A 57671-nucleotide genomic window follows, 5' to 3' on the forward strand; every position below is an offset into this window, starting at 1 on the left:
TTCTTGATTGTTCGTTGATTTGCGTAAATGAAGCTCGATTTCATCGGTCCGCTTGCGGATATGACGAATGCTTTTTAAAAAGACGGTATCAGCATGGTATAAAATTTGAAAAAAGAATTGGGTTCTCTTTGCTGTATCGAGAGAAAACCTGTTGTTGACGTTGCTATCTGGGAGTATTTCTATTAACTTATCACTGACGGTTATCGTTAGCTCTGGTGTTAGGATGATACTAAGTGGGCTAGTTTCATAGCGATCAGTTCCATAGAAAATAGGTACATGAATGATAGCAAGAATACAGTTTTTAGCTAATATAATTCTGGGGCAATCATCTTCATCAAATGCAAAACGAAAGAAATAGTCTGGTATATTGGCTGAAGCTGACATTTGCTCAATTTCTTCAGTTGTTGGATTGGTTAACTTCACCCAGATGCCCCTTTCTAGGGAATCTAGGGTATCTAATGAAACTTCTTGTAGTTTTTCTTGCTGTGTTTTATATACTGTCAGCATGACTTCTCCTTATTTTCTCATCCTAACCTTTTTGCACCCAATATTGTGCTTTCGAAATGCCTTCTAAATCAATATTGTCTACAATCCCAACAATCGCTGCATCAACAGGGCTGTTATCATTATTCATTATCCGGCGTGCAGAGCTTCCTGTTGATACTAAGACGGTCTCGCCATTTCCTGCACCAACAGTATCGACTGCAACCTGCAAGCTAATGGTATTCATACCGTCTAAATTTAAAGGTTGGACCACCAAAAGTTTACTTCCAATTAAGTTCTCATTCTTAGTTGGTGCCACAACTGTTCCGACAACCTTACCAAGCCACATGGAAATTCCTCCTACATACGAAATACAATGTAAATCCTTACTCGTTATTTGTTTCTGATGTAACTCTTTTGACAAAAGGGGATGGTTTCCTTTGTATTATATTGTGACACCATAGAATATTATTGTTTTCGTCTGAAAAAATGAGAAGGCCCTTATTGGTTAAGGGGCCTTCTCATTTTATAAATCCTGGTGAATTTATATTGCTGCTTTAAAAATACCTTCTATTTCTTGCTGTGTGCCTTGACGTGGGTTTGTCAGACAACATACATCCATAAGAGCATTCGCTGCAAGGATAGGAAGATCTTTTTCATTAAAGCCACGGACTTCAGAAAGATTTTTAGGGATGTTAAGGTCTTTAATAAGATCTTTAATTGCATCAACTGCAAGTAATGCGGCAGATTCCTCGGAAAAATTTGTGATGTCCTGACCTAAAGCTTGGGCAATTTCTGCAAATTTTTTAGGGGCAGCATGAAGATTATAGTTAACAACAGCAGGTAACATAATTGCATTTGCTAATCCATGGGGTAGATTATAAAAACCACCTAACTGGTGAGCCAGGGCATGTACATAACCTAAACTCGCATTATTAAAGGCAATACCTGCTAAATACTCTGCATAGACCATCATTTCTCTTGCTTTGAGGTCATTACCGTTTTTGACGGCAGTTCTAAGATAGGCTGTAATGAGCTCAATTGCTTTTAATGCCTTGCAATCTGTAACGGGAGTTGCATTTGTCGATACATAGGCTTCGATAGCATGGGTTAAGGCATCGATGCCAGTGGCTGCAGTAAGGCTTGGCGGCATCGCTAGCATAAGCTCCGCATCATTTACGGCGATGATAGGCGTAACATGCCAATCGGTAATGGTCATTTTTACATGATTTTCTTCATCAGTTATTACGCAAAAACGAGTTAATTCACTTCCTGTACCAGCAGTGGTATTGACCGCAATCAGCGGTGCTGACCGTTTTTTTGATTTATTCAACCCAACATAGTTTTTTATTTCTCCACCGTTTGTTGCTAATAAGGCAATGGCTTTAGCGCAGTCGTGCGGGGAGCCTCCGCCAAAAGATATGAGGAAATCACAGCCGTTATCTTTAAATAATTTTAGTCCATAATCAACTTGGGGGATGGTTGGATTTGGTGAAACGTCATCGTAGATAATAAAAAATATGCCAGCATTTGTTAGGAGCTTTGTTAATTTATCAATTAATTTGATTTCAACTAAAACTTTATCGCTGACAATTAGAGCTTTTCTAAATGCCATAGGTTTAATATAAGTTATAATTTGTTCCAAGCAGCCAACGCCTAAAATACTAATCGGTGTCATAAAGTATTCATAAATCTTTTTATTCATAAGGGTATATCCTCCTCATTCCTATTTTATTAAAACCATAACACTGCTGTTTTAATTCAGCAAGGTTTGTGATGGCAGCTTTTCACATTTGAGCAATAAATCAATACAACATAACAAAGGAGGCCCATAATAAGGTTGTATAATAGTATTAGCATTTTGTTATGTAGTACGGTAATCAAAAAATGCAGACTTTGCCTAGTTTTTATTAAGGGGAGGTGGAGGATTGTTGGAGAATGTGGTTGAGGACTTTCTCACTGGTTTACAGTTTTTGACGCGGATTTCTATCAAGACAAAAAAGCAGTGGTCACTTGATAGTTTTAGCCGTAGTGTTAAGTTTTTTCCCATTATAGGTGGTATTATAGGTTTATTATTAACAGGAATTGTTTATGGGGCACAAAATTTTTGGGGTGTAAAGTTACCGTTACATCTTATGGCCGTGAGTATAATTCTAATTGAAATTATCATTACTGGCGGATTGCACTGTGACGGATTAATGGATACAGTAGATGGTGTTTTTTCGGGGAAGTCTAGGGAAAGAATGTTAGAAATTATGAAGGATAGCAGAGTCGGCGCTTTTGGTGCCATGTCCTTCTGTCTGTTGATTGTAATGAAATATTCATTAATTTTAGACATTGAACCGATGATGCTGCCGATAGCGATATTTGTAATGCCGATCATAGGTAGAACTGCTGTTGTCGTGGCGATTACTCTATACCCCTATGCTAGGGCTGATGGACTAGGTAAAGGACTTAGTCAATGCGAACATAAAAATACTCTTTATATAGCAGGTCTAATAGCAATGTTATTATTAGTTCCTTTCGGTAAACTTGTCTTACTTAGTAGTGGGGTAGCAATTGCCTTTGCCATCCTTGTTGCTGAATACGTCAATAAACGTTTAGGTGGCTTAACAGGTGATGTATATGGGGCAGTTGTTGAACTGACAGAACTTGTGGCTCTAGTAGTATTTCTTTTTTAGTTTTTATAATAGTTATAACTTTCGTTGTGTTATTGAACAATCTAATACCCATAGAATATACTTTCTGTAAAGGGAAGAATTTTAAAGTAAGGAAGGGGTGAGGCGTTGACTAAAGTAATATACGTTAGACATGGTCAAACTTCTTGGAATAAGGCAAAAAAGTACCAAGGGCATAGTGACATTCCCTTAAATGAAAAAGGATTAGAACAAGCCCAACTGGTGGGAAAACGGCTTGCTAAGGAAAATATAAGTGCAGTTTATAGTAGTGATTTATCCCGTGCATCTCAGACGGCGAATATCATCGCTCGGTATCATAATTTGCAAGGGATAAAGATAAAAGGATTTCGCGAAATAAACTTTGGCTTGTGGGAAGGGTGTACCTATGCTGAAATTATGGCACTTTGGCCTGATTCTTTAACAAGTATGTATTCTTCCCGAGGAGCAATTAATGCGCCAGAAGGAGAAAGCTTTATAGATCTGAAACGGAGGGCGAAGGGTGCTTTAAACCAATGTATTAAGGCACATGAAGAGGAAACGATTGTGATTGTATCTCATGGGGGCACAATGAGAGTATTGCTTTGTGATGCATTGCAGCTAAGTCTAGATAAGATGTGGTCTATCCGTCAAGATAGCACAGGAATTAATATCATTGAATACTTTAGTAACCAGCCAATTCTTTCCTTGGTCAACGATACTTGCCATTTAAAATAGAGTGCATGGGACATTTTTTACCATCTACCCTACTATCTTGCTAACATACTTCTTACACATAGGAGAACAAGTTTCATTGTAGAACTACTGTGACAACTGAATAAAATGCCACCAAACAGGTGCCTCTTACGTAAAGAGGAGAATAGGGAAGTTCGAAAGGATTGTAAAAGATCCTTAAACGACGCGGTCGCGCCACTGTAATCGGGGAGATACTCTTACATATGCCACCAGGAAACTGGGAAGGCGTAAGGTTTTATGATCCGTAAGCCAGGAGACCTGCCTGTTATGGCTGTCATTTACCTCCGCGTAAGGGGTAATGCCAGAAGGATGGGATTTTTTATAAAATACCTAGCCTTTTGGGCTAGGTATTTTTATATTTAAGAATGATATGAAATAAAGGAGGAGTAAAAATGGATTTGGAAAAAAAGGTCGATGAGTTGCTGAACGGAGCAGCAAAACCTCGAGAAAGCTTGGGCCTACTAGAAAAATATTTAAAAAAAATCATCTTGTCTTGGGGAAAGATCAATCCGGAAATGAAGCCTCATCATATAATCTTTGCAGCAGATAACGGTGTGGTCGAAGAGGGGACTGCTAATGACCCGATCGAGATTACTTATTTGCAAACGAAAAATATGGCAGCAGGTCATGCTACGATCAGTTGTTTTTGTCGGCACAATCAAATACCATATAGCGTAGTTGATATTGGAATTAATAATAAATTAGAAGCTGGTATTAATCGTAAAGTTGCCTTAGGTACTAAAAACTTTATGAAAGAAGAAGCTATGAGTCAGGCTGAATTTGAACAAGCTTGGAATGTGGGCAAAGACATGGTTAGCCATTTGGTTGAGGAAGGTTATAACCTAATCTCTTTTGGTGAAATGGGAATTGGTAATACAACAACCTCATCAGCAGTGCTTCATGCTTTAACGGGAATGTTACCCGAATTTGTGGTCGGTTATGGGGCTGCCTTAAATGATAATGAATTATTAAAAAGAAAACGGAATGTGGTTGCAAAAGGGGTAGAGCGTCATAAAGCCCAGATGAATACTGTAAAAGATATTTTACGTTGTGTAGGGGGATTTGATATTGTTGCCATCTGTTCTGGTATGTTAGAGTGCGCAGGACTAAGGACACCCTTTGTAATAGATGGATTTATAACAGCAGTTGCCTATGCTTGTGCAGCGCGCATCGATGGTACGATTGAAAAACATGCGATTCCATCCCATATGTCAAAGGAGCCTGGGATGGCCTATTCGCTAATGTTGGGAAATATTCTAGCAGAGGATGTATTAATCCGGGCAAATATGGCATTAGGAGAAGGAACAGGTGCTGTTCTTATGGTTTCTATGTTAAAGACAATGTCTTACACAATTCATAATATGGCAAGAATGTCTGATTTTGTGTTAAGTGAGCCTGTGCCTGCTCCCAATCAGGTTGTTGCCATATAAGGATTGCCTTTACTTGCTGGAATATAGTATTTTATTGCTGTTAGCAGGAACTAGTTTGCTCTTTAGCTAATACTCCTCATATAAAATAGCAAAAAATTGATATGATGCTGAAGTCTTATGAGGGGGTCTTCTAGTGCAAACAATGAATGGATTTACCTTAGGCGAAATTGTAAATACTCAGATTTTACAGGAAATTCAGGATAAATTTTCAGAAGCTACTGGATTAGCGTCCGTAATTGTAGACCCTGAAGGAAATCCTATTACCAATCCTAGTAATTTTACGAACTTTTGCACTTATATCCGATCTTGTTCTGAAGGATTTGCCCGTTGCACCCAGTGTGATGATAGAGGAGGGCGGGGTAACCAAAAGCCCTCTGTTTATCGCTGTCACAATGGTTTAACCGATTTGGCGGCACCAATCATTGTAAACAATGAGTATATAGGGGCTTTTCTTGCAGGACAAGTTATTCTTGCACAAGCGGACTATGATACGAAAGCTGAAATGTTTGAGCGAACAGCTGACCTAGGATTGGATTCAGAATTATTGTCAGAGTTTTTTGATATTATAGAGGTTGTACCGGAAAAAAGAATTAAAGCTGCAGCAGACCTAATTTATATCATGTCAAATTATATTGTAGAAATTGGTGTAGCCAATATTGCTAGTAAGCAGCTTGTAAAAGAAGTAAAGGTGAAAGCGGAACTTGAGGCTATGCTGCGTGCTACAGAATTAAAGGCACTGCAATCTCAGGTCAATCCTCATTTCTTGTTTAATACATTAAATACAATCGCGAGATTGGCTATGCTAGAGGGAGCAAGTCAAACACAAGAAGTGGTTTATGCGTTATCAGATTTGCTTCGTAACAATTTAAGAGACATTGAAATTTTACGTAGCTTAGAACAAGAAGTAAAATCAATCAGAGATTATCTGTTGATACAGAAAGTACGTTTTGGAGAACGTATTGAGACTTATATTGAGGTAGATCCTTTGATAATGGAAACGAAGATTCCTCCTCTTACGCTTCAACCTTTAGTTGAAAATGCGATTATTCATGGTTTGGAAAACAAAGTAGAGGGCGGAGTCGTTCGTGTAAGTGGAAAAATTGAAGGAAATGACGTAGTTCTCCTCGTGAGTGATACTGGGGATGGTGTTTCAGCAGAGGATATTCGTACTATTTTCCATGAGGAAAAGCGCAAGCAAATTCACGGACAAACGACGGGCCTTGGAATTATTAATGTTCACAAGCGAATTCAGCATTATTTTGGTAACGAATATGGCCTTACCATGGAGAGTAAAGTAGGGGAAGGAACTAACCTTTACATTCGAATTCCCTATTGTTCCTTATAAGAAAGCGTGCCAGAGGAGAAAAGAATGTATACATTATTGATTGCAGATGATGAACAATTAGAGCGGCAAGCGTTACGATTTATTGTGGAGCAAAAATGTCCGAACATTCGGATCATAGGCGAAACAGGAGACGGAAAGAGTGCCGTTCAGATTGCTACAATAGAAAAACCAGACATTGTTTTAATGGATATCCGTATGCCTGAAATGAATGGGTTAGAGGCAGCTAAGCGTATTCGATCCGCTCTACCGAATACAATCATTATCATGCTTACTGCTTTTGATGAATTTAGCTATGCAAAACAGGCGTTAACGATTGGGGTTGTTGAGTATTTATTAAAACCTGTTCGTCCAGAAGATATAATTCGAACATTGTATCTTACCATAAATAAAGTAAATGAAATCAAAAGAAAACAAGAGGAAGAAGTTAATCTGCGAAAAAGCGTAGAAGAAGCTATGCCTTTTATCCAAATGTCATTTGTGCATGATTTAGTTTCTGGTAATATTAAAGACGTTGAACATTTTCAGGAACGATCTCGGTTTTTAGGTATGAAGGTAGATCCTGGTGTTGTATTGGCTGTTGATGTTGATAATTTTAAGCAGCTAACCTCTAGTGACAGTGAGCTAGAAAAACAAATGATAAAGCAGCGAATTTACAAACTTATTTGCAGCGTCGCAGGTGACTATGCTTTAGTCACCCCTTTTGGTAGTGATAATCTGATCATTTTATTAGGATTTCTTCAGATAGATGATATTGAATCCATCCAGGGAAAGGCAAAGCAAACTGCAGGTGAGATACAAGAATGTATTGCTCGGGAAATGAATATCAGTATTACCATTGGAATTGGTCGCTATTACTCTGACCCGAGGGATATCCACAAATCCTATCTTGAGGCATTGCATGCTCAGCGGCAACGATTTTATTTAGGTGATAGCCAGATTATCCATGTTGATGATGTACCATATTTACCAACAGGGCCCTTTAATTATCCCTTTCATAATGAAAGAGCCGTGCTGGATAAGGTACGCTGTGGTGATCGGAAACAGGCTAAAGAAGCCTTGCATGAATTACTAAACGGAATATTTACCAGCAAAGTTTCAATCGATACAGTAAAAGCATGCGTACTTGAATTATTAATTGTTTTATCACGCTCAGCAGTAGAAGGCGGTGCCAATTTGGAGCAGCTTACCTTACTGAATTTCAATTGTATTAATCGATTGAATGAATGCAGTAATAAAACACAAGTAGAGGCATGGATGTTTGATTCCTTGGATCGTTTTATGGATAATATGTTAGAAAATAGAAGCAGTATGAACCTTAGAGTTATTAATAAAGCTTGTGATTATATAGTAAAGAATTATCATAGAAATATATCTTTGGAAGAGGTTGCGCAAACAGTGCATTTAAGCCCTTTCTACTTTAGTAGGCTCTTCAAACAGGAAAAGGGTTATAACTTTGTAGATTTTTTAACAAAAATTAGAATTGAAAAAGCGAAAAAATTATTGCAAAATCCAGATTTTACTGCAGTGCGTATCGCGGCAGAGGTAGGGTACCAGGATGCAAGTTATTTTAGTCGGGTATTTCGTCAGGCAATGGGTATGACACCAAACCAATATCGTAATGAAATACGAAACGGTAAATCGGAATGAGTTTTGACTTCAATGCAAAAATGTGATGGAGAAAAGCAGAATAGTACAAAGGATATATAAATAGGGATAAAACATAAAGTGAAATGAGAAAGGACTGTTTAAAAACAGTCCTTTTTTGCTTTTGTGGTAAAAAGATGTAGAGTGAGAAACAAAAAAGTCCTATAGCAATAACAACGAGAATAACAACCAATTTTTCACAATATACAGACAGCAATTATGTCCATTGGATAGGCAATATATATGCAAGGTAAAAAAGAAAAAAAGACAAATAGTTATAATTGTCAAACGAATGTGAAGATTGTGAGGGAATTGTATGGTGGTAGAAAAGCCGAGAATGGTCCAAGAATATGTACCAGGTAAGCAGGTAACTTTAGCACACCTCATAGCAAATCCTAAAAAAGAGCTGTGTGAAAAGCTAGGATTGATGTCTAGCAGTTCAGCAATTGGTATTTTAACGATTACCCCTTGTGAAGCAGCGATTATTGCAGCAGATGTAGCTACAAAAGCAGCAGCAGTACAGATTGGTTTTATGGATCGTTTTACGGGTTCCTTAGTACTAGTCGGCACAGTATCTAATGTAGAATCGGCTTTGAAACAGGTAGTAAATGTTTTGGTGGAAGGCTTGGGATTTTCTGGTCCTAAGCTGACAAAGTCTTAAGATGCAAAAGGTAATGCTAGTTGGTCCTGTAGGAGCAGGAAAAACATCTTTAATTCATATGCTGCAAAAGGATTCGCAAAAGGCTGAAAAAACACAAAGTATTATATTTACAGATGGAGCCATTGATACACCGGGCGAATATGCACAAATCCCGCGTTTTTATTCAGCTTTAATGGTAACAGCGATGCAAGCATCAACAGTAGCCGTTGTCCAGGATGCGACAGATTTAAAAATAGCTCTTCCGCCTGGGTTTGCTAGTATGTTTTCCCGTCCTGTTGTCGGGGTTGTTACTAAAATTGATGTTCCCGGAATTGATAGAGAAAAGGCAAGGGAGCGTTTACTACAAATTGGGGTTAAAGAACCGATATTCTTTGTCTCTTCTCATACCGGAGAAGGGCTGGATGAATTAATTGAGTATTTTGGGAAGGGAGGTGTACATAATGAGTGAAGCGTTAGGTATGATTGAAACTAAAGGACTAGTAGGAGCTATTGAAGCTGCTGATGCTATGGTAAAGGCAGCCAATGTTCAATTAGTAGGTTATGAAAAAATTGGTTCTGGGTTAGTAACAGTAATGGTACGTGGCGATGTTGGCGCGATAAAAGCGGCAACAGATGCTGGTGCAGCAGCTGCGCAAAAAGTTGGCGAAGTTGTATCCATTCACGTTATTCCTCGTCCTCATACAGACGTGGAAAAAATTCTTCCCAAAATGAAATAGGTTAATAATTTGGAGGTGGAATCATTATGCAAGAGCAGTTAATTGATAAGGTTATGGATGAAATTAAAAAACGGATGGAGACTCAAGCTCCTACCGCAGCTACTAAAGAAGAGTGTAAGGGCCCAATGAATCCTGGAATTACTGAATTTGTTGGTACTGCAATCGGTGATACTATTGGTTTAGTTATCGCAAATGTAGATCCTATGTTGCATGAAAAAATGAAAATCGACCCTAAATATCGTTCCATTGGTATCTTAGGCGCTCGTACAGGGGCTGGCCCACACATCATGGCAGCTGATGAAGCTGTAAAAGCAACAAATACAGAGATCATATCCATTGAATTACCTCGTGATACCAAAGGGGGAGCAGGACATGGTTCTTTGATTCTCTTTGGTGCAGAAGAAGTGTCTGATGCTCGCCGTGCAATTGAAGTAGCACTAAAAGAATTGAATCGCACTTTTGGTGATGTGTATGGTAACGATGCCGGACATATTGAATTACAATATACTGCTCGGGCAAGTTATGCTATCAATAAAGCCTTTGGTGCACCTGTAGGTAAAGCCTTTGGACTGATTGTTGGTGCTCCTGCTGCAATTGGCGTGCTCATGTCAGATGTTGCAGTGAAAACGGCTAATGTTGAAGTGGTCGGTTATGGCAGTCCCGCTGGTGGCACAAGTTATTCTAATGAAGTTATTTTAATGGTTACTGGTGATTCCGGTGCAGTACGTCAAGCCGTACTTGCCGCTAAAGACGTAGGCAAAAAATTGTTGGAAGCTATGGCTGGTTCAGCTCCATCGTCAACTACGCCATATATCTAATACAGGGAGGGGAAAAACAATGAAGAGATCAAAACGTTTTGAAGTTTTAGCTGCCCGCCCTGTAAATCAGGACGGTTTCGTTGAAGAATGGCCAGAAGTTGGTCTGATGGCTATGGGTAGCCCTAATGATCCAATACCTAGTATTAAAATCGAAAACGGCAAGATCGTTGAAATGGACGGTGTTGCTCGTAGTAATTTCGATTTTATTGAACAGTTTATTGCTGATTATGCCATTGATGTCAAGGTAGCTGAAAAAGCAATGGCTATGGATGCTACTGAAATTGCCAAGATGCTTGTTGACGTCAATGTATCAAGAAAAGAAGTTGTTGATCTTGTTCGTGGTTTAACTGCTGCGAAATTAGTAGCCGTTTTCAATACTATGAATGTAGTAGAAATGATGATGGCAATGCAAAAAATGCGGGCACGGAAAATTCCTTCGAATCAATGCCATATTACAAACGTAAATGACAATCCAGTGTTGATCGCGGCAGATGGCGCAGAAGCTGCATTGCGTGGTTTTGATGAAATGGAAACAACAGTTGCCGTTGTTCGTTATGCTCCATTTAATGCCTTGGCCCTCTTAATTGGTGGTCAAACCGGCAGAGGCGGCACATTGATCCAATGTGCACTCGAAGAAGCAACTGAGTTAGAACTTGGGATGCGTGGTATCACTGCCTATGCAGAAACTATTTCTGTATATGGTACAGAAAACGTGTTTGTTGATGGTGATGATACACCTTGGTCAAAAGCGTTTCTTGCTTCAGCCTATGCTTCACGAGGCTTGAAAATGAGATTTACCTCAGGTACTGGTTCTGAGGTGCAAATGGGATATGCAGAAGGCAAGTCTATGTTATATCTAGAAATTCGTTGCATCATGGTTACTAGAGGAGCAGGCGTACAAGGATTGCAAAATGGTTCTGTAAGTTGCATTGGCGTTCCAGCAGCTGTTCCATCCGGTATTCGTGCTGTTTTGGCAGAAAATCTTTGCACGACTATGCTAGATATGGAAGTAGCATCTAGTAATGACCAAACCTTTACTCATTCTGATATTCGCCGTACAGCTCGTACATTAATGCAGATGCTTCCTGGCACTGACTTTATTTGTTCTGGTTATGGTGGAGTACCAAACTATGATAATATGTTTGCCGGCTCTAACTGGGATGTTGACGATTACGATGATTGGAATATCATCCAGCGTGATTTGAAAGTTGACGGTGGTTTGCGTCCAGCTTCTGAAGAAGAGGTAATTGCTGTTCGTAATAAAGCTGCTCGGGCTTTACAAGCGGTATTTAAAGAATTAGGCTTCCCAGCAATTACGGATGAAGAAGTAGAAGCTGCAACCTATGCTCATGGCAGCAAAGATGTTCCAGCACGTAATGTGGTTGAAGATTTAAAAGGTGCACAAGAATTGATGAGCCGTGGCATTACGGGCATTGATGTTGTTAAAGCCTTATCGAAGAGCGGTTTTACTGATTTAGCTGAAAATGTTCTAAATCTTTTGAAACAACGTATCTCCGGTGATTATCTCCATACATCAGCTATTCTTGACACCAAGTTTAATGTTATCAGCGCCGTGAATAGCCGTAATGATTATGCCGGTCCAGGGACTGGTTATCGTATGAGCGATGAACGTTGGGAAGAAATTAAAAACATTCGTCAAGCAATTAAACCATCTGACTTTGACGTTTGATTTCAGAAAGAGAGGTGTAATGTAATGGAAATTAACGAACAAATGATTCGTGAAATCGTAATGCAAGTGGTACAAGGAATGGAGCAAACCAAACCTGCTACTGCAGTAGTTACAGGACGTCCCATGACTTTGGTCGAAAAAGGGGAAGCACGCCCTGGGACAAGAGCAGATGAAGTGATTATTGCTGTGACTCCAGCTTTCGGTAAATTTCAAAATAAAACCATTGTAAACGTTCCTCATAGTGATGTATTGCGTGAAATGATCGCAGGCATTGAGGAAGAAGGTTTGAGTGCTAGAGTGGTTAGAATACTGCGCACTTCCGATGTAGGATTTGCTGCTCATGATGCGACTAAATTGAGTGGATCTGGTATAGCGATTGGTATACAGTCTAGAGGCACTACTGTAATTCACCAAAAAGATTTACCACCACTAAGTAACTTAGAACTTTTCCCTCAATCTCCTTTGTTAGATTTACCTGCTTTCCGCGCCATTGGCCGTAATGCTGCGAAATATGCGAAAGGTGAATCACCAACACCAGTACCAACAAGAAATGACCAAATGGCACGACCTAAATTCCAGGCAAAAGCCGCTGTGCTTCATATCAAAGAAACAGAACATGTAGTTCCTGGAGCAAAGCCAGTTGAACTTACTGTACAATTTTAAATAAGCGGAGGTGATCGAAATGTCTCAAGAAAAAATGATAGAAGATATGGTTCGTGAAGTGTTAAAGTCAATGAGTCAAGGGCAAGCGCCTCAAAAATCTCATTCTGCCCCAAGTGCTCAATCACAAGGACTAAATGCAGATAAGGATTACCCATTGGCAACAAAACGACCAGAATTATTAAAAAGTCCTACAGGGAAAAAACTTTCAGACATTACTTTGGCTAACGTGTTAAATGGTAATGTTACACCGAGTGATGTACGTATTGCTCCTGAAACACTTAGAATGCAGGCTGAAATTGCTGATGGTGTTGGTAGAACCCAGTTCGCAAATAATTTGCGTCGGGCAGCTGAGCTAACTACAATTCCTGATAAACGGATTCTTGAAATATATAATGCCCTTCGTCCTTATCGTTCAACTAGAGAAGAATTATTAGCCATTGCCGAAGAGATGGAAACAAAATACAATGCAAAAATAAATGCCGCTTTCGTGAGAGAGGCTGCAGGAGTATACGAACGCAGAAATCGTCTCAGAGCGGAGTAGGGTGGAATTTTCATGGCTATAGTTGCAGGTGTGGATATTGGCAATTCTACGACAGAGGTTTGTCTGGCTGCTATAGATTCAACAAAGGTCACTCAATTTTTAGCAAGCAGTATTGTCAAAACAACAGGAATAAAAGGTACATTGGCCAATGTACCCGGAATTATCATTGCGCTAGAAGAGGCTTTGAGCAAATCAAAGATGCAGTTAACTGAACTATCTGAAATCCGATTAAATGAAGCAACTCCAGTTATTGGTGATTTGGCAATGGAGACAATTACAGAAACCATTATTACTGAATCGACTATGATTGGACATAATCCTTCTACACCAGGCGGCGTAGGTTTAGGAGTAGGGCAAACGGTTTTATTTAGTCAATTAAACAGTCTTGTAGCTGGAGACAAAGTGATTTGTATTATTCCACAAGGCATTGATTTTGAAGATGCAGCCAGTGGTCTTAATCTTGCATTATCAAGAGGCATAGACATTCAGGGAGCTGTTGTCCGTCAAGATGATGCAGTTTTGATTGCCAATCGATTGCAAAAAGCAATGCCGGTAGTAGATGAAGTCACGATGATTGAGAAGGTTCCTATTGGAATGCTAGCAGCAGTAGAAGTGGCTGAGGCAGGGCAAACCATTAGAACGTTGTCAAACCCTTATGGAATTGCAACTGTATTTAATTTATCAGCCGATGATACGAAAATGGTGGTGCCAATTGCTCGTGCCTTGATTGGTAACCGTTCCGCAGTTGTTGTACGTACACCGCAAGGCGACGTAAAGGCAAGAACTATTCCAGCTGGATTTATTACTGTTTTTGGACAAAAAGGCAAAGCGGATATTGATGTGGAATCAGGAGCCAATAAAATCATGGAAACGGTGGAAAGGGTGCAACCCGTCCTTGATGTACAGGGAGAAGCCGGAACTCATGTAAATGGGATGTTAGAGAGAGTTCGTCAGGTAATGAGTGAACTTACTGAGCAACCTTTGGCAGATATGAAGATACAGGATATCTTAGCCGTTGATACTTTTGTCCCACAAAAAGTACAAGGTGGATTAGCTGGAGAGTTTGCACTAGAGAATGCTGTAGCTTTGGCGGCCATGGTAAAAACAAGTCGTCTTCCTATGCAGCAAATAGCGAATAAGCTTACCCAGGAATTGGGGGTTAAGGTTGTCATTGCGGGCGTAGAGGCAAACATGGCTATCAGGGGGGCATTAACCACTCCTGGTACGGATAAGCCATTAGCTATCCTAGATATGGGTGGCGGCTCTACGGATGCAGCTATTATTACTAGAGATGAACGGGTTATGTCTATTCATTTAGCTGGAGCTGGTGACATGGTTACCATGCTCATCAATTCAGAGCTAGGGCTAAATGACTTTGATTTATCGGAAGATATTAAAAAGTATCCCTTAGCAAAAGTCGAGAGCTTATATCATATACGGTTAGAAGATGGAACAGTACGCTTTTATGAACAGCATCTTAAACCGGAGGTTTTTTCTCGTGTGGTAATTCTAAAAGATGGTGACATGGTTCCTATTCCTAGTTCTCATCCATTAGATAAGATTCGCCATGTAAGAAGAGAGGCAAAAAAGAGGGTATTTGTAACCAATGCACTTAGGTCTCTTGCTCGCGTGGCACCTACAGGCAATATTCGTCATATTGAATTTGTTGTCTTGGTAGGCGGATCGGCTATGGATTTTGAAGTAGGGGATATGGTAACCGATGCATTGGCTGAATATAGCATTGTTTGTGGCAGAGGAAATATTCGAGGTTCTGAAGGTCCACGTAATGCTGTAGCCACTGGGCTGGTATTGTCCTATCTTGATAGAGAGGCGTGAGCGGGATGCTGCCAGATAGAATTAAACCTTGTGTGCTAATCTATATATTTCCTCACTCCGATGGTGATAAAAAGATTCGGGAGGTACAGGCTGGTATGGAGGAAGAAGGAATACCTTGCTCCATTATGTCTAGTAACGAATCAGATGAAATCACTCTAGCGTATCAGGCCGCTTCTGCTTCAAAACTTGGAGTTGGAATTGGAATTGGATCAAAAAATTTGTGCATTCACTATGCTAAATTGCCTGCAAAGCAGCCTTTATTTGCTTTAAATGCTGCAGGAACTCCTGCGCAATGGAGGCATTTCGGTTACAATGCGGCACGTTTGGTGAAGGGAATTCCTTTTAAAAATCAGCCTTCCGAAGATGTAGGTTCTCAAATTATAGATTCGAAGGCCCTGTATCAGATCGTTTATAAAATCGTCCATAAAGTTCTTTTAGAAGGTGCCGAAGACCATGGGGAGGTGAAAGCATGGTCAAAGACGCGGTAGGTCTCATAGAAATTGTCGGATTGGCTGCTGCTTTAGAAGCGGCTGATGCAGCTGTTAAAGCAGCTAATGTTGAATTAATTGGCTATGAACTGACAAAAGGCGGGGGACTCGTAGTCGTTAAATTAAGTGGTAATGTTGGGGCAGTTAAGGCTGCAATTGAAGCTGGTAAGATGGCTGGTAGTAAGGTAAATAAGGTATGGGCTACTCACATTATACCTAGACCCCATGGAGAGTTATCTTGCATGCTGCTTACAAAAGAAACGGTAGGTTTAGCTAAGAAACAGCCTGTGGCTGAAGTAATAGAACCTGCAAAAGCTAAACAAAGCGAAACTTTACTTGTAAGCAATGAAGTTGAGGTAGAAGTGGAAGCTAGCATTGAAACTGAAAGTCAGTTAGTAAAAGGAGAGCTAGAAGAACATGAGTCGGAGACCAACAAATTGCCACCTGTTCTAGAAAAACAGAAAAAAGTTTCCGATTATTGTAATCTTTGCGGTGATCCTGCTTGCCCTAGAATAAAGGGAGACCCTAAGATCACTTGTATCCATTACGAGAGAAATAATAAGGAGGCGGAATAGTATGCGTGGAGAAGCTTTAGGAATGGTCGAAACAAAGGGTTTAGTAGGTGCTATTGAAGCTGCTGATGCAATGGTTAAAGCGGCTAATGTAATATTAGTAGGTTATGAAAAAATTGGATCTGGTTTAGTAACCGTTTTAGTTCGTGGTGATGTAGGGGCAGTAAAGGCTGCTACTGATACAGGTGCAGCAGCAGCACAAAGAGTTGGCGAATTGGTGTCTGTTCATGTAATTCCACGTCCTCATACAGATATCGAAAAGATTCTTCCTAAGGTTGATGAATCTTTATAATTTGAAATAAAAATTTAGGGCAAATGAGGTGAGATGATGGAAAAGACAGTAATGGATGAAGTTGTGAAACAGGTAATGCAGGTCTTGTCAAAAACGACCTTGTTAGAGGAAAAGAAAGGCATTCCTGTAGGCGTATCCAATCGCCACATCCACCTCTCTGCCGAGCATATTGAGATATTGTTTGGTTCTGGCCATACGTTGACGCGGCAAAAAGATTTGAAACAAGTTGGAGAATTTGCTGCTGCGGAAACGGTTACTATGGTTGGGCCTAAAGGTGTAATTCGTGGTGTTCGGGTATTAGGACCAGTGCGCAAGAATACGCAGGTTGAAATTTCCCGTACAGATGGATTTAGTCTTGGGGTCGTGCCACCTCTGCGTGATTCAGGCGATATAGCAGAATCAGCTGGTATTACGATCGTTGGTTCTCATGGCGCAGTGACCTTAACGGAAGGGTTGATATGCGCAACCAGACATATTCACATGCATACAGATGATGCTCGGCGTTTTGGTGTTTCAGATGGAGAACGGGTCAAGGTTGAAATTGGCGGTTCGCGGGGAGCTTCCTTCAAAAACGTGTTAGTACGTGTACATCCAGATTTTCGTCTGGAGTTTCATATTGATACGGATGAAGCGAATGCTGTCAATCTGAAAAGTGGTGATGAAGTGACTCTATCGCGATGCGAGGAGGTATAGCGTGGATAATGAAAAGCTGGTGCAACTTGTTACGTTAGAAGTTATGCGCCAATTAAAACAAAAACCTGCGGCTATACAAGAAGATGTTGCTCTGGCTGAGCATAAAGCTTTGGCCATTTTTACTGGTGGAACAATTGGCTTTGAGCAGGGTTTGGCAGAGATAAAAAAAATACAAAATCTTAATTTTTCGGTAACAGTAGTCTTATCTGCAGCGGCTGAACAAATTATGGGAATTGATCGTATTAAGGCAGAATTGGGCAGTCACACAACTATTGTTACTGCCCATTCCACTTACCCTGGCGATGTATTACGGGAAGCCGAACTTGTGCTTGTTCCAGTGCTTACCCAGAATACGGCAGCGAAGCTGGCTCATACTTTGTCGGATACGATGATTTCAACTCTGATTTTACAAGGTTTAATGATGGGAAAACCAGTAGTAGCAGCCTTGAATGCGGCCGACCCAATGGATAGTTGGCGATTACAGGCTAATATGGGAAAAGCATCACCTGGACTGCTAAAAGCTTTACGTACAAATTTGCAAAAGCTAGCAGGCTATGGCATACAGCTTGTTCAAGTGACTGCTTTAGCAGAGGAAGGTCAAAAATTATTGGGCCGCAAAAATAAAACGAGTGCAGCTGGTTTGGCAAACAAAAAAAGTGTACTGGATGCGGTTGCAATAAAAAATGCTGCAGCGAATGGTGCTAAAAGTATTACAGTTTCTTGGGGAACCATTATTACTCCATTAGCGAAAGATGTTGCCAGGGAATATGGTGTTGAGATTATATTGGAACAGTGAACAAGTAGCAGTAGGAATGGAGAATGCCTATGTGGGTAGGAAGAGTGGTAGGTACATTGGTGGCTACGCCTAAAGATGAAAGTCTCACTGGCAGCAAATTGCTGTTTGTGCAACCTATGAAATTTTATGAAGATCAAAGACGAAATCCAGTTGTAGCTGTAGATACCATTGGTGCTGGTACAGGTGAGACTGTACTCGTTGTTGAAGGCAGTTCAGCCAGGCATTTACTTGGTAGACCCAACGCAGCAGTAGATTCTGCTATCATTGGAATTATTGATAGTATCGAGTTAAATAAAGAGTTACTCGAGGAGTAATGTATGATGAAAGTATATACAAAAACAGGGGATGAGGGACAAACCAGCCTGCTGAGCAAACAGCGGGTTTTCAAAGATCACGCACGAGTTGATGCCTATGGTACGGTGGATGAGGCAAATGCCGCCATGGGATTGGGGAAGTCCCTGATTACTAATTTACCTTGGGCTGTTGAAACAATTCAGCATATACAAGTGGAATTGATATCCTTAAATGCAGATTTGGCAACAGAAAATTTGGCGGTTGCCGATTATCGTATTACCCAAGATCATGTTACGAGATTGGAGTCAATCATTGACTCCCTAGAACAAAAACGGATTCCACAACATTATTTTGTAACACCGGGAACTTGCTCGGCAAGTGCAGCACTAGACCTTGCTCGTACAATGGTACGGCGTGCAGAGCGTTGTGTTGTTCGGCTCAAAAGAACAGAGAAGGTTACACCGCCAGTATCCTTATACTTGAATCGTCTTTCTGATGTGTTGTTTGTGTTAGCTCGCTGTGTTGAACAAGAGGAACTAATCGCAGAAGTTAAGAATAAGGTGTTACTTGCCTTAAAAGGTGAACAGACCAATTGTACTGGTGAAGAGCAAGGAAACGTATTAAATAAAGCAAAAAAAATGATAGCTCTAGCAGAACAAAAAGCAATGGACATAGGAGTTCCTATGGTAATTGCTGTAGTTGATGTGGGAGGAAATCTAGTAGCGCAGCATCGTATGGATGGTGCATTGTTAGCTAGTGTTTCCTTGGCCCTAGATAAGGCTTATACTGCAGTTGCGTTAAAAATGCCCACTCACGAAGTTGCTCCCTTAGTAACCCCAGGAAATCCATTGTTTGGGCTTCATACGGCTAATGGTGGCAGATTTATTGCCTTTGGCGGTGGTTTCCCCATTATAGTCAATGGAAATATAGTTGGTGGTTTGGGAGTAAGTGGTGGCGCGGTTGATGAAGATATGATAGTTGCTAAAGCTGGTCTAGCTATAGGTTAACCGTGGCTAGAACTAGGAGGAGGGGAAGATATGAGTTTAGATCAAGCATTAATTGAAAAAATAACATCAGAAATATTGGCAAAAATGCAAGTGGAAAAAGTTCAATCTTGTCAAGAGGATGGAATTTTTGAGACTGTTGATGAAGCCGTAGCAGCAGCTCGAATTGCATATGAACAGTTAAGGAAGTTATCACTAGAAAAAAGAGAAAAACTAATCCAAGCAATTCGGGATGCATCTTATGAGAATGCAGAAATACTGGCTAAAATGGCAGTAGAAGAATCTGGAATGGGAAGAGTTGCAGATAAAATCATTAAGAACCAAATGGCGGCTCTGAAAACCCCAGGAACTGAAGATTTGACTACGACTGCTTGGAGTGGTGACCAAGGTTTAACCTTAGTTGAAATGGGACCTTATGGAGTGATTGGTGCCATTACGCCAACTACAAACCCTACAGAAACAGTAATTTGTAATGGAATCGGCATGATTGCTGCTGGCAATTCTGTATTTTTTAGCCCGCATCCTACGGCAAAAAATACTTCTATTTGGATTATAAAATTATTAAATAAGGCCATTGTAAAAGCTGGCGGTCCTAACAATCTATTGACATCAGTAGCTGAACCTTCTATTACGGCAGCCAATGCTATGATGAAGCACCCAGGAATTAATATGCTAGTCGCAACAGGTGGTCCTGGCGTTGTTAAGGCCGTTTTGTCATCTGGTAAGAAAGCCATTGGTGCAGGAGCTGGAAATCCTCCTGTTATTGTTGATGAAACTGCTGATATTGAAAAAGCCGCCAGAGATATTATTGCAGGTTGCTCCTTCGATAATAATTTACCTTGTATTGCAGAAAAAGAAGTCATTGCTATAGGATCTATCGCTGATGAACTCATCAACTATATGCAAAAATATGGTGCCTATTTAATCTCTGGTTCTGCAATAGAAAGACTTTTAGAAGTTGTCATGACAGTAAAAGAAGAGAAAATGGCAGAAGGTTGTACAGAAAAACCCAAAAAATCATATGGCATCAACAAAGACTATGTTGGTAAAGATGCCAAATATATATTAAGTAAAATTGGAATTGATGTGCCAGACAGCATTCGTGTTGTTTTATGTGAAACCCCAGCAGACCATCCATTTGTTATTGAAGAATTAATGATGCCTATACTACCTGTTGTGCAAGTCAAAGATATTGACGCTGCAATTGAATTGGCTGTTAAAGTAGAGCATGGCAATCGCCATACGGCAGCGATGCATTCTAAAAACGTGGATAATCTTACTCGGTTTGCCAAAGCGGTAGAAACAACTATCTTTATTAAAAATGCTCCTTCTTATGCCGGAATTGGTGTAGGCGGAGAAGGGTTTATTACATTTACCATTGCCGGTCCTACTGGTGAAGGTTTAACTTCCCCTCGTAGTTTTACCCGTCAAAGACGCTGCGTTCTTGTTGATGCGTTTTCCATCATCTAGGTTCACTAATCGAATAGCAAGGAGTTGGTAGAAAATGCGTGACGAGATTGTTGCTGCGGTAAAAGCATCAGGAGTGGTGGGAGCCGGGGGAGCCGGTTTCCCCACTCATATCAAGATAAATGCAAGTGTTGATACCGTAATTGCCAATGGCGCAGAATGTGAGCCCTTACTTAGAGCACATCAGCATATTATGGCAGCAGAAAGTATGAAAATGGTATTAGGCTTGAAAACGGTAATGCTAGCTACAGGTGCTAGAAAAGGCTATATTGGCTTAAAGCGTAAGTATGAAGAAGCCACAAATAATCTTCGAGCTGCTATAAAACAAATGGGCGAAGAAGAAATTGAACTGTTTTTTTTACCAGATATTTATCCAGCAGGGGATGAGCAAGTACTGGTACATGAAGTAACAGGGAAAATTGTCCCAGAAGGTGGTATTCCATTACATGTAGGAGTCGTAGTTGCTAATGTGGAGACATTAGTTAATGTTGCAAATGCGCTAGAAGGCAAAGGTGTAACAGATAAGTATGTAACGGTTGGTGGCGCTGTATGTCATCCTGTAACGGTAAAAGTACCGATTGGTATGAAAGTGCAGGAGTTGATTGATTTAGCAGGCGGATCCCTTGTACATCCCTATGCTATCATTGATGGCGGGCCTATGATGGGGAAATTAATTGAACTCGATGCGCCTGTTACGAAAACTACAGGAGGCATCCTTGTTTTGCCGATAGATCACTCTTTAATATTGCAAAAAAATACACCATGGCAGATGATCGCGAATCGGGCAAAATCAGTATGTTGTAATTGTCTGGCGTGTACAGAAGCCTGTCCTCGTCATTTATTAGGGCATAGTTTGGAGCCTCATCGCATTATGCAGGCCATTGGTAGAGGGCAAATTGGCGAATCAGAAATCTTTTCGAGAGCATTTTTATGCTCCGAATGTGGGGCATGTGACACTTATGGTTGTACCATGGGACTATCACCTCGTAGAGTGAATGGAGAATTAAAAAAAGAGCTGGCTAAAGCTGGAATAAAGAATCTTCATCACAATAAACCGCAAGAGGTTCACGGGAGTCGTGAATACCGCTTAATTCCTACCAAAAGATTGACTGCTCGTCTGGGGATTTCTCAGTATGATGTGAAAGCACCACTCAGTGAAAAAGAGATTAGTGTACAGGAAGTTAGGTTACCGCTTTCACAGCATATTGGAGCACCGGCAGAGGCAATTGTAAAAGTAGGAGATAAGGTTGTAAAAGGGGAACTAATCGCAAAGATTCCTGAAGGTGCAGCTGTAGGAGCCAATCTACATGCTAGTCTTTCAGGAGAAGTATTTATTGTAGACAAAAGCATCGGCATCCGAAAGGCTTAGGACAACAGGGGGTAAAAGAATGAAACGTGCTATAGGCTTATTAGAGTTAAAAAACATTACAAAGGGTATTTTAGCGGCGGATGCTATGTTAAAAGCTGCTAATGTTGAGATACTCATGGCCCAAGCCATGTGTCCAGGTAAGTATGTTGTAATGGTTGCCGGAGATGTAGGGGCGGTACAAAGTGCTGTTCGGAGTGGGACAGCGGTCAGTGGCTGCGAGAATGTAGTAGATGAATTTATTTTGCCAAACTTACATGATAGTGTTTTTCCAGCATTAACAGGATGTACAGATGTGAAAGAAATACAAGCCTTGGGAATCATTGAAAGTTATTCTGTTGCTTCGGCAATTGTAGCTGCTGATATAGCAGCAAAATCTGCAGATATAAAACTAATCGAAGTTCGACTGGCTAGGGGTATGGGTGGTAAAGCAATGGTCACATTAACTGGTGATGTAGGGGCAGTAACTGCTGCCATACGTGCAGGAGGTAATGCCATTAAAGATACTGGGTTCCTAGTGGATCAACTTGTTTTGCCAGCGCCTCACAATGCATTACACAAAGTTTTATTTTGACATTAATTTTGGCTTATATTTCTTAGTTTGCACGATTAGCAAAGTTTTGAGAGTGTTTCAAAGCATTTTGAAACGCAAAGGTCACAAAGAAACACAAATAACGCAAAGATAAGTTTATGTAGTTCCTTTGTGTTTTTTGTGTTTCTTTTTTATTGTAATAAGGTTTAGTTTGGTAAAAAATATGCAATTATTTATTTGTAATAGTGGAGGAGAGAAATGACAGCGCAGGATTTTCTAGTAGCATTTGGTGTAATCATTAATGCCTTGCCTGGTGGGTTATATGCATTAACTTTTGGCTTTGCCTCTGTACCAACAGCGGCTGGTTTTATTATTGGCGCAGTTGGCTGTGGTGTTCTGGGAATTGTTTCTCCCATATCCTTTCAAGCAGAGACGCTTACCTTAGCTGGAACAATGGGGCGAACGATCCAGGAAAGATGTTCAATGATTTTTCTGGAAGGGGCAATTCTTCTTGTTGTAGGACTGCTTGGCATATTTCAAGTACTTGTTAATTTTATCGGTCCTGTCATTACAAATGGAATGATGGCAGGCGTAGGTGTAATATTGGCGAAGGTTGCAGTAGAAATGACAACTAGAAATCCTATCGTTGGCGGAACTTCTATTTTCACTGCATTATTGACGTATTACATTACACCAAACCCTGCCGATAAGTTAGTCTATACAATTGTTAGCTGCGTCATCTTATCCTCTATAGCAGCGTTTTTCTTTAATAAACAAGGGGATATCCAAATCGATGAGTCTCGTGAGAAGTTTATTTTACAAAAGTTTGTATTTAATAAGACAGTGATTCGCGGTGCTCTCGGTATTAGCGCTCTAAATGTAGGTGCAAATATTGCCTTTGGCAATATAACGGCCCAAACATTAGCGAAATCTGAGGTCAATTTAGATCACTTAACGATTGTTAGCAGCCTTGCAGATATGATATCTTCCTTATTTGGTGGGGCACCTGTTCAGGCCATTATATCAGCAACAGGGACAGCACCACATCCAATTGCCTCAGGTGTGCTTATGATGAGCATCATGGCGATTATTCTAATCACAAAAATGTTGCCTAAGGTAGCCAAGTTTGTACCTAGCGAGTCAATCTCTGGCTTTTTATTAGTATTAGGTGCTATTGTCACCGTACCAATTAATGCAGGTTTAGCCTTGCAAAGTGGCTTAGGGAGTAATGATTTGATTATTGGTGGTGTTACCATGACGGTTACCGCCATCACAGATCCCTTTATAGGTATGGTATCAGGATTGGTTGTTAAACTTTTAATGGGAGTTTTTGCAGGGTAGGGAATACGACAACTCTTCTTTTTTTACCACAGAGGCGCAGAGAACACAGACACAATGGATAGGATTTTAAACAGTTCTCTCAGTGCACTCTGCGCCTATGCGGTTACATTTCTATCTTTGCCTTATGCTAAAAAAACGGTAATTTCTAATATAATAAAAAGGGGGCAGCTAATTGCTAGCAGCTCCCTTTTTATGTATCGAATTAGTAGTCTTGTACTAGAGAATACCAACACCTTTTGATAAAGCAAATGCGACGAATCCACCAATCATAGGGCCAACTACAGGTACCCAGGAATAGGACCAATCGGAATCTCCTTTACCAGCAATGGGGCATATGGCATGTGCAATACGAGGTCCAAGATCACGGGCAGGATTTAAGGCATACCCAGTTGTACCTCCGAGACAAGCGCCGATACCAAAGATTAAAACAGCAACCATATAAGGGCCATAGCCAGGACTCATTGCCCCCACGTTTTTAGAAAACATAGCGAAAACAGGAAATATGAGCATGACAGTAGCAATGATTTCACAAAGCAGGTTCTGAGAATAATTGCGAATTGCAGGTCCAGTGCAAAAAACCGCTAACTTAATGCCCTTATCTTCTGTAATCTCCCAGTGTCCACGAAAGAATAACCAAGTAATACAACCACCAAGAGTACCACCAGCTATTTGCAGAATCATAAGAGTAACTGCCTCTGATACCGCATAACCACCGTTTAACATTTTTGCAAATGTTACTGCTGGATTAAGATCGCCTTGCCCACCTAATGAAACAGAGACAAAAACACCCATTAGCACTGCTACTGCCCAGCCAGCAATAATATTTAGCCAACCAGCACCTTCTGCCTTGGAACCTTTTAATAATGAGTTCGCGACGACACCATTACCAAAAATAATAAGTGTCGTAGTACCTAGAAATTCCCCTAAAAACGGAGTTGCCATTGAATAAAACCTCCTTATGCATTCTTATTGGTTTGATTTTACTACCTCCTGCTATATTTGCGAATCTTTAAGAATTACCTTGAGTATAAATTGTCTGGCTACATGACATTATTGCCCTCATAAAAATTGAACTTTTTGCGCTAATAGTGCTGATTACTAAAACTGTTATTTACATAGGATTTTATTGCCTCTAAAGTGGGAATTAAAGAACTTGTAATTGAATCGATGTTTAGATTATTTTTATTGACACAGGAAAAAACGGATGATATACTGAGAAAAATTAAATACATAGCTGATTGGAAAACCAAAGGCTAAGGATGTCCCCTATTTAGGGCGGACGTTCTTAGTCTTTTTTATTTGCTATAAAATAAAAAAATGAGGAGGATGAATATGAAATTTGTAAAGATTGCCTTGGTGGTAACAGCACTTATCGCATTAGCAGGAGGGATTAGTGGTTGTTCATCAAGTACGGCGGAAAACAAAAATACAAAAGTTAGAATTGCTCATTTTCCTAATATTACTCATTCCCAGGCTCTCGTCGGCAGAGCCAATGGTCAATTTCAAAAAGCCCTAGGAGAAGCAAATCAAATTGAATGGAAAACCTTCAATGCGGGACCTGCAGAAATTGAAGCCTTATTTGCTGGAGAAGTGGATATTGGTTATATCGGTCCTGGTCCTGCCATTAACGGCTATACGAAATCAAAGGGGGATCTGCAAATCATTGCGGGGGCAACGGATGCAGGTGCTATCCTTGTAACGAGAAAAGACTTAGTCTTAAAAAACGTAGGGGAACTAAGCGGCAAACGAATTGCTGTTCCGCAGTTTGGTAATACACAAGACTTATCCTTAAGACACATTCTACAAGAAAATGGATTAACAGATACAACAAAAGGTGGCACAGTAGAAGTAAGGCAAGCCGATAATCCTGATATTAAGACATTGCTTGATAAGGGAGAAATCGATGCTGCCCTTGTTCCGGAGCCATGGGGAGCCCGATTAATCAGTGAAGTCAAAGCCAATGTATTATTAGATGATAAACAGGTGTGGAGAGATGGTAATTACACAACGGCAGTTGTTGTTGCTAGAACACAATTTATCAAAGATCATCCAGATTTAGTTGAAAAATTCATCAGGACTCATGTGGAATTGACGGACTACATTAACAAAAATCCTGAGCCAGCAAAAGAAACGGTGAATGCTCAGATTAAAGAATTTACAGGTAAACCTTTAGCCAAGGAAATTTTAGATGATGCTTTTAAAAGATTAACCATAACTAATGATCCAGAGAAAGATTCTGTAATTGACTTCGTCAAACTATCCGTCGATGCAGGCTTTATCAAAACGGCACCGGATCTCAAGAATCTATTTAACTTTACAATATTGAATAAGGTTCTAAAGGAAAAAGGGTTAAAGGAAATCGAGAATTGAGGTGTTATAGATGAGTATAGTAGTAGAAAATGTCAGTAAAAGCTTTATTACCAAAACAGATAATATAAAAACTCTCGATAACATCAATGTTACCTTTCACAAGGGTGAATTTGTTTGTATTCTAGGACCTTCAGGGTGTGGGAAGTCAACTCTTTTAAATATTATTGCTGGATTAGAAGAAGCCACAACAGGAAGAGTGGTTTCTAACGGTACTGAAGTAAAGGGGGCTGGACCTGACCGGGTTGTTATGTTTCAGGAAGCAGCCCTATTTCCTTGGCTTAAAGTCATTGACAATGTGGAATTTGGTATGAAAATTGCTGGCATTCCTAAAGAAGAACGCAGAGAAAAAGCGGCAAAATATTTGAAGATGGTACATCTTACTCGCTTTCAAAATTGCTTCATACATGAATTGTCAGGTGGAATGCGGCAGAGGGTTGCGTTGGCTAGAGCGTTAACTTTAGATTCAGAGGTACTCTTAATGGATGAACCCTTTGCTGCTTTAGATAGTCAGACGAAGAGTATTTTACAAGTGGAATTGCAACAAATTTGGTTAGAAACCAAAAAAAATATTATCTTTGTTACTCATAATGTGGAAGAAGCAGTTCTACTGGCAGATCGGGTTATTGTCATGGCAGCCAATCCTGGTGTGATAAAAAAGGAATTCCATATACAACTTGCCAGACCAAGGCAACCAGAAAATGTGGATTTGGCTTATCTTGCAGCAGACATCATGAAAGAACTAAAAGAGGAGGTGGAGAAGGTTGCCAAAGCTGAATTTGACACTGATTGGACTAGCAAAAAAGGTACTATTTTACCTGCTTCTGATAATAATCTGGGAACTGGCATATAGGATTGGCGTAGATTGGCTACGATTGTGGAAGGCATATATTTTTCCATCTCCTATTGCTGTTTTTACCACCCTTTGGGGGTTGGTAGCAGATGGCACCCTTGCCATTGCCGTTTTGGCAAGTGCCAAAAGAATATTGCTTGGGTATTTTATATCTATCATTATAGGTATATTGGTTGGTCTTGCCATTGTACGATTTAAGTATCTTGATGAAAACGTAAGTCCATTAATATTAGGATTACAAACATTGCCAAGCATTTGTTGGTTACCTTTCTCGATTCTTTGGTATGGATTAAATGAGAGTGCTATTATCTTTGTTATCGCAGTAGGTTCAACCTTTGCTGTTTCCATTGCCATAGAATCGGGTATGAAAAATATAAATCCTATCTTTGTGAGAGCGGCAAAAACAATGGGTGCTAAAGGATTTAAACTGTACTGGAATGTGATCATTCCTGCAAGCCTTCCTAGTATTATTTCAGGCTTAAAACAAGGATGGTCTTTTGCTTGGAGAGCCTTAATGGCAGGGGAAATGATATCTGCAACCAAGGGGCTGGGGCAGGTGCTTATGGTGGGCAGAGATTTAGCAGATATTAGCCAAGTGATGGCGATTATGATTGTCATTGTTGTGCTTGGTGTTGCAGTAGATAAATTAATATTTGGACGAATTGAAATGGATATTAGGCAAAAATGGGGCTTAGATAAAGCGTAATGAAACCAGTTTGTGGGGAATGAGAAAGTAGGTGTAGTTGATGGAGTTAACCATAAAGGATCTTGAAACAGATGTTTTGATAGTTGGCGGCGGAACGGCAGGCTGTTTTGCGGCGATAACCATTGCTGAAAATTCAAAGGCTAAGGTACTCATTGCAGAAAAGGCGAATCTTAAACGGAGCGGCTGTCTTGCTGCAGGGGTTAATGCCCTAAATGCCTATATTGTAAAAGGTCAAACACCTGAAACCTATCTTAATTATGTAAGAAATGATGCAGAAGGTGTGATCAGAGAAGATCTTGTATATACCATTTCTCAAAGACTAAATGCAGTCACAGAGAAAATGGAGACATTAGGTCTTGTCATACTGAAGGATGAGACAGGAGAGTATGTTTCTAGAGGCAATAGAAATATAAAAATTAATGGGGAAAATATTAAGCCTATCCTTGCTGATGGGGTAAGGAAAAGCCAGAATGTAACTGTTTTAAATCGAGTGAACATCATTGACTATATTGTGCAAGAGGGAAAAGTAATCGGTGCCTATGGTTTTTCACTAGATCAGAATATATTATACGTTATTGGCGCAAAAGCGGTAATCTGTACTACGGGAGGGGCTGCGGGGTTATATAAACCCAATAACCCTGGATTTTCGAAACATAAGATGTGGTACTCTCCCTTTAATACAGGAGCTGGTTATGCCATGGGAATTAGGGCTGGCGCTGAGATGACGACCTTTGAAATGCGATTTATCGCTCTTCGTTGTAAAGATACCATTGCCCCTACTGGAACAATCGCACAAGGAATTGGAGCCCAGCAAATTAATGGACTGGGAGAAGAATACGAAAAAAATTATGGAGCCGGGAAAACTTCCCTTCGAATGTATTCTACCGTAATGGAAAATAAAGCAGGCAGAGGGCCCTGTTACTTAAAAACCGTAGGCATTTCAGCTGAACAAGAAGGAGATCTTTATAAGGCTTATCTCAATATGGCTCCTGCTCAAACCTTACGATGGCTTGAAAATGGTAATGGTCCTGCTGCTGAGAATGTGGAAATTGAAGGTACGGAACCCTACATTGTGGGTGGGCATACAGGAAGCGGGTATTGGGTAGATACCAAACGAGAGACGACACTGAAAGGACTGTATGCAGCTGGCGATGTGGCTGGCGGAAGTCCACAGAAATATGTAACAGGTTGTTTTGCCGAAGGAGAAATCGCCGCGTTCTCAGTCTTAGCTTATCTACAGTGTGCAACAAAGTTGGTTCCTAATATAGAAGAAAGTAAGAAAAAGCTGGCAGAGGTAAATCAATATTTAAGTAGTAGAGTAAGCTTTTATACTGTAGAAGAAGTAGAAGAAGCTATGCAAAAAATAATGGATGAGTATGCTGGTGGAATTTCGTCTGGTTATACCTATAATTCTCGTAAACTGCAAGAAGCCCAGAAAAGAATTATAGAAATACTAGATATCAGTCAAAAGCTTGTAGCCGAGGATTTGCATCAACTGATGTTGATCTATGAAGTCATTGATAGATTGTATGTATGCCAAACTCTCATTGCCCATTTAGAAGCAAGGCAAGAAACCCGCTGGCATTCTTTTCAGGAAAATGCAGATTATCCGAATCGAGACGATGAAAACTGGTTGAAGTTTGTTAATTCACGGTTTGAAGCAGGAAAAATCAAAATGGTAATGCGAGACTTGATTAAAAAGGATGACATTTATGAGCATAAAGATTGATCTTCAAAAGTGTACTGGCTGCGGAAAATGCCGTGAGGTTTGTCCTGGCAGTTTACTATATAAAGATATAGCTGGTAAGACACAAATCAGATATCTCAAAGAATGTTGGGGCTGTACTTCTTGTGTAAAAGAATGCAGTTTTAATGCGATTCAATACTATCTTGGTGCAGATATGGGTGGTAAAGGTAGTTTTCTTTATACAAAACAGGAAGGGCAGTTATTGCATTGGATTGTTGTTTTACCTGATGGTACTGAAAAAATTCTTACCACGGATAAGAGCCAAGCAAATGCATACTAGAAAAAAGGATTTGAGGAGGATGAGATTATGGATCATTTAGATAGATTAGAAGCGCAAAGTATTTTTATTTTGAGAGAGGCGTATAAGAAATTTGGTAAGTTAGGGATGTTGTGGTCCATCGGCAAAGATTCAACTGTTATGTTATGGCTGGCGAAAAAGGCGTTTTTTGGTCATTGTCCTTTTCCCTTCATCCATGTAGATACGACCCATAAGATTCCAGAAATGATTGCTTTTCGCGATCGCATGGCAAAAGAATATAATATAGAACTGATTGTTCATACAAATGAGGAAGCGCTAAAGGCAGGCATGGGTCCAGACAAAGGCAGATTGGTTTGCTGCAAAGCCTTAAAAACGGATGGTTTGCAACAGGTAGTTACCAAGTATGAATTTGAAGGATTAATTTTAGGGATTCGCAGAGACGAAGAAGGATCCCGTTCTAAGGAACGAGTTTTTAGTGAAAGAAATAAAGATTCGGAGTGGGATTATACCAATCAGGCGCCGGAGTTATGGGATCAATTCAAAACAGATTTTCCTAAGGGCAATCACATTAGAGTACATCCAATTCTCCATTGGAATGAAATGGATATTTGGGCTTATATTGAACGGGAAAAAATTGAGCTTGTCGATCTTTATTTTGCGAAAAATGGTAAACGTTACAGAAGTTTAGGATGTGCTCCTTGCACAGGGCAGATTGATTCAAACGCTGTCACTGTTGCTGAGATTATTGAAGAATTGAAAAATACTAAGGTCGGCGAGAGAGCCGGAAGAGCGCAAGACCAAGAAGATTCTTATGCTATGCAAAAACTTCGTAAAGATGGGTATATGTAGCACTGTGGACGTTATTAGAGATAGATAAGGGAGGTTAACAAATGGATATTACGAGAGAAGTATTAAATATTGTTGTTGTAGGGCACGTAGATCATGGGAAGTCCACGGTGATAGGTCGATTGCTATATGATACAAAATCTCTTCCAGAAGGGGCGATTGATAGAGTAAAGAGGATAGCTAAGGAAAAAGGTAAGCCTTTTGAATACGCTTATCTTCTAGATGCCTTTGAGGAGGAACAAAAACAAGGGATTACCATTGATACAACCCAACTGCAATTTCGTACGGACAAGAGGGATTATGTCATCATTGACGCACCAGGTCATAAAGAATTTTTGAAAAACATGATCTCTGGTGCAGCTAGTGCAGAGGCAGCATTACTGATTATCGATGCCAATGAAGGGATTCAAGAACAGTCCAAAAGACATGGTTATATATTGTCTCTATTAGGAATACAAAAGGCCTATGTATTAGTCAATAAAATGGACTTAATAGAGTATTCCGAAGAGAAGTTTAATAACATAAAGCAAGAAATGAATGAGTTTTTGAACAGTCTTCATGTATATCCTTTAAAATATATACCTGTTTCTGCTTTTCATGGCGAAAATATAACAACCCCCTCAGATAAAATGCCATGGTATAAAGGTGAGCCTGTTCTCGGAGCCATTGATTTATTTGAAAAGGATAAAGGGTTAGAGGGAAAACCTTTACGATTCCCGATACAAGACGTATACAAGTTTGATAATAGACGAATTATTGCAGGCAGAATCGAGGCTGGTACTTTAAAAACAGGTGATGAAATTTTAATATCGCCGAGTAATAAGGTGACCAAGGTAAAAAGCATAGAGTATTGGGTAGATAAAGATAAAAAAGATAGTATTTCTGCAGGGATGTCTGTAGGCATAACAGTGGAAGATGAATTTTTTAATCAACGAGGCGAGTTTATTTCCCATACCTACGATACACCATTAACTGCTGATACCTTTAAGGTGAGTTTGTTTTGGATGGGGAAAAACGATCTAGTAAAGAAAAAAGAATATAAGCTCAAACTAGCCACACAAGAAGTAGAATGTGAAGTTTTTGCGATTAATAAGGTAATTGATGCCACTACATTAGAAAATATCGAAAATTCGAATCAGGCAAAGACCAACGATGTGGCAGAAGTAACCATCAAGACGAAACGGAAAATCTGTTTTGATGAATTTAGAAATAACCAAAATACAGGAAGATTTGTTATTGTAGACGGCTATGATGTTTGTGGCGGTGGAATTGTTACTGGTCTCGTACAAGAAAGACAGCTTTCCAGTAAATTTGCCCAAAAAGAGGATGAAATAGTAATAAGTTGTTTTGATGAATATTATTATATCCTTTCTGAGGGCGGGTTAAAGAAGTTAGAGGCAATTCCTCATACCTTTACCATTGGTGATGTCATACCTTCCACCGGTGCTACTTATGAGTACCCAGAAGATTTTAATCTGGTAGATGTGAAAACCAATCTTGTCGGGAAAGTAAGAAAATCTAAGTTGCAAGAGATTAGTTTAGTAAACGATATTGCCTATGATAAAGTACTATTTATCGATTCCCAGGGAGCCTACATCCGGGTGCAATCAGGAGAAGACTTTGTAGCTTTCAAGACAGAGCTAGAAAAGTTGCAATCAGCGAATATAGCTCTGGCTGATTTTGCTAACAAATGGTTCGCCTTTATGCACTTTAGACAAGTAAGGTATTTGCAAGCTGCGAAATCTTTGGAAATCGAGTATCAAATATAGGCTTTGCCAGCTATTAGAACTTTTATGTTCTGAGTAGTCCGCGCAGGCTCCATTTGAAGCCTGCGCTTGGACTGCTAGTTACAAGGACGCAGCTACGTTTATCTTATGCTTTCCATTTTTCTTTAATAGAGATAAATCGGTTAGAAAATAGACAGAAAAAGTAAGGATGGTGTTTATTGTGAAAAAGATGATGGCTCTAATTGCTATGCTTATGATGGTAATGGTTATCTCAGGCTGTAGTCAAAATACAGCAGCAACTAGTAAGGAAATTACGATTGGCCTTACAGCTCCCTTAACCGGTGATAATGCGGAATATGGTCAGTCCTTTAAAAATGCTGTAGAACTTGCATTGGAAAAGGCAAATGCCAATGGAGGCATTAATGGTAAAAAAATTACTCTTCTTGCGAATGATAGTAAAGCAGATCCCAAAGAGGCTGCTAATATTGCCCAAAAATTTGTATCTGATAGTAAAGTCATTGGTGTTATTGGCGATTTTACAAGTACAGCAGCATTGGCGGGTGCACCTATATACCAAAAGGGTGGCTTAGTACAATTATCACCAACTTCATCACATCCTGATTTCACGAAACAAGGGAAATTTATGTTCCGGAATATTGCAACTCAGGAACAAGAAGGGCCATTATTAGCTGACTATGGAATTAATAACTTACATAAAAAACGTATTGCTGTTATTTTTATTAATAATGACTGGGGTATTGTAGCCAAAGATAACTTCATCAAGGGTGTGCAAAAATTAGGCGGTGAAATAGTGGCTACTGAACCCTATCTGCCAGAACAAGGTAAAGATTTTAGCGCTATCATTACTAAGGTTAGGGAAAGTAACCCTGATTTACTGTTTATCGGGTCAATGTATACTGATACCGCTCTTATCGCCCAACAAGCACGTAAAGCTAATTTTAATGTTGAGTTAATTGGTACTGGATCTCTTTATTCGGAAGAATTAATAAAATTAGGAGGAGCAGCAGTAGAGGGTCTACACCTTACTTGTTCTTTTTATCCTCTAGATCCTCGTCCAGAAGTGCAAGATTTCGTAAAAAACTACCAAGCTAAATATGGAAAAGCTCCAACCATGTTTGCTGCACAGGCTTACGATGCAGCCAATTTAATGATTGAAGCACTAAAAGCTGGTGCTACTGATCGTACATCGTTGCGTGACAAACTCGCGGCAATCAAAAATTTCCCAGGGGTGACAGGTAAAACTTCTTTTGATGAAAATCGCAATGTAGAAAAAGACCTGACTAAGTTGATTGTTAAAGATGGGAAGTTTGTTCCATATAATCCTTAAGTTTTAGGATGAATTGCTAGGTAGAAAGGGTGAGTTACATTGTTTTTACAGCAGATAATTAATGGATTGGCGCAAGGAAGTATCTATGCGTTAATCGGTATTGGATTTGCTTTGATTTTTGGCGTATTGGGCCTTGTGCATTTTGCTCACGGAGAAGTGTATATGATTGGAGCATTTCTTGGATTTATGCTGGTCAGTGTATTTCATTTGGATGTTTTTTCATCATTACTCATTGCAATGGTAGGGGCAGCTATTCTTGGTGTTATCGTAGAGGGCATTGCATTCAAGCCTCTTAGAAAAGCACCAGATGTAGCTCCTATGGTTTGTACATTAGGATTATCTGTTGTGTTGCAGAATGTGGCTGATCTCATTTGGGGCAGTGATACAAAATCGATCCCAGATGTTATTCCAAATCATGTAGTACCTTTCTTAGGAGCGCAAATATCCTTTCAGCAAATTTTTATTTTTGCAGTGTCCATTATTCTGATGATTGGGCTACAATTTGTTTTATACCGTTCTAAAATCGGCCGTGCCATTCGGGCCACAGCACAAAATAAAGATGCTGCGGCGTTAATGGGGGTTAATATTGATACTGTAATTGCTTCCACCTTTGCGGTTGGGTCAGCACTTGGTGGAGCCGCAGGGGTTTTAGTAGGAGTATATTATAATGCTTTTTATCCAATGATGGGCTTTATGGCTGGTTTAAAAGCGTTTACAGCTACCGTATTAGGTGGGCTGACAAGCGTTCCAGGCGCAGTGCTAGGTGGTTTGATCCTTGGTGTTGCAGAAAATCTGGGGGCTGCATATATCTCATCTGGATATCGTGACATTTTTGCCTTTGCGATTTTGATATTAGTCCTTTTGATTAAGCCCTCTGGTATATTAGGTAGAGGAATTCAAGAAAAGGTGTGATGATATGAAAATATATAAGGATAAGAAAAAAATCACACTGCTACTTATATTAATCGCAGCCATATTGCCCTTAGTGATAGCGGATCAATATATTCTTAGGCTGATGACTATATCGGGCATTTACATCATCTTGGCAGTCAGTTTAAATTTTGTTACTGGTTATGCGGGGCAATTTTGCTTAGGATGGGCTGCTTTTTACGGCATTGGTGCTTACACTTCTGCTTTGGCGGTAAGTAAACTTGGCTTAAGTTTCTGGCTAGCATTCCCAATGGCTGGTGTTGTGGCTGCGCTGTTTGGAATTATCTTGGCGATACCAACTATGAGGCTTCGTGATATCTATTTAGCTCTGACCACATTGGGATTTGGTGAAATTGTTCGGTTAGTTCTCTTAAATTGGACGGATTTAACCCGAGGATCTATGGGGCTTCCAGGGATACCAGCTCCTGAGTTATTTGGTCAAACATTAGATTCACCTTTTTTCTATTATTACTTTATTTTAACTATGGTTCTGCTTGTCATTGGTGCAGTACAGCGAATTATTGATTCTCGTATGGGGAGAGCTCTTATTGCAATCAGAGAAAATGAAATTGCTGCCAAAAGTGTGGGTATCAATACTACGGCATATAAAATTCAGGCATTTGCAGTAGGAGCTTTTTTCTCAGGACTGGCAGGCAGCTTCTACGCTCACTACTCTTCTTATATTGATCCGAATGCCTTTGGTTTTGGTGAGTCAATTGCGATACTGGCAATGGTTGTATTAGGTGGAATGGGCAGTACGGTAGGAGCTATTTTTGGTGCTGTCATGTTATCCTTACTTCCAGAAGTATTACGAGGATTGGCAGAATACCGAATGATTATTTTTGGCAGTATTTTGATGATTGTTATGCTGGTTCGCTCGCAAGGGTTCTTTGGACACTCTGGAGATGGACGAAGAAGAGTAAGACGTTCTGAAAAGGAGATGAAACCAAATGGAGTTACTCAAAATAGCTAATCTGACGAAGAAATTCGGTGGCTTGACGGCAGTGGATAGATTATCCCTTTCCATTGAGAAAAATACCATCACTGGTCTCATTGGTCCTAATGGAGCTGGTAAAACAACCGTATTTAATCTTCTTACTGGATTTTATCAAGCCAATAGTGGGAGCATCCTGTTTAATGGGCAAAACATTACAAACTATCCAACCCATAAAGTTGCAGAAGCAGGACTGGTTCGCACCTTTCAAAATATTCGTCTGTTTACCAAAATGACAACCTTTGATAACGTAAGAATTGGCTATCACTCTCAGGGGTGTGCTGGCTTATTGGGGGCTTTAAGTCGCAACTTTCTAACGAAAAGAGAAGAGACGGAAATTGCCGACTACTCCTTAGAGTTATTAGCAAAAGTTGGCTTAGCCGACAAAAAAGATGAATTAGCCGGAAACTTAAGTTATGGTATGCAGCGTAAACTGGAAATTGCGAGAGCGTTAGCAGCAAAGCCAAGTATGTTACTGCTTGACGAGCCAGCGGCAGGGATGAACCCACATGAGACAAGAGATTTGATGAAGTTTATTCAACAACTCGCTAGTGAAAATATTACGATTGTACTGATTGAACATGATATGAAACTTGTGATGAATGTTTGTCAAAAGATAGTTGTATTGGATTATGGCATAAAAATAGCAGAAGGTTTGCCTGCCGAAATTCATTCCCATGAAGGAGTTATGGAGGCTTACCTGGGAAAGGGGACTTTAGAATGCTTAAAATAACCAATCTACATACTTATTATGGCAATATTCATGCATTAAAAGGCATTAGTCTTGAAGTAAATGAGGGAGAAATTGTTACTCTCATTGGCAGTAATGGAGCAGGTAAGACAACAACACTTAAAACCATTGCTGGTTTATTAAAGCCGGATGAAGGAAATGTCCAATTTCTTGAGCAGAGTGTGACAGGTTTGAAACCAGACAAAATTGTAGAGCGGGGACTTGTTTTGGTGCCAGAAGGACGGCAGGTTTTTCCCTTTATGAGTGTGGTAGAAAACTTACAAATGGGAGCGTACTCCCGTAGAGACAAAGCAGAGATTGAACATAACTTTGCAAGAGTCTACGATCTATTTCCCAGGTTACATGAACGTAGGCGGCAGCAAGCAGGTACCCTTTCCGGAGGAGAGCAACAGATGCTGGCGATTGGCAGGGCTTTGATGGCAGAGCCTAAAATGATCTTGCTTGATGAACCTTCCCTTGGATTAGCACCGATTTTAGTGGAATCGATTTTTAAACTTATTTGTGAAATCAATAAACAAGGAACAACAATTTTGCTTATTGAACAAAATGCGCGGATGGCTCTGATGGTAGCTAATCGGGGATATGTAATGGAAACGGGGAGCATTGTACAGCATGATCAAGCGCAAAATTTATTACAGAGTGATGTTATTCGTAAAGCCTATTTAGGTGAAATATATTAAAAAAAGGGGATTATAAAATGACAGAATTAGTAAAAAATCAAGAGTTAGATCAAGAATTAACAGCGGCGGTACGTTCCTGTATAAAGGATCGGGCAGTTTGGTTTTATTTACTGCTCAAGGAAGCAAAAGAACAAGGTGCTGATAAAGACCTCATTGCCCAAAAAGCCATTTTCAAGTTTGGACAAATGAAAGGAAAGAAAATTGGTGATGTGAAAACGCCTCGTGAATTCTTTGATGGGATTGCTGTAAAAAATGCAAAGTTAGCTTTTGCTATGGAAGAAATCAAAGTTGAAGAAAACCAAGGTATTTATCGCTTTCATCATTGTGCTTTATGTGATGCATGGCGTGAACTTGGCTGTAATCAAGAAGAAATTGATGCCCTTTGCAAATTGGCAATGGAAGGGGATTTTGGCGTAGTTAGCGATTTCCCTTTGGATTTAAAGTTTAATTCTACAATTGCTGATGGTTCAAAGTATTGTGAAATGGTTGTAACAAAGAAAATTTGACTTACACCAACCTTAAGCAACAGCTTAAGTTAACTTCGTAAAAAAGCAAATTTTAGCTGATCAGAGACCTGAAGGCTAAGGCATATCTAAGATATGCCTTAGCCTTCTAATTTTCGCTAAAAAAGTAGTCACGTCTTATTAGCACTTTCATATAATAATAGGGTGTATTAAAAACTTTTTAATATGCTGTTGTATTTTTCAATTTGATTTACTGATTGAGATTATGATGGCTTATATAAAGAAGGGGGCCCGAAAGTGCTCAAACTAACTAATCTCCACGCTTCTTATGGCAAAATTCATGTAGTAAAAGGAATAGATTTAGAAATAAACAAGGGGGAATTTGTTGCTCTTATAGGTAGGAAAGGTGTGGGAAAGACAACAACACGTAAGACAATTATGGGTCTATTAAGGCCTGATTGTGGGAGCATACAATTTCTATCGCAAGAAATCGCTGGCGTAAGGCCAGACAAAATAGCAAGTCAGGGAATTGCTATTGTCTCAAAGGAAAAGAACATTTTCCCCTATATGAGTGTTATAGAAAATCTGCATATGGGTGCCTATTCAAGTAAAGATAAGGAAGAAATAAATTGGGGTTTTGAAAGAGTTTATAATTTCTTTCCCCAATTATTTGATTGCAGACGACAATTGGCAAGAAGTCTTTCAGAAGATCAAAAACAAATGCTGACAATTGGGCGAGTTTTAATGACTCAGCCTAAAATGCTGATACTTGACGACCCTTCTATTGCTTTTGCAGCAACTATTGTGGAAACAGTTTTTAAATTTCTTTCTGAAATACACAAACAGGGGATGACCATATTATTATTTGAAGAAAATAAACAAATGGCTCTCAGAATCGCTGACCGAGCATATGCCATGAAGGCTGGCAGGATTGTGTAGGATAGAGGAGTACACTAGGTAAAGAGAATCAATCTTTTATGGAAAAATAGTATATACTTGAAATAAAGTTCTGACTTATAATGAAAAATAATGAATAAGAAAGCTTAATAAATTAACTTGTACGGGGGATTTTTATCTATGGAACAACAGCTTATAATTCATACAGATTGTCATCAACTAAGTGGTGTACTGCATATACCCCCATGTAATGAAAATGATAAAAAACCTGCTTTCATCATATGCCATGGGTTCATTGGTAGTAAAGTTGGCCAGCATCGGATTTTTGTTAAGATGGCACGTAAGCTGAGTCTTGCTGGTTATGTAGTCTTACGATTCGATTTTAGTGGTTGTGGAGAAAGTTCAGGCGAATATAGAGATGTTACTATCACTGGCCAGATTGAGGAAGCTAGAAAAGCAATTGATCTAGTGGAAGAGCATCCGAATGTTGATTGTGAACAAATCATTTTGGTGGGTCATAGTTTAGGTGGTGCGATTGCCGCAAGTGTAGCGGCACAGGATAAAAGAATTCGCCGACTCATATTACTATCTCCTGTGGCAAAGCCATTTGATGATATTGTACAGATCGTAGGAAATGATCGCTATCAAAAATGCTTACAAGAAGGTATTGTCAATTACGAAGGTTTTGAAGTAGGGCGAGATTTATTTCTTTCCTTACCCCACGCTCGGCCGTTAGAAGGAATTCATAAATTTCAAGGACAGGTATTGCTTATCCATGGTAGTGAGGATAAGGATACACCATTAGACAACGCTTATCAATATCAGTATAGATTGGACAAGAGATCAGAAAGTCAGTGTGAATTGCAGATTATAAAAGGCGCAGATCACACTTACAATTCCCCCTTATGGGAGTTAGAATTACAAAAGATTATTATGCAATGGATGTCTTAAGTTTGTTTTTAAAAAAAGGGCCTTGAAGATTTAGTCATCAAGACCCTTTTGCTATTCATTTGCTTACAGTTTAAATTTACTGACAAGAGAGTGTAAATTTTGAGACATTGCGAAAAGGGTTTCAGCGGAACTTGATATTTCCTCTATGGATGCGGATTGTTCTTCAGCAGAAGCTGAGATAGTTTGCGTATTGGTGGCAGTTTGAATCGCTACTTGTTTAATATTATCCACCGAAGCAATGATTTTTCCTCCGGAGGTGGAAATTCCTTCAGTTGCCTGGTTGATATTTTGTATCTGATGTTCTAAATCTGCTACTACCGCTACAATGTTTTTAAAACTTGTACCTGTCTGGCTAATGATATCAATACCTTTAGACGCTTCTTTTGTACCAGTATTCATAGTCTTAATAACCGTTTTGGTTTCTTCTTGAATCTCCTGGATAATTTCCGTAATTTTATCCGCGGCAACATGAGATTGCTCGGCAAGTTTACGAACTTCCGATGCGACAACGGCAAAGCCGCGACCTTGTTCACCAGCTCTTGCTGCTTCAATAGCGGCATTAAGTGCTAACAGATTGGTTTGTCCTGCAATTTCACTGATCACTTCAATAATTTCACTAATCTGGCGTGAACTGTTGCCTAACTTATCGACAACTTTTGATGAAAGACTAACTGACTTATTGATTGCTTCCATCTGTAGAATGGCTTCTTCGGCAACGACTTCTCCCGCGCTGGCTACTCGAGAGGCGTGTTGTGACCTAGTTGAGACTTCATTTGAGGTAGCAGCGATTATATGAACAGCATCTACCATGTTCGTTATAGTTGCAGCAGTGTGCTCTATTTCCAGAGCTTGCCTAGCGGTACCCGTTGATACTTCGTTTACCGCATCTACAACGTGCAAAGAAAGCTCTGTAGAGTGAGCAGTAGTTGTACTTAGCTGTTCACTAGCAAACGCTACTTGTTCGGAAGCTTCTGTTACTTGCGTAATAATTTGTCGTAAGTGTTCAACCATTAGATTGACTGCTTGGGACATATCACCAATCTCATTATGAGGAAAGTGGGTTAAGGCTTTTTGTTGTAAATCTCCCGCGGCGATGTTTTGTGCCATAGTTGCGATGGCTTTTAAAGGTTGAGAAATTTGGCGAGCTAACCAAAAACCACTGGAAGCAGCGATTAGAAAAATTGCGATATTGAGATAGAGGGAGATCGTTTTCATGCGTTCAATGGTAAGAGCAACCACTTGAATTTGGGTCGCAACTTGCTTTTTCATAGATTCAACAAAGTTTTCTGATTGAGCCCTTGCCGCATCAATTTCTACTGTAGATGATTCTAAGAATTTGATTGTTTCAGAAATGCCCGACATATTACTAATACCCATACCAATTTCTAAGGTTTTATCAAAATCAGCTGTTACGGATCGTAATTTGTATAATTCCTCAGAGAGTTCAGGATTTAAATTATTTTGTAATTTTTCGAAAAGATTTTGCATCCTTTTACGAGAATACTCATAATTGCTTTTATAGGTAGTGTTCTGACTTGCGATATAAGATCTTGCTTCTGCGTTTTGTATCCAAACTTCGGTGTGGATACTTTTTACATCTTCAATGGCTGGCATTGTATCATATAAGAGGGTGTTATATTGCTCTTGCATGGAGTTGATTGTAATGTATGTATAAATATTAAGGCAGGTAAAAGCTATAACGATGATTATTGAAGTTAGAAAGATTCTTGTCCCAATGTTAATTCGTAACGCAAAATTTGTCTGCATTCCCACATCGCCCCTTATTTCAAACTATAATGTGTAATGATTCTAAGTATTTTGAAAATTTCCTCTAATATTTAGAGAAAAAGGATAAAAATGTTAATAAAGAATTTTAAAAAGATAATCGAATATATTTAAAATGATCCTTGAGTTAATAAATAAGCTATTTATTCGTGAGATGTTAGTACGCCTATTGGGCCAATACGCCTTGATAATTGACGTGGTCAAGAAGGGGGGGGAGAACTCACTTTAGTTTTGGGATTCAGTTTAGAATATTTTATTTGCATTTATAAAAAAAACATCACTCCGTACAGAGCGATGCTTTTTGAAAAACAAGGGGATAACAGGGCTATTTAGACTTCAATATCATCCTGATTACAGTCTTTCTGGTACAGGACATGTTTTTGTCTTATCCCTATTTACTTTGTAGCGTTGCTCGCCTTCTTCGAATCTTGCGCGTTCTGCATCAGAGGTTAGTTCTAGAGCAGGAACAGCGCAGGTGTGACCGCCTGCGTTTAAAGAGACCATTGTAAAAAATGCAGTTAGTGCACATTTGCGCGATGCTTCTTTAAAAAGATCTTCTACTTCAACGACAACGAAAACTTCCATAGAGGACTTTCCTACAAATGTTAGGTAGGCATGACAGGTCACTAAGTTTCCTACATATATAGGTTGATGGAAAGTTAGCTCATCGACCCTGGCTGTAACAACATTTGAGCGCGCATGTCTGTGGGCCACTACATAAGCAGCGTTATCCATTAATTTCATAATTTCACCACCATGAACATTACCAGCAACATTTGCCTGGTGAGGAAGCATTACTGTTGACATATCTACAGCGGAATCACGAATTGTTTTTGTTTGCATTAGTTATTACCCCTTTCCATTGATATATTTTATAAAGAAATAGTTGTAAAAAGGTTGTTCCATTAGTCTATTTATAGCATAAAACAATCCATTTTTAAAAGCTAATTAAATTTTAAAGAAGTTAATATGCATTGCTGAATATTAGGCATAAAAAGAAGACATTGACAGGACAATTTTGCATGGTTATAATTACGTAATCGCAACAGTTTTTTCACAGGAAACAAAAGTGTTTTTAAACGTTACTGTAGTTACTGCTTACTTCAATAAAAAGACACATGCAAATACTAGATAAAATGCTCCCGCGTAGACTAAACGTATGGGAGATAGTTTGTCTCGCTTCAGTGTTATTAGCAAATAAAAGATAGATAGAAGGGTCATGATGCCAGCCCATATTAGGTGAAAGTCAAATAGCCAAGGAGTAAAGAATAGGCCGAGGGCGGTAGGAATGGTAGCTTGTATCATCATGGCACCGCTAATATTACCAAGGGCAAGGGTTTCCTTACCTTGGCGAATCCATATCACGGCGTTTAATATCTCAGGCAATTCAGTAGCGATTGGGCTAATAAGAAGAGATACAAGAAGAGGTGGCATATTCCAAAGTCCACTAAGCAGTTCCAAATGCTTGACAAATAGGTGTGAGCTTATAAAAATCAGAAATAGGGAAAGGAAGGTCTGAAATAAAACCCAAAATACAGTTGGCTCTTTTTCCTTTGGTTGGAATGTTAGTGGATCTATATCTTCTTCCCCAACAACACATTCAGCTCCCATTTCTTTATAAAAATACAAGCCATAGGCAGCCAAAAATAAGAATCCTGCAAAGGGTTTGATGCTAAAAACCAGTAATCCCATTAATACTTTAAATATAAAAATTGATACAAACCATAATTGATCGCGACTCAATTTGTTATTATCAATATCAATATCTGTTCCTAATTCACGTTGTTTACGGAAAGAAATAATGCATAATCCTACAACGGCATAAGCAATGGTTCCGAGTACAAGGGGACCGCCTAAAGCAGCTCCGACGCCAATATCTTTTTGCTCGGCACTAGTATTAAAAGCAACGGCAATAAGAGTTACTACGCTTTCAGGTAAGGCTGTACCAAAGGCTGCTAAGATGGTTCCTACTGCGCATTGGGCAATATTAAATTTTCTGCCAACCCACTCAATTGCGTTAACAAAAAGTTCACAGCTATAATAAATTACGATAATGGCTACTAATAATGTTAGATAAAGACTTAGCATACGAATACCTCCAATGTAAATATATAAGGGGTAAAAACAAAGAGACCTTTGGTGCTAAAAAAGCACCAAAGGTCTCATTACGCACAAATTGCGGGTACTACCAGGTTGGGAAACCATTATGTTGATAGCACCTATGTTAATTACTCCCCTTCGATAGTATAAGTATAGTGTTTTTTAGTATTATAGTCAAGTTTACCAATTATTATACTAATATATAGTAATCAAATGTATAAAAATAGGTCATAGTGGAGGAATTATAATGAAGGTAATCTTTATTGGAATATTAGCATCTTTCTTTTTCGCATCTACGTTTGTTTTAAACCGTGCCATGGATTTATCGGGAGGAAGTTGGATTTGGAGTGCTTCCTTACGATACTTCTTTTCATTGCCTTTCTTAGTGTTGCTAGTCATGAAGCGGCAAAATATGAAAGCACTCCTGGATGAAATGAGAAGGAGACCCTTGATCTGGTTCCGTTGGAGCACCATTGGATTTGGCTTATTTTATGCACCTTTATGCTTTGCTGCAGCGAATAATCCGGCTTGGTTAGTTGCAGGGACATGGCAAATTACCATTGTTGCAGGTTCGTTGTTGGTACTTTTTTTTATGATGAAATAAAAACAGCACATGGAACCTTGAAGATTAGACATAAGATTCCCAAAAAAGAAATATGTACTTCCCTCTTTATCTTACTAGGAGTAGGACTATTACAAAATAGTGGTAGTGAGGCGGTAGATGATATCTGGATGATGCTAGTCGGGGTATTGCCAGTACTAATTGCGGCCTTTGCCTATCCTTTAGGGAATCGAAAAATGATGGCGGTGTGTAAAGAAAGGCTGGATGTGTATCAACGGGTATTAGGTATGACCATAGCCAGTATGCCTTTTTGGATAATACTAGCCATATATGGTATGGGGACTGTCGGTTTACCCAGTTCAGAGCAGGTGGTTCAGTCCTTTATTGTTGGAATTTTTTCTGGTGTCATTGCCACTGTTTTATTTTTTCTTGCAACGGATATGGCAAAAGGCGACCCCAAAAAACTTTCTGTTGTTGAGGCTACGCAAGCAGGGGAGGTATTTTTTGCGGTAGTAGGTGAAGTAATATTCTTAGGAGGAAAAATACCTACAGGGTGGTCATTAGTTGGAATCGTTGTTATTGTAATCGGTATGGTATTACATAGCATAAATTTAGGTAAAGTGAATCAAAAATAGGAAACGTATATGAAAGCCTTCTTAGAAGTACTGTTGGGAAAAAGAAAATCAGACTAACAACAATTTTTTTGTTGCTAGTCTGATTTTTAATATTTTCACTTCTCATAAGTTAGAACTTATGACTGATGCCGAAACCTACACCATCTTTCGTTGCGTAATTATCGCGTTTATCTGATTTATAACCAAGATTCAGAGAGGTTTGACCATCCATTTTATAGTTTAACCCTGCTTGCCATCCTGTAGCGATATCATTAGTCGTTACAGATGCATAACCATCTAATCTAGGAGCTAAATTAGTATTTACGCCAATACCATAGAAGAATTTATCAGACTCTCCACTATAACTGCGATCGCCAACGATCAGACGAATATTAGGATCTAATTTGTAATGGACATATATGTCCGTAGTATGGAAATCACCATAAGATGATGAGTAACCATTTCTTTCAATACCTGCAATAAATTTATTCGATAGGGCATTTTCTAAGTAAAAGCTATCATCCTTAACGCTATCTCCATTTTGATCTAAATTGTAATGATTATAGCCAATATTGGTTTCTCCTTGAGCTAAGTCAGTTAGGGGAGCAGCATATCCAACACTGGTAGCTAACATAGTTCCTACCATAAGGGTTAGTATTTTCTTATTCATAATGATTCCTCCTAAGATAAAGTATTATGCGCAGCAAATGTGGCGGCAAACATCCAGTCATTTGTTACGTATATGTAAATGATCGGCTGTGTATCGGGTAATAGGTATTTATCATTGCAAAAATGAACCGATACTATGCCGATCAGTTGATGTGTTTAGAATAACATGGAAGTATGACAAAAATATGACAAAAACACATATTTTGGACTAAATAGTCAATAAATTTGCCAACACTACCTTAAATCAAAACAATGAAAATAAATGAAATAATTAGAATTGGCGAAATAGTGAGAATTTTAAAAAGAGCAAGTGCTAATTGATTTAGAAACCTGTTTATCAAGGGTGTGGTTGTTTTACTTTGGAAGAGGCATAATGATATATTTTATGTAGTAAAAATTACATCAAGCATATAACTGTAAAAAATATTACGACAATATATTGATGGAGAGTAGGGGTTGTAATTAATTCAGTAGTCTTAGTAACAGGACGAGTATGAGGGATCTGAGACAGGCAAAAAAGCGAGGGAGGATTTATATGACAATAAGAGGCGATTTATTAATTCGTGGTGGAACTATAGTCGATTCAGCCCGTAATCTTTTTGGTAAAACCGATATTTTAATCCGCGGGAATAAAATTGTCGATATATCTGCAAGTGAAAATATCGAAGTCGAAAATGTAATTGAGGCAGATAATCATTTAGTATTACCAGGACTCATTGATTACCATACACATCTCTTTTATAACGGAACTCAAATTGGCATACATCCAGATTCGGCGCTTTTACCCCAAGGGGTAACTACTGCCGTTGATCAAGGTAGTGCAGGTGTTAACAACTTTGATAGTTTTTTTGAGACGGTTGTGAATAGTAGCCAAACTAGAATTTTTTCTTATCTTCACGCGTCACCAGCGGGGCTGTCAACTTTAACACGTTGTTTGGAAGCAGTAGACCCTAATTTGTTTGATGTAGAGTGTGCACGTAGTCTATTTGAAAAGTACGACAAGCAACTTCTTGGCTTAAAAATTCGGCAAAGTAAGGAAATTGTTGGTGACTGGGGTTTAGTCCCGCTAAAAGCTACCATAAAGATGGCAGATGAGCTAGGGTGTAGGGTTGTTGTTCATACAACAAATCCGCCTGGAGAGTTGGATGAACTAGTAGCATTACTGCGTTCAGGAGACGTATTCACCCATGTTTATCAAGGCAAGGGAAGCAATATTATTAATGAGGGAGGAAAAGTGCGCCACGCTATCCGAGAGGCAAAAAATAGGGGAGTGTTGTTTGATACTGCTGATGGAAGAGGGCACTACGCATTTTCTGTTGCAAAATCTGCGATTGTTGATGGATTCGAACCAGATATTTTAAGTACAGATGTTGTTAGAAGTAGCTTATTCGAGCGATCGGTTTTTGGTCTGCCGTTGATCATGTCAAAATATTTAAATCTTGGTATTTCTTTGCAAAATGTAGTTAAAGCTTGTACTTCTACACCGGCGCGCCTAATTGGAATGGAAGGAAAAATCGGCACTTTGACTCCAGGTGCTTATGCAGATATCGCGGTGTTTAAATTAAAGGAAATGCCAATGCAGCTTCAGGATGTATTTGGTGAAAAACTGATCTGTAGTAAGGTATTCATACCGCAGATGACAGTGCTTAATGGTAGGATAGTGTACCGTAGTTTAGAGTTTTGAAACCGTTAAAACATAAAAGAGGGGGTATGGTCGTGAATTCAAAGTCATACCGAATAAAGTTAATATTAGTCTTATTTTCGTCCATGTTTGTTATGGGGCTTGATCGAAGTAGCCTTGGAATTGCCGCTCCAGTAATTATGAAAGAACTTAATATTGACACTGCCACAATGGGTGTTGCGCTATCTGCGTTCTTTTGGACATATACATTATTTAGTCTGCCCGCAGGTAACCTTGCCGATAAATACGGGTCGAAAGCCGTATTTGGCTGGGCAGCTGTTATCTGGTCATTGGCCTCTGCGTCAACAGGACTTGCGAGTGGTTTATTTGGAATTATTGCCGCTCGGTTGGGTGTTGGGGTAGGTGAAGCGGCGGTGTTTCCAGTGACTGCTAAGATTGCTGGTGACAACTTCCCTTCCAAGGAAAGGGCAACCGCAATTGGGTGGTACTTATCGGGAGCTCGGTTAGGTTATGCCGCAACTCCAATTGTCATGGGCTTTTTGATTGCCCAGTATAGCTGGAGAATGGCATTTATAATCACTGGACTAGGGAGTTTGCTATGGTGTGCCATTTGGTATTACTGGTACAAAGATCCTGCTAATCAATCAAAGCTAGGGCCAAATGTAGCTAAGCCTAAAACTGTCATTCCATGGATGCAACTTCTAACAAATAGATGTACCTTAGGTATATTTTTAACAAAGTTTTGTGGGGACTATTTGTATTACATGTTTTTGACCTGGGTACCTTCGTACCTAGTTATGGAGAGAGGATTTTCGATTCTTAAGATGGGCATATTTGCATCCCTACCTTTTTTAACGGCATTTATTATTCAACCTGTTGCTGGTTATCTGTCGGACTGGCTTATTAAACGAGGAGCCAGCCTTACAGTAGCAAGAAAAGGTGTTCTTGTTACCTCCCAATTATGCGCCTCATCCATCATGGCTGTTGGATTTGTAGATGATCCTATGGTAGCAGTCGCCATTTTGACGATTAACATTGCCGCGACGTCAACCGTAGGTGGCATGATGTTTACGTTGGTTACGGAAGTTTCACCTCCAGGTATGACAGGTACTGTAACTGGTAGTATGAATACCGTTGGTGCAATGGCAGGTATCCTTGCGCCAACAATCACAGGCTTTATTGTCAAGTTGACGGGTAGTTTTCAGATGGCGCTGGCTCTTAGTGGTGGTCTGTTATTATTGGCCGCATGCACGGTATTATTTGTTATACCGGCTATTAGGCCTATGGAGTTAGGGGAGAACAAGAACCCTTAGTCGTCAATCTTAGGACAGAGTTAAGTGGAAAAAGCGAAATAGTGAGAATTTTGTAGACAATATATAGCTGATTGAAATTAATAGTTGTTTATCAGGGACACAGTTTCTTTACTTGGAACAGAAGTAAGTGTACACTGTGTGTAATAAAAATTACATTAACGTTAAAAGTGAAATAAAAACTACAAATGTCGTGGAATTTAAGATTAGGATAGGTACGGGATATTATAAAGTTTATTACTTACCAAGTTTAGATCTGGGTATTTTTATACGGCTTTTAAATTTGAGGATGCTATATCATTGCAGTGGAAAATATTATTTGGCGTTGAGCCTATTATTTAAGGAGGAATTTTACATGAAACTGGGGTTTATTGGATTTGGGGAAGTTGGTTTTGAAATGTCAACGGGATTTAAAGCATCAGGGTTAGAGCAGATTTTTGTCTATGATGTTATGCAGGGGCATGACGTTTATGGACCGCTAGTCAAGGAACGGGTTGAAAAGTCCAAAGTGACGCTGGTATCTTCCTCACAGGAAGTATTAGAGAACGTAGATGTTGTTTTTGTAGCCGTGCCTGGTAGCAAAGCTCTACAAACAGCAAAAGAGTTGGTTCCATTCTTAAAAAGCTCATTATTATATGTCGATGTATCGGCTTCTTCGCCAGAAGTGAAACGTGGCATTTGGGAGTCAATTAAAGGGACAGGCGTATCTTTTGTTGATGCTGCAATGCTTGGGTCATTACCACTATATAAAAATAAAGTTCCTACTTTAGCCAGCGGTAATGGAAGTGATCTGTTATTAAAGTTAATGGTTCCTTATGGAATGGATGTTGAAAAAGTCAGTGATACTCCTGGCGAGGCTACAGGAATAAAATTTGTACGTAGTATTTTTATGAAAGGTTTACCAGCCTTACTGGTAGAGGTTCTAGAGGCGGCGTCAATCATGAAAGTTGACCATTTGGTACTGAAGTCCTTAGCGGCTACCATGAATGCCTGCACTTTTGAGCAAACCTTAAATCGGCTGGTAACAGGCAGCGCTGTACACGCCGAAAGACGGGCCCATGAGATGAAAGATGTTATTTCTATGCTGGAAGGCATTAATGTAGAGCCGATCATGTCCAAAGCAACAGCGGAAAGATTAACCTGGTTAGCCTCGAAAAAGCTTAAGGAGAAATTCGGCGGCAAGACACCTAAAGAGTGGAAAGAAGTATTTGAAGCCATGGATTAGGAGCTAAGTAAAAAAGAGAACGAGGGGAAGAACTATGAAGCAGGCAATTATCGAACTTTTACCGGAAATCAATTGGATAAAGGATAATAATTTACGGGAAGCAGTGCTTAACAGTCATGTTGACGCCTTAACTGAAGGAGGCTGGGAAGCAGAGGATATGGATAAGATCCCCTTTGCATTGGCTTTCCCGGATTGCCCCGCATCCTATTTGCGTCATGTACAGGCTGTGACTAGAATGTGTCGTTCGATTTTAGAAGAATATAATTCTATCTATCAGGGGCAAGGAGATTTCGTCCTTGACTATGATAAACTAATTGCCGGTGCCTTGCTCCATGACATCGGAAAATTTATTGAGTGGGAGAGAAAGGCTGACGGCAAGTATGGTAAATCCCTGGCAGGTAAACATTTGCGGCATCCTCTTTCGGGGATGATAATCTCGATACGCAATGGCATTCCAGCGGATATTGCCCACATTATTGCCTATCATGCCCACGAAGGAGAAGGGGCAAAGCGCAGCCCGGAAGCAGTGATTGTGAATAAAGTCGACATGATGAATTTCGATAGCATAAGATCTCATTTGGGTTACCTGTAATCCACCTTACCAACTAAATAGGAGCGTGAAATATGTCTACAAATGCAAATATGGTTGCAAATGAACCCCGAAAGGCTGGTATTGACGTTTGGCGCAAGCGTCTGGGTATTCCGCTAACGATAATTTTTTTCACAGCAGTGTTAATGATGCCGACACCGGTTGGTTTGACACTCGCGGGGAAGAAAGCACTGGCGCTGCTTGCCGCTCTTGTTACCTTGTATTTAACCGAGCCTGTTGAACTGACGGTAGTCAGCCTGATGGTTATACCCACCGCTGTTTTTCTAGGGCTGGGCAGCACGAAAGTTATATTGGAGAATTTTGCAACTTCCTCCATATTTTTATTGGTTGGAGCCACTATGATGGCTGCTGCCATGGAAAAAACTCGTCTGGCAGAACGATTTACTTATTGGCTGCTATCAACCATTGGCTGTACGGCCCAGAGAATCACTTTAGGGGTTACCATTGCTAATATTGCCCTGGCCTTTATGGTTCCTTCTACTACTGCCAGAACGGCGATTTTATTGCCAGTATGTCTTAGTATAATCCATATTTTTGAAAAGTCTGGCGACTATGGAAAAAATGGGAGACTAAATTTTGCGATTAGTTTATTGTTAACTTTGGCCTTTACCAATTCTACTATTTCTGCTGGAATTCTTACCGCTACAGTGCCTAATCCTATTACCGTTGATTTTATTGCCAAAAGCGGCATGGTAATCAGTTATATGGATTGGCTGATGTATGGTTTTCCACCAGCATTGCTCACTACCTTGTTTACTTGGTGGTATCTACGCAAAGTGTTCAAGCCGGAAAGTGAAGAAATTCCCGGCGGAAAAGAATTAATTGCGCAAAGACTTAAAGATATGGGGGCTATTACAGGACCAGAATGGAGAACTCTGTTTGTATTCGTAATGGTAGTTGCACTCTGGGCGACCGGAGGCATAACTAAGCTTGATACTACTGTGGCCTGTTATATTGGTGTTAGTTTGCTGTTTCTTCCTAAATTTGGGGTAATCAAATGGAAGGATACGAATCGGGACTCAGCTTACCACATTTTAATGATGAGTGGGGGCGCGCTTGCGGTTGGTGAATTTCTAATGAAGACGGGAGCTGCCAAATGGCTGGCTAATAACGTTTTTACCTTCCTGGGTTTAGTTGGAGCATCATCTATCGTAGTAGTTGCTGCGGTACTGTTTGTTGTCCAGTTTGCCCGCATTGGTTTTTTTGGAACTACTGGCCTGACGGTGCTGTTTATGCCAGTACTGGTGGCCTTGGCAGCTACCGCTAATCTTCCTGCCGCCGCAATAGCTTTGCCTGCAGGTATGTTGATCGGAGGCTTTCCCTTCCTGATGTTTTATAATACCTTGTCAAATATTCTTGTCTTTGGTACAGGATATTTGACTGTGGGTGATTTTCCTAAGGTCGGTGGAGTAATATGTCTAGTCGGGGTGATTGTGTATGCCCTTTGTGCTGTAACTTACTGGCGATGGCTAGGCTTGTTTTAACAGTTATGCTAGTTGAATAGGAGGCGAAGTGAATGGAAGTTATTGCCCTCACTGGACAATATGATCCTGAGATTAAGGCATTAATTGCCGGGATGGTACCACAGGGGTTTATTCTTAAAGAAATATCCAGCGTAGATGAGTATGATAATTTGCGAGAGGTCAATTATATAATCCTCCGAATTCTTAGCCTGAATGAAAAGACAATCAACTCAATACCTAATCTTAAATTAATTCAGCGATGGGGCGTAGGGTATGACAAAGTTGATGTCAAAGCGGCAGGTAAGAGAAATATTCCTGTAGCCATAACCCCAGGTATGAACGCGGCTGCAGTATCGGAGATGGCCGTATTATTGATGCTGGCGGTGTATCGAAATCTAATTAGACTGCACAATAATGTCCTTGACGGGAAATGGCAGGAGGATGCGGGAGCTAGCTCAGCGTACACGATCGATGGTAAAACTGTCGGGCTTATCGGTTTGGGTAATATCGGTAAGGAGGTGGCGCAAAAGGTAAAAGCTTTTGGTGCTGAGGTTCAATACTATGACGCTTTTAAACAGTCCCCTGAAGAGGAAGAAAAATTGGGCATCAAATATGTTGTTCTGGAAGAACTTTTAAAAACTTCTGACATCGTAAGCTTGCACGTACCATTACTTGATAGTACCAGACATTTGATCTGTAAGGAGAACCTTGCATTAATGAAGCCTTCGGCAATTATTGTCAATACAGCCAGAGGCCCGATTATAGACGAGGCTGATCTTGTGGAAGCTCTTGAAAATAGGAAAATTTTAGGCGCAGGCCTTGATTGCCTTGAAAATGAACCTGCAGCTAAAAACAACCCACTATTTAATTTAAGCAATGTTGTGCTTGCCCCCCACATGGGAGGAAGTACCATAGATATCAGTGTGAAGATGGCTAAACGCTGTATCGACAATATCCTAAAGATCAGTAAGAATGAAAGCTTGCCTGAGAGTGATATTGTAAATGCAGAGTACCTTGCTAATCCAAAAATTAAAATATAAAAATTTAAGCTGTAAAGCAATGAGGAGGAATTTACATGTCTAATGTTGGATGTAGAATTTTTATGAAGATTAATCGCCCTAGTAAGGAATTGGTGGAAGGATTCAGAGGGATCCCAGTTGCCAATATTGCTGATGAAATGAATCGCTTTAGTTGCGTAGACGCACGGATCAAACCCTATAATGATAAGCCGTTATTAGGTACAGCGTTTACAGTAAAGGCTAGAGTGGCTGATAATTTATTGCTTCACAAGGCCTTAGAACTAGCGCAGCCGGGTGATGTAATTATTCTTGATGCACAAGGGGATACAGCAAATGCCATAACAGGTGAAATCATGATGACTCAGGCTGCTGTAAATGGACTGGCTGGCGTAGTGATTGACGGGGCCATTCGTGATGCAGCGCAAATGCAAGAGTTAGATATGCCTGTATATGCAGCGGGAGTACAACCCAAAGGCCCTTATAAAGATGGTCCGGGCGAAATCAACGTTCCCGTTAGCTGTGGAGGAGTTGTTGTACATCCTGGGGATATTGTAGTAGGAGATACAGATGGCATTGTTATTATTAGTCCTAAAGACGCACCGGAAACCTTGAAGAAGGCTAAAGCGAAGCTAGCCAAAGAACAAGCGATCATTCAGGGGATTAAAGATCGGGTTCCTAGAGATAAATCATGGGTAGATAAGGCGCTGGAAAAAGTAGGCTGTGAATATATTGATGACGTTTATAAATAAAAAGATGAACAAATAGGAGGATAAATATGGGAATTGAAATTACGGCACTAAAAGAGAGATGCAAAGGCTGTAATATATGTGTAGCTTTTTGCCCCAAGAAAGTTCTAGCATTAGATACCTTGGGAAAAGTATATGTAATTGACGAAAAAGCATGTATCAATTGTGGACAATGTGAACTACGGTGTCCTGATTATGCAATTTATGTAGAAAAGAAGGTGGAGAAATGAGCCAAGCTAGATTAATGCAAGGGAATGAAGCTTGTGCAGAAGGTGCAATGGCTGCTGGAGTGAATTTTTTTGGAGGTTATCCAATTACTCCTTCTACAGAAATTGCTGAAATTATGGCGAAAGAACTTCCTGCCTTAGGCGGTACTTTTATTCAGATGGAAGACGAGATTGCTGGGATTGCAGTTGTATTAGGGGCAGCTTTAGGTGGAAGAAAAGCTCTTACTGCCACTTCGGGACCAGGGTTTTCTCTTAAACAAGAATTAATTGGTTATGGCTGTATTGCCGAAATACCACTTGTCATTGCCAATGTTCAGAGGATGGGGCCAGCGACAGGTCAGCCTACATCTCCAGCACAAGGCGATGTAATGCAGGCGCGGTGGGGAACTCATGGCGATCATCCTATGATTGCGCTATCTCCTTGGACTGTTCGAGAAGCTTTTGATGTGGCAGTAATGGCCGTAAATTATGCAGAACGGTTCCGTACCCCTGTTATTATTTTACTGGATGAAGTAGTGGGGCACATGCGGGAAAAAGTTGTTTTGCCGAAAGCGGAAGATATAGAAATATACCCTCGCCGTAAACCCAATTGCACCAAGGAAGAGGGATATAAACCATATACCCCGATGGCAGATCTCGTACCTAATCCTGCAGATTTTGGTACTGGACATCGCATTCATGTTACTGGACTTGTTCATGATGAAACGGGTTTTCCAACAGGTAGTTCTAAGATAACAGAGAATACGATTAAAAGATTGCATGAAAAAATTTCTAGAGTTCAAGATGAGATTACTCATTATGATGAGTTTTTCATGGAAGATGCTGAGTATGCAGTCCTGGCATACGGTGGAACAGCTCGTACCGCCTATGCAGCTGTGAAAATTGCACGACAACAAGGAATCAAGGTTGGCATGGTTCGCTTGATGACCATATGGCCCTTTGCAGATAAGGTTGTCAAAGAAGTAGCTCAAAAAGTGAAAAAAATTCTCGTACCAGAAATGAACTACGGGCAACTGGTTTTGGAAGTTGAACGTGCTGCTGCTGGACAAGCAACGGTAATTTCTCTTCCTAAATACAATACAGAAATATTTACTCCTAAAGAAATATGTACAGCAATCGAAGAACTTACAGCGGAGGTAGTAAAATGAGAAGCTATGAGAAATATTTTCGAATGAATCGGCTGCCACATATTTGGTGCCCAGGATGCGGTAATGGTATTGTCATGAAATCCATTGCTAAAGCTGCGGAACAATTAGGACTTGATCAAGATAACACAGTGATCGTATCTGGTATCGGTTGCTCATCAAGAGCTTCTGGTTATATGAATTTTGATACATTACATACAGCTCATGGCAGAGCAATCCCCTTTGCTACTGGCATTAAACTAGCCAATCCTAAATTGAAAGTCATTGTAATCACTGGTGATGGCGATTGTACGGCCATTGGTGGTAACCATTTTATTCACGGTGCTAGAAGAAATATTGATTTAACAGTGATATTGTTTAATAACAATATTTATGGCATGACCGGAGGACAAGCATCTCCCCTTACACCGACTGGCAAAAAAGCTACAACAGCTCCATTTGGAAGTGTTGATACAGCCTTTGATCCTTGTGAACTTGCCAAAGCTGCAGGTGCTAGCTATATTGCTCGCGGTACTGCTTTTCATGCAAAACCACTTGTTGAACTGATTGCCCAAGGAATTTCTAATAATGGATTTTCCCTAGTAGAAGCAATTACCCAGTGCCCCATTTCCTACGGTCGGAGAAATAAAATGGGGGATGCGGCAGGAATGCTCAAATGGATGAGTGAAAACGCAGTTCCTCTAGCTGCTTATGAAAAACTAGCGGAAGACCAAAAAGATGAAAAATTCCCAATCGGTATTTTATATCAAAAAACAGCCCCAGAATACAGCGCAGAATATGCTAAAGTCATTAAATTGGCCCAGGAGGGAAAATAATGCAACAAATACGTTTATGCGGATCAGGCGGTCAAGGAGTAATTACTGCCGCAATCATTCTGGCAGAAGCAGCCATCATGGAAGGCAAGGAAGCAGTACAATCCCAGTCCTATGGACCAGAAGCACGGGGGGGGGCTTCCAAGGCGGAAGTTATTATATCGGAGGAATTCATCTATCATCCTAAAGTAGTGACGCCAGACGTGGTTTTAGCTCTGACACAACAGGCAGCAGATAAATATTCATCTGATCTTTGTGGTAATGGCGTTCTTGTTATTGACGAAGATCTAGTGCCAGAGTCTCCCGTGCATCCGAATGTAGTCAAGGTGCCATTAACGCGTCTAGCTGTAGAGGGACTTGGTAAGGACTTGTTTACAAACATTGTTTCCTTAGGACTTTTGGTGAAAGTAACTGGAGTTGTGTCTTTTGAAACCATTCAAAAGGCTGTTGCCAAAAGAGTACCGAAAGCAACAATAGAAAAAAATATGCAGGCTTTGCGTATTGGGTTTGATGCACATAGCTAATCTGAGATACAATCAGAGTGCATTTCTTAAAATTAAGAGATAAGTAAGTAGTAAAAGTGTGTGCTGATGTCATAGTGGCTGGCTGTATCCTTATGGATATTGCTGAGCACTGTTGTATTATTGATAATTAGTAGAGAGGAAAAAGGGACTGATGGTATGTTTCGCCAAGTCCCTTTTTTGATAACGATGACATAGATTCTGTTTAGAATTTCCTGAAAATTGAAAATCGTGCCACAAAGATTGTTATATCAGAAATATTCTGTGGAGGGATTGACGATGATAGATGCTAAGAAGATTGGAATCATTGCATTACTCGCGGGTGGGATGTTTATTAATGCTATTGATCGCGGTGCACTGGGAGTAGCGGCGCCGATTATGATTAAAGAATTGAACATGGACCCAGCCTTGATGGGAGTTGCGTTGTCGGTTTTTTATTGGAGTTATATTGTATGTATGGTTCCGGTAGGACGATTTGCCGACAAATATGGCGCAAAAAAAGCATTGGGCTGGGCTGCGGTGCTTTGGTCCTTTATGTCTGCGGCAACAGGCTTTGTGCACAGTTTTTATGGGCTGATTTTAACCCGTCTGGGTGTTGGTGCAGGTGAAGCGGCAGGAAATCCGTTGAGTGCAAAAGTAATAAGTGAGAACTTTTCGTCAGAGCAGAGGGCAACGGCAACGGGTTTCTGTCTTTCAGGTACTAAACTTGGTATGGCGGCTGTTCCACTATTAATGGGATTTTTGATCACTCAGTGGAATTGGCGTATCGCATTTTTTGTGACAGGCCTAGGTAGCTTGTTGTGGTGTATATGTTGGTATTACTTTTATAAAGATGTTTCAGAGCAAGTTGATGTGGTTTTAGGTCCGCACAAGGTCGCTATACCATGGAAACAGTTCTTGACTAATCGATGTGTTCTTGGACTGATGCTCACTAAGTTCTTTCTGGACTATCTGTGGGTGTTATTTGTTAGCTGGCTTCCTGCTTATCTGATAATGGAGAGAGGTTTTTCGATTATCAAGATGGGAATATATGCGTCTATCCCCTGGGTTGTCGGCTTTGTTGCTCAGCCCGCAATGGGTTACTTTTCCGACTGGCTTATTAAGAAGGGCGTAAGTGTTACCAAAGCCAGAAAGTATACATTAGTGGGTTCTCAGTTAGTTGCCGCCTCGGTTATTGGGGTAGGATTTGTTGATGATCCGATCATTGCTGTTATTCTCTTGACCATAAATATTGCGGGCGAATCGGCATCGGCTGGAATAATGTGGACAATTCTAGCGGAAGTTTCACCCAAAGGAATGGGCGGAACTGTGTCCAGTGCCATAAATACGATTAGCTCTATAGCTGGTGTGCTGGCTCCAACCATTACAGGTTTCATTTATAAATTTACTGGCAGTTTTCAAATGGCGCTATTCGTAGCTGGCGTAGGTATATTGATATCGGCATGTGCTATTTTGTTTATTGTTCCGGAGATTAAGCCGATTGAGTTTAATAAAAAATCCAATATGTAGAATTGAGAGGTTTTGTAAAATGTTGCGGAAGTTTTTGTCTCACTTGCAGTTCAAATTAATTGGTGTCATCTGTCTGATCTTGCTTGTGACTCTTGGGGTTGTTTCATTTG

At 39.9% G+C, this 57671-nt stretch carries 60 protein-coding genes, 1 pseudogene and 1 riboswitch (2 of these 62 running past the window's edge); of the genes and pseudogenes, 53 read left to right on the forward strand and 8 right to left on the reverse strand.

All coding sequences use genetic code 11. The features are described 5' to 3' along the window. The 3 genes from QSJ81_RS01995 to QSJ81_RS02005 all read right to left on the reverse strand — a co-directional run. Positions 1 to 507: the 5' portion of a magnesium transporter CorA family protein gene (locus QSJ81_RS01995; RefSeq protein ID WP_285715737.1), read on the reverse strand. Its footprint begins 453 nt before the window's first position; the window shows 507 of its 960 coding nt (coding positions 1–507); the start codon lies at positions 505 to 507; its stop codon lies beyond the left edge, outside the window. Between the two features lie 22 nt (positions 508 to 529). After that, entirely contained in the window at positions 530 to 832 is a 303-nt protein-coding gene (locus tag QSJ81_RS02000) for a EutN/CcmL family microcompartment protein (protein ID WP_285715738.1), read from the reverse strand. Between the two features lie 195 nt (positions 833 to 1027). Then, positions 1028 to 2188 (reverse strand): iron-containing alcohol dehydrogenase, encoded by a 1161-nt coding sequence (locus tag QSJ81_RS02005; RefSeq protein ID WP_285715739.1) that lies wholly within the window; start codon positions 2186 to 2188, stop codon positions 1028 to 1030. Positions 2189 to 2411: 223 nt separating this feature from the next. Here QSJ81_RS02005 and cobS point away from each other — a divergent pair, with 223 nt between their 5' ends. From cobS to QSJ81_RS02125, 24 genes are all read left to right on the forward strand, one after another. Further along, positions 2412 to 3164 carry an adenosylcobinamide-GDP ribazoletransferase gene (cobS, locus tag QSJ81_RS02010; protein WP_285715740.1) on the forward strand — a complete coding sequence of 251 codons (753 nt, stop codon included), beginning with the start codon at positions 2412 to 2414 and terminating at the stop codon, positions 3162 to 3164. A 105-nt stretch (positions 3165 to 3269) separates the two neighbouring features. Continuing rightward, on the forward strand, positions 3270 to 3875 hold the full coding sequence (cobC, locus tag QSJ81_RS02015; protein ID WP_285715741.1) for an alpha-ribazole phosphatase: 606 nt from the start codon (positions 3270 to 3272) through the stop codon (positions 3873 to 3875). A gap of 100 nt (positions 3876 to 3975) precedes the next feature. Beyond that, positions 3976 to 4173, forward strand: a riboswitch (cobalamin riboswitch). A gap of 112 nt (positions 4174 to 4285) precedes the next feature. Next, positions 4286 to 5323, forward strand: a complete 1038-nt coding sequence (locus QSJ81_RS02020; RefSeq protein WP_285715742.1) for a nicotinate-nucleotide--dimethylbenzimidazole phosphoribosyltransferase — start codon at positions 4286 to 4288, stop codon at positions 5321 to 5323. A 142-nt stretch (positions 5324 to 5465) separates the two neighbouring features. Continuing rightward, a complete protein-coding gene (locus QSJ81_RS02025; protein ID WP_285716056.1) occupies positions 5466 to 6668 on the forward strand; it encodes a sensor histidine kinase in 1203 nt (400 codons plus the stop codon). Between the two features lie 24 nt (positions 6669 to 6692). Further along, positions 6693 to 8315, forward strand: a complete 1623-nt coding sequence (locus tag QSJ81_RS02030; protein WP_285715743.1) for a response regulator transcription factor — start codon at positions 6693 to 6695, stop codon at positions 8313 to 8315. 313 nt (positions 8316 to 8628) lie between these two features. Continuing rightward, positions 8629 to 8973: an ethanolamine utilization microcompartment protein EutS gene (gene eutS / locus QSJ81_RS02035; protein ID WP_285715744.1), complete on the forward strand. Its 345-nt coding sequence runs from the start codon at positions 8629 to 8631 to the stop codon at positions 8971 to 8973. A 13-nt stretch (positions 8974 to 8986) separates the two neighbouring features. Then, on the forward strand, positions 8987 to 9421 hold the full coding sequence (locus tag QSJ81_RS02040) for a EutP/PduV family microcompartment system protein (RefSeq protein WP_285715745.1): 435 nt from the start codon (positions 8987 to 8989) through the stop codon (positions 9419 to 9421). Continuing rightward, positions 9411 to 9689, forward strand: coding sequence for an ethanolamine utilization microcompartment protein EutM (gene eutM, locus QSJ81_RS02045; protein WP_285716057.1), 279 nt, complete (start codon positions 9411 to 9413; stop codon positions 9687 to 9689). Before QSJ81_RS02040 ends, eutM (QSJ81_RS02045) begins: the two co-directional genes overlap by 11 nt. Positions 9690 to 9715: 26 nt before the next feature. Next, a complete protein-coding gene (pduB, locus tag QSJ81_RS02050; RefSeq protein WP_285715746.1) occupies positions 9716 to 10507 on the forward strand; it encodes a propanediol utilization microcompartment protein PduB in 792 nt (263 codons plus the stop codon). 19 nt (positions 10508 to 10526) lie between these two features. Then, positions 10527 to 12197 carry a propanediol/glycerol family dehydratase large subunit gene (locus QSJ81_RS02055; RefSeq protein ID WP_038668881.1) on the forward strand — a complete coding sequence of 557 codons (1671 nt, stop codon included), beginning with the start codon at positions 10527 to 10529 and terminating at the stop codon, positions 12195 to 12197. Between the two features lie 24 nt (positions 12198 to 12221). Further along, positions 12222 to 12860, forward strand: a complete 639-nt coding sequence (locus tag QSJ81_RS02060) for a propanediol/glycerol family dehydratase medium subunit (RefSeq protein ID WP_285715747.1) — start codon at positions 12222 to 12224, stop codon at positions 12858 to 12860. 19 nt (positions 12861 to 12879) lie between these two features. Beyond that, positions 12880 to 13401 (forward strand): diol dehydratase small subunit, encoded by a 522-nt coding sequence (locus tag QSJ81_RS02065; protein WP_285715748.1) that lies wholly within the window; start codon positions 12880 to 12882, stop codon positions 13399 to 13401. A 12-nt stretch (positions 13402 to 13413) separates the two neighbouring features. After that, positions 13414 to 15237, forward strand: a complete 1824-nt coding sequence (locus QSJ81_RS02070) for a diol dehydratase reactivase subunit alpha (protein ID WP_285715749.1) — start codon at positions 13414 to 13416, stop codon at positions 15235 to 15237. Between the two features lie 5 nt (positions 15238 to 15242). Then, entirely contained in the window at positions 15243 to 15725 is a 483-nt protein-coding gene (locus tag QSJ81_RS02075) for a glycerol dehydratase reactivase beta/small subunit family protein (RefSeq protein ID WP_285715750.1), read from the forward strand. After that, the gene (locus tag QSJ81_RS02080; RefSeq protein ID WP_285715751.1) at positions 15707 to 16300 is read left to right on the forward strand and encodes a BMC domain-containing protein; all 594 of its coding nucleotides are present in this window, start codon (positions 15707 to 15709) and stop codon (positions 16298 to 16300) included. The genes QSJ81_RS02075 and QSJ81_RS02080 overlap by 19 nt, the downstream gene beginning before the upstream one ends. A gap of 1 nt (position 16301) precedes the next feature. Then, positions 16302 to 16589: an ethanolamine utilization microcompartment protein EutM gene (eutM, locus tag QSJ81_RS02085; protein ID WP_038668895.1), complete on the forward strand. Its 288-nt coding sequence runs from the start codon at positions 16302 to 16304 to the stop codon at positions 16587 to 16589. Positions 16590 to 16622: 33 nt separating this feature from the next. Further along, positions 16623 to 17282, forward strand: coding sequence for a phosphate propanoyltransferase (pduL, locus tag QSJ81_RS02090; RefSeq protein WP_285715752.1), 660 nt, complete (start codon positions 16623 to 16625; stop codon positions 17280 to 17282). Between the two features lies 1 nt (position 17283). Next, positions 17284 to 18078: a flavoprotein gene (locus QSJ81_RS02095; protein ID WP_285715753.1), complete on the forward strand. Its 795-nt coding sequence runs from the start codon at positions 17284 to 17286 to the stop codon at positions 18076 to 18078. A gap of 29 nt (positions 18079 to 18107) precedes the next feature. Continuing rightward, on the forward strand, positions 18108 to 18392 hold the full coding sequence (locus QSJ81_RS02100; RefSeq protein ID WP_285715754.1) for a EutN/CcmL family microcompartment protein: 285 nt from the start codon (positions 18108 to 18110) through the stop codon (positions 18390 to 18392). Positions 18393 to 18395: 3 nt separating this feature from the next. After that, a complete protein-coding gene (locus QSJ81_RS02105; protein WP_285715755.1) occupies positions 18396 to 19379 on the forward strand; it encodes a cob(I)yrinic acid a,c-diamide adenosyltransferase in 984 nt (327 codons plus the stop codon). A gap of 30 nt (positions 19380 to 19409) precedes the next feature. Continuing rightward, complete coding sequence (locus QSJ81_RS02110; RefSeq protein WP_285715756.1) at positions 19410 to 20846, forward strand: aldehyde dehydrogenase family protein; 1437 nt, start codon at positions 19410 to 19412, stop codon at positions 20844 to 20846. Positions 20847 to 20880: 34 nt separating this feature from the next. Next, positions 20881 to 22212, forward strand: coding sequence for a 4Fe-4S dicluster domain-containing protein (locus tag QSJ81_RS02115; RefSeq protein WP_285715757.1), 1332 nt, complete (start codon positions 20881 to 20883; stop codon positions 22210 to 22212). A gap of 19 nt (positions 22213 to 22231) precedes the next feature. Further along, a complete protein-coding gene (locus tag QSJ81_RS02120; protein ID WP_038668918.1) occupies positions 22232 to 22783 on the forward strand; it encodes a BMC domain-containing protein in 552 nt (183 codons plus the stop codon). A 216-nt stretch (positions 22784 to 22999) separates the two neighbouring features. Beyond that, positions 23000 to 24082 carry a hypothetical protein gene (locus QSJ81_RS02125; protein ID WP_285715758.1) on the forward strand — a complete coding sequence of 361 codons (1083 nt, stop codon included), beginning with the start codon at positions 23000 to 23002 and terminating at the stop codon, positions 24080 to 24082. Between the two features lie 216 nt (positions 24083 to 24298). Here QSJ81_RS02125 and QSJ81_RS02130 read toward each other — a convergent pair whose 3' ends face one another. Then, positions 24299 to 25024, reverse strand: a complete 726-nt coding sequence (locus QSJ81_RS02130; RefSeq protein ID WP_285715759.1) for an MIP/aquaporin family protein — start codon at positions 25022 to 25024, stop codon at positions 24299 to 24301. Between the two features lie 390 nt (positions 25025 to 25414). Here QSJ81_RS02130 and QSJ81_RS02135 point away from each other — a divergent pair, with 390 nt between their 5' ends. The 15 genes from QSJ81_RS02135 to QSJ81_RS02205 all read left to right on the forward strand — a co-directional run bounded on the left by QSJ81_RS02135 (position 25415) and on the right by QSJ81_RS02205 (position 39602). After that, positions 25415 to 26452, forward strand: coding sequence for an aliphatic sulfonate ABC transporter substrate-binding protein (locus QSJ81_RS02135; RefSeq protein WP_285715760.1), 1038 nt, complete (start codon positions 25415 to 25417; stop codon positions 26450 to 26452). A gap of 10 nt (positions 26453 to 26462) precedes the next feature. Beyond that, positions 26463 to 27302 carry an ABC transporter ATP-binding protein gene (locus QSJ81_RS02140; RefSeq protein WP_285715761.1) on the forward strand — a complete coding sequence of 280 codons (840 nt, stop codon included), beginning with the start codon at positions 26463 to 26465 and terminating at the stop codon, positions 27300 to 27302. Next, positions 27214 to 28008 carry an ABC transporter permease gene (locus QSJ81_RS02145; RefSeq protein ID WP_285715762.1) on the forward strand — a complete coding sequence of 265 codons (795 nt, stop codon included), beginning with the start codon at positions 27214 to 27216 and terminating at the stop codon, positions 28006 to 28008. The genes QSJ81_RS02140 and QSJ81_RS02145 overlap by 89 nt, the downstream gene beginning before the upstream one ends. A 40-nt stretch (positions 28009 to 28048) precedes the next feature. Beyond that, entirely contained in the window at positions 28049 to 29737 is a 1689-nt protein-coding gene (locus tag QSJ81_RS02150; RefSeq protein WP_285715763.1) for an adenylyl-sulfate reductase subunit alpha, read from the forward strand. Then, positions 29721 to 30035, forward strand: a complete 315-nt coding sequence (locus tag QSJ81_RS02155; protein WP_285715764.1) for a 4Fe-4S dicluster domain-containing protein — start codon at positions 29721 to 29723, stop codon at positions 30033 to 30035. Before QSJ81_RS02150 ends, QSJ81_RS02155 begins: the two co-directional genes overlap by 17 nt. Positions 30036 to 30062: 27 nt before the next feature. Beyond that, a complete protein-coding gene (cysD, locus tag QSJ81_RS02160; protein ID WP_285715765.1) occupies positions 30063 to 30863 on the forward strand; it encodes a sulfate adenylyltransferase subunit CysD in 801 nt (266 codons plus the stop codon). A 41-nt stretch (positions 30864 to 30904) separates the two neighbouring features. Beyond that, positions 30905 to 32629, forward strand: a complete 1725-nt coding sequence (locus QSJ81_RS02165; protein ID WP_285715766.1) for a sulfate adenylyltransferase subunit 1 — start codon at positions 30905 to 30907, stop codon at positions 32627 to 32629. A gap of 187 nt (positions 32630 to 32816) precedes the next feature. Beyond that, positions 32817 to 33935 (forward strand): ABC transporter substrate-binding protein, encoded by a 1119-nt coding sequence (locus QSJ81_RS02170; RefSeq protein WP_285716058.1) that lies wholly within the window; start codon positions 32817 to 32819, stop codon positions 33933 to 33935. A gap of 39 nt (positions 33936 to 33974) precedes the next feature. Further along, the gene (locus QSJ81_RS02175; RefSeq protein ID WP_285715767.1) at positions 33975 to 34847 is read left to right on the forward strand and encodes a branched-chain amino acid ABC transporter permease; all 873 of its coding nucleotides are present in this window, start codon (positions 33975 to 33977) and stop codon (positions 34845 to 34847) included. A 4-nt stretch (positions 34848 to 34851) separates the two neighbouring features. Then, entirely contained in the window at positions 34852 to 35838 is a 987-nt protein-coding gene (locus QSJ81_RS02180; RefSeq protein ID WP_285715768.1) for a branched-chain amino acid ABC transporter permease, read from the forward strand. After that, the gene (locus QSJ81_RS02185; protein ID WP_285715769.1) at positions 35816 to 36592 is read left to right on the forward strand and encodes an ABC transporter ATP-binding protein; all 777 of its coding nucleotides are present in this window, start codon (positions 35816 to 35818) and stop codon (positions 36590 to 36592) included. Before QSJ81_RS02180 ends, QSJ81_RS02185 begins: the two co-directional genes overlap by 23 nt. Further along, on the forward strand, positions 36580 to 37290 hold the full coding sequence (locus tag QSJ81_RS02190) for an ABC transporter ATP-binding protein (RefSeq protein ID WP_285715770.1): 711 nt from the start codon (positions 36580 to 36582) through the stop codon (positions 37288 to 37290). Before QSJ81_RS02185 ends, QSJ81_RS02190 begins: the two co-directional genes overlap by 13 nt. Positions 37291 to 37307: 17 nt before the next feature. Then, entirely contained in the window at positions 37308 to 37796 is a 489-nt protein-coding gene (locus QSJ81_RS02195; RefSeq protein ID WP_285715771.1) for an L-2-amino-thiazoline-4-carboxylic acid hydrolase, read from the forward strand. Between the two features lie 255 nt (positions 37797 to 38051). Further along, positions 38052 to 38693, forward strand: coding sequence for an ABC transporter ATP-binding protein (locus QSJ81_RS02200; RefSeq protein WP_285715772.1), 642 nt, complete (start codon positions 38052 to 38054; stop codon positions 38691 to 38693). Between the two features lie 138 nt (positions 38694 to 38831). Further along, positions 38832 to 39602 (forward strand): alpha/beta hydrolase, encoded by a 771-nt coding sequence (locus tag QSJ81_RS02205; protein ID WP_285715773.1) that lies wholly within the window; start codon positions 38832 to 38834, stop codon positions 39600 to 39602. Positions 39603 to 39665: 63 nt separating this feature from the next. Here QSJ81_RS02205 and QSJ81_RS02210 read toward each other — a convergent pair whose 3' ends face one another. From QSJ81_RS02210 to QSJ81_RS02220, 3 genes are all read right to left on the reverse strand, one after another. Further along, positions 39666 to 41369 carry a methyl-accepting chemotaxis protein gene (locus QSJ81_RS02210; protein WP_285715774.1) on the reverse strand — a complete coding sequence of 568 codons (1704 nt, stop codon included), beginning with the start codon at positions 41367 to 41369 and terminating at the stop codon, positions 39666 to 39668. A gap of 369 nt (positions 41370 to 41738) precedes the next feature. Then, positions 41739 to 42230, reverse strand: a complete 492-nt coding sequence (locus tag QSJ81_RS02215; RefSeq protein ID WP_285715775.1) for an acyl-CoA thioesterase — start codon at positions 42228 to 42230, stop codon at positions 41739 to 41741. A 255-nt stretch (positions 42231 to 42485) separates the two neighbouring features. Further along, a complete protein-coding gene (locus QSJ81_RS02220) occupies positions 42486 to 43475 on the reverse strand; it encodes a sodium:calcium antiporter (RefSeq protein WP_285715776.1) in 990 nt (329 codons plus the stop codon). 259 nt (positions 43476 to 43734) lie between these two features. Between QSJ81_RS02220 and QSJ81_RS02230 the strand changes: the two are divergent. Beyond that, positions 43735 to 44684: pseudogene (locus tag QSJ81_RS02230) on the forward strand (DMT family transporter). Between the two features lie 109 nt (positions 44685 to 44793). On the opposite strand, the gene QSJ81_RS02235 reads toward QSJ81_RS02230, so the two are convergent. After that, on the reverse strand, positions 44794 to 45333 hold the full coding sequence (locus tag QSJ81_RS02235) for a hypothetical protein (RefSeq protein ID WP_285715779.1): 540 nt from the start codon (positions 45331 to 45333) through the stop codon (positions 44794 to 44796). Positions 45334 to 45867: 534 nt separating this feature from the next. On the opposite strand from QSJ81_RS02235, the gene QSJ81_RS02240 reads away from it, so the two are divergent. The 13 genes from QSJ81_RS02240 to QSJ81_RS02300 form a co-directional block, all read left to right on the forward strand. Next, positions 45868 to 47016 (forward strand): metallo-dependent hydrolase, encoded by a 1149-nt coding sequence (locus QSJ81_RS02240; RefSeq protein ID WP_285715780.1) that lies wholly within the window; start codon positions 45868 to 45870, stop codon positions 47014 to 47016. A gap of 32 nt (positions 47017 to 47048) precedes the next feature. After that, entirely contained in the window at positions 47049 to 48287 is a 1239-nt protein-coding gene (locus tag QSJ81_RS02245) for an MFS transporter (RefSeq protein WP_285715781.1), read from the forward strand. A 352-nt stretch (positions 48288 to 48639) separates the two neighbouring features. After that, entirely contained in the window at positions 48640 to 49509 is an 870-nt protein-coding gene (locus QSJ81_RS02250; protein WP_285715782.1) for an NAD(P)-dependent oxidoreductase, read from the forward strand. Positions 49510 to 49543: 34 nt separating this feature from the next. Then, the gene (locus tag QSJ81_RS02255) at positions 49544 to 50101 is read left to right on the forward strand and encodes an HD domain-containing protein (RefSeq protein ID WP_285715783.1); all 558 of its coding nucleotides are present in this window, start codon (positions 49544 to 49546) and stop codon (positions 50099 to 50101) included. A 32-nt stretch (positions 50102 to 50133) separates the two neighbouring features. Continuing rightward, positions 50134 to 51603, forward strand: coding sequence for an SLC13 family permease (locus QSJ81_RS02260; protein ID WP_285715784.1), 1470 nt, complete (start codon positions 50134 to 50136; stop codon positions 51601 to 51603). Between the two features lie 32 nt (positions 51604 to 51635). Further along, positions 51636 to 52622: a 2-hydroxyacid dehydrogenase gene (locus tag QSJ81_RS02265; RefSeq protein WP_285715785.1), complete on the forward strand. Its 987-nt coding sequence runs from the start codon at positions 51636 to 51638 to the stop codon at positions 52620 to 52622. Positions 52623 to 52657: 35 nt separating this feature from the next. After that, positions 52658 to 53350, forward strand: coding sequence for an RraA family protein (locus QSJ81_RS02270; protein WP_285715786.1), 693 nt, complete (start codon positions 52658 to 52660; stop codon positions 53348 to 53350). A 26-nt stretch (positions 53351 to 53376) separates the two neighbouring features. Continuing rightward, complete coding sequence (locus QSJ81_RS02275) at positions 53377 to 53577, forward strand: 4Fe-4S binding protein (protein WP_285715787.1); 201 nt, start codon at positions 53377 to 53379, stop codon at positions 53575 to 53577. After that, positions 53574 to 54722, forward strand: a complete 1149-nt coding sequence (locus tag QSJ81_RS02280) for a 2-oxoacid:acceptor oxidoreductase subunit alpha (protein WP_285715788.1) — start codon at positions 53574 to 53576, stop codon at positions 54720 to 54722. The genes QSJ81_RS02275 and QSJ81_RS02280 overlap by 4 nt, the downstream gene beginning before the upstream one ends. Beyond that, positions 54719 to 55534: a 2-oxoacid:ferredoxin oxidoreductase subunit beta gene (locus QSJ81_RS02285; RefSeq protein ID WP_285715789.1), complete on the forward strand. Its 816-nt coding sequence runs from the start codon at positions 54719 to 54721 to the stop codon at positions 55532 to 55534. Before QSJ81_RS02280 ends, QSJ81_RS02285 begins: the two co-directional genes overlap by 4 nt. Next, entirely contained in the window at positions 55531 to 56055 is a 525-nt protein-coding gene (locus tag QSJ81_RS02290) for a 2-oxoacid:acceptor oxidoreductase family protein (RefSeq protein ID WP_285716059.1), read from the forward strand. Before QSJ81_RS02285 ends, QSJ81_RS02290 begins: the two co-directional genes overlap by 4 nt. A gap of 276 nt (positions 56056 to 56331) precedes the next feature. Continuing rightward, positions 56332 to 57561, forward strand: a complete 1230-nt coding sequence (locus tag QSJ81_RS02295) for an MFS transporter (protein ID WP_285715790.1) — start codon at positions 56332 to 56334, stop codon at positions 57559 to 57561. Between the two features lie 19 nt (positions 57562 to 57580). Next, on the forward strand, positions 57581 to 57671 hold the beginning of the coding sequence (locus QSJ81_RS02300; protein ID WP_285715791.1) for a methyl-accepting chemotaxis protein. 1949 nt of this gene lie beyond the right edge of the window; only the first 91 of its 2040 coding nucleotides appear in the window; it begins with the start codon at positions 57581 to 57583; its stop codon lies beyond the right edge, outside the window.

Source organism: Pelosinus sp. IPA-1 (assembly GCF_030269905.1).
Lineage (GTDB): Bacteria > Bacillota > Negativicutes > DSM-13327 > DSM-13327 > Pelosinus.

What these genes read in the sequence shown, in the direction of transcription:
- QSJ81_RS02060 (WP_285715747.1), top strand. Translation starts at nt 12,222, where the DNA reads ATGGAAATTAACGAACAAATGATTCGTGAAATCGTAATGCAAGTGGTA.
- eutS (WP_285715744.1), top strand. Translation starts at nt 8,629, where the DNA reads ATGGTGGTAGAAAAGCCGAGAATGGTCCAAGAATATGTACCAGGTAAG.
- pduL (WP_285715752.1), top strand. Translation starts at nt 16,623, where the DNA reads ATGATGGAAAAGACAGTAATGGATGAAGTTGTGAAACAGGTAATGCAG.
- QSJ81_RS02150 (WP_285715763.1), top strand. Translation starts at nt 28,049, where the DNA reads ATGGAGTTAACCATAAAGGATCTTGAAACAGATGTTTTGATAGTTGGC.
- QSJ81_RS02235 (WP_285715779.1), bottom strand. Translation starts at nt 45,333, where the DNA reads ATGAATAAGAAAATACTAACCCTTATGGTAGGAACTATGTTAGCTACC.
- QSJ81_RS02115 (WP_285715757.1), top strand. Translation starts at nt 20,881, where the DNA reads ATGCGTGACGAGATTGTTGCTGCGGTAAAAGCATCAGGAGTGGTGGGA.
- QSJ81_RS02140 (WP_285715761.1), top strand. Translation starts at nt 26,463, where the DNA reads ATGAGTATAGTAGTAGAAAATGTCAGTAAAAGCTTTATTACCAAAACA.
- QSJ81_RS02000 (WP_285715738.1), bottom strand. Translation starts at nt 832, where the DNA reads ATGTGGCTTGGTAAGGTTGTCGGAACAGTTGTGGCACCAACTAAGAAT.
- QSJ81_RS02210 (WP_285715774.1), bottom strand. Translation starts at nt 41,369, where the DNA reads ATGCAGACAAATTTTGCGTTACGAATTAACATTGGGACAAGAATCTTT.
- QSJ81_RS02135 (WP_285715760.1), top strand. Translation starts at nt 25,415, where the DNA reads ATGAAATTTGTAAAGATTGCCTTGGTGGTAACAGCACTTATCGCATTA.
- QSJ81_RS02265 (WP_285715785.1), top strand. Translation starts at nt 51,636, where the DNA reads ATGGAAGTTATTGCCCTCACTGGACAATATGATCCTGAGATTAAGGCA.
- QSJ81_RS02100 (WP_285715754.1), top strand. Translation starts at nt 18,108, where the DNA reads ATGTGGGTAGGAAGAGTGGTAGGTACATTGGTGGCTACGCCTAAAGAT.
- QSJ81_RS02155 (WP_285715764.1), top strand. Translation starts at nt 29,721, where the DNA reads ATGAGCATAAAGATTGATCTTCAAAAGTGTACTGGCTGCGGAAAATGC.
- QSJ81_RS02040 (WP_285715745.1), top strand. Translation starts at nt 8,987, where the DNA reads ATGCTAGTTGGTCCTGTAGGAGCAGGAAAAACATCTTTAATTCATATG.
- QSJ81_RS02285 (WP_285715789.1), top strand. Translation starts at nt 54,719, where the DNA reads ATGAGAAGCTATGAGAAATATTTTCGAATGAATCGGCTGCCACATATT.
- eutM (WP_038668895.1), top strand. Translation starts at nt 16,302, where the DNA reads ATGCGTGGAGAAGCTTTAGGAATGGTCGAAACAAAGGGTTTAGTAGGT.
- QSJ81_RS02180 (WP_285715768.1), top strand. Translation starts at nt 34,852, where the DNA reads ATGAAAATATATAAGGATAAGAAAAAAATCACACTGCTACTTATATTA.
- QSJ81_RS02105 (WP_285715755.1), top strand. Translation starts at nt 18,396, where the DNA reads ATGATGAAAGTATATACAAAAACAGGGGATGAGGGACAAACCAGCCTG.
- QSJ81_RS02125 (WP_285715758.1), top strand. Translation starts at nt 23,000, where the DNA reads ATGACAGCGCAGGATTTTCTAGTAGCATTTGGTGTAATCATTAATGCC.
- QSJ81_RS02185 (WP_285715769.1), top strand. Translation starts at nt 35,816, where the DNA reads ATGGAGTTACTCAAAATAGCTAATCTGACGAAGAAATTCGGTGGCTTG.
- QSJ81_RS02205 (WP_285715773.1), top strand. Translation starts at nt 38,832, where the DNA reads ATGGAACAACAGCTTATAATTCATACAGATTGTCATCAACTAAGTGGT.
- QSJ81_RS02005 (WP_285715739.1), bottom strand. Translation starts at nt 2,188, where the DNA reads ATGAATAAAAAGATTTATGAATACTTTATGACACCGATTAGTATTTTA.
- QSJ81_RS02195 (WP_285715771.1), top strand. Translation starts at nt 37,308, where the DNA reads ATGACAGAATTAGTAAAAAATCAAGAGTTAGATCAAGAATTAACAGCG.
- QSJ81_RS02025 (WP_285716056.1), top strand. Translation starts at nt 5,466, where the DNA reads ATGAATGGATTTACCTTAGGCGAAATTGTAAATACTCAGATTTTACAG.
- QSJ81_RS02110 (WP_285715756.1), top strand. Translation starts at nt 19,410, where the DNA reads ATGAGTTTAGATCAAGCATTAATTGAAAAAATAACATCAGAAATATTG.
- QSJ81_RS02190 (WP_285715770.1), top strand. Translation starts at nt 36,580, where the DNA reads ATGCTTAAAATAACCAATCTACATACTTATTATGGCAATATTCATGCA.
- QSJ81_RS02215 (WP_285715775.1), bottom strand. Translation starts at nt 42,230, where the DNA reads ATGCAAACAAAAACAATTCGTGATTCCGCTGTAGATATGTCAACAGTA.
- pduB (WP_285715746.1), top strand. Translation starts at nt 9,716, where the DNA reads ATGCAAGAGCAGTTAATTGATAAGGTTATGGATGAAATTAAAAAACGG.
- QSJ81_RS02130 (WP_285715759.1), bottom strand. Translation starts at nt 25,024, where the DNA reads ATGGCAACTCCGTTTTTAGGGGAATTTCTAGGTACTACGACACTTATT.
- QSJ81_RS02075 (WP_285715750.1), top strand. Translation starts at nt 15,243, where the DNA reads ATGCTGCCAGATAGAATTAAACCTTGTGTGCTAATCTATATATTTCCT.
- QSJ81_RS02295 (WP_285715790.1), top strand. Translation starts at nt 56,332, where the DNA reads ATGATAGATGCTAAGAAGATTGGAATCATTGCATTACTCGCGGGTGGG.
- QSJ81_RS02120 (WP_038668918.1), top strand. Translation starts at nt 22,232, where the DNA reads ATGAAACGTGCTATAGGCTTATTAGAGTTAAAAAACATTACAAAGGGT.
- QSJ81_RS02070 (WP_285715749.1), top strand. Translation starts at nt 13,414, where the DNA reads ATGGCTATAGTTGCAGGTGTGGATATTGGCAATTCTACGACAGAGGTT.
- QSJ81_RS02170 (WP_285716058.1), top strand. Translation starts at nt 32,817, where the DNA reads ATGATGGCTCTAATTGCTATGCTTATGATGGTAATGGTTATCTCAGGC.
- QSJ81_RS02240 (WP_285715780.1), top strand. Translation starts at nt 45,868, where the DNA reads ATGACAATAAGAGGCGATTTATTAATTCGTGGTGGAACTATAGTCGAT.
- QSJ81_RS02055 (WP_038668881.1), top strand. Translation starts at nt 10,527, where the DNA reads ATGAAGAGATCAAAACGTTTTGAAGTTTTAGCTGCCCGCCCTGTAAAT.
- QSJ81_RS02260 (WP_285715784.1), top strand. Translation starts at nt 50,134, where the DNA reads ATGTCTACAAATGCAAATATGGTTGCAAATGAACCCCGAAAGGCTGGT.
- QSJ81_RS02250 (WP_285715782.1), top strand. Translation starts at nt 48,640, where the DNA reads ATGAAACTGGGGTTTATTGGATTTGGGGAAGTTGGTTTTGAAATGTCA.
- QSJ81_RS02080 (WP_285715751.1), top strand. Translation starts at nt 15,707, where the DNA reads ATGGTCAAAGACGCGGTAGGTCTCATAGAAATTGTCGGATTGGCTGCT.
- QSJ81_RS02280 (WP_285715788.1), top strand. Translation starts at nt 53,574, where the DNA reads ATGAGCCAAGCTAGATTAATGCAAGGGAATGAAGCTTGTGCAGAAGGT.
- QSJ81_RS02030 (WP_285715743.1), top strand. Translation starts at nt 6,693, where the DNA reads ATGTATACATTATTGATTGCAGATGATGAACAATTAGAGCGGCAAGCG.
- QSJ81_RS02270 (WP_285715786.1), top strand. Translation starts at nt 52,658, where the DNA reads ATGTCTAATGTTGGATGTAGAATTTTTATGAAGATTAATCGCCCTAGT.
- QSJ81_RS02065 (WP_285715748.1), top strand. Translation starts at nt 12,880, where the DNA reads ATGTCTCAAGAAAAAATGATAGAAGATATGGTTCGTGAAGTGTTAAAG.
- QSJ81_RS02020 (WP_285715742.1), top strand. Translation starts at nt 4,286, where the DNA reads ATGGATTTGGAAAAAAAGGTCGATGAGTTGCTGAACGGAGCAGCAAAA.
- cysD (WP_285715765.1), top strand. Translation starts at nt 30,063, where the DNA reads ATGGATCATTTAGATAGATTAGAAGCGCAAAGTATTTTTATTTTGAGA.
- QSJ81_RS02255 (WP_285715783.1), top strand. Translation starts at nt 49,544, where the DNA reads ATGAAGCAGGCAATTATCGAACTTTTACCGGAAATCAATTGGATAAAG.
- QSJ81_RS02275 (WP_285715787.1), top strand. Translation starts at nt 53,377, where the DNA reads ATGGGAATTGAAATTACGGCACTAAAAGAGAGATGCAAAGGCTGTAAT.
- QSJ81_RS02165 (WP_285715766.1), top strand. Translation starts at nt 30,905, where the DNA reads ATGGATATTACGAGAGAAGTATTAAATATTGTTGTTGTAGGGCACGTA.
- QSJ81_RS02220 (WP_285715776.1), bottom strand. Translation starts at nt 43,475, where the DNA reads ATGCTAAGTCTTTATCTAACATTATTAGTAGCCATTATCGTAATTTAT.